This window comes from Fibrobacter sp. UWH5, assembly GCF_900142505.1.
Lineage (GTDB): Bacteria > Fibrobacterota > Fibrobacteria > Fibrobacterales > Fibrobacteraceae > Fibrobacter.
Window position 1 is genome coordinate 1 of record NZ_FRBB01000022.1, and the last position, 57,671, is coordinate 57,671.

At 48.7% G+C, this 57,671-nt stretch carries 47 protein-coding genes and 1 CRISPR repeat array (1 of these 48 running past the window's edge); of the genes, 16 read left to right on the forward strand and 31 right to left on the reverse strand.

Annotation, left to right across the window (positions count from 1 at the left end; translation table 11 throughout):
• Window positions 1-372 precede the first annotated feature (372 nt).
• The 5 genes from BUB38_RS13865 to fabF all read left to right on the forward strand — a co-directional run bounded on the left by BUB38_RS13865 (window position 373) and on the right by fabF (window position 5,989).
• The gene (locus BUB38_RS13865; RefSeq protein ID WP_073161335.1) at window positions 373-1,539 is read left to right on the forward strand and encodes a hypothetical protein; all 1,167 of its coding nucleotides are present in this window, start codon (window positions 373-375) and stop codon (window positions 1,537-1,539) included.
• Window positions 1,540-1,596: 57 nt separating this feature from the next.
• On the forward strand, window positions 1,597-1,866 hold the full coding sequence (locus BUB38_RS13870) for a hypothetical protein (protein WP_073161336.1): 270 nt from the start codon (window positions 1,597-1,599) through the stop codon (window positions 1,864-1,866).
• A gap of 285 nt (window positions 1,867-2,151) precedes the next feature.
• Entirely contained in the window at window positions 2,152-2,925 is a 774-nt protein-coding gene (locus BUB38_RS13875; RefSeq protein ID WP_073161337.1) for a DUF2334 domain-containing protein, read from the forward strand.
• Between the two features lie 27 nt (window positions 2,926-2,952).
• Window positions 2,953-4,656 (forward strand): AMP-binding protein, encoded by a 1,704-nt coding sequence (locus BUB38_RS13880; RefSeq protein WP_073161338.1) that lies wholly within the window; start codon window positions 2,953-2,955, stop codon window positions 4,654-4,656.
• Window positions 4,657-4,735: 79 nt separating this feature from the next.
• Entirely contained in the window at window positions 4,736-5,989 is a 1,254-nt protein-coding gene (fabF, locus tag BUB38_RS13885; RefSeq protein ID WP_073161390.1) for a beta-ketoacyl-ACP synthase II, read from the forward strand.
• An 87-nt stretch (window positions 5,990-6,076) separates the two neighbouring features.
• Here the strand turns inward: fabF and BUB38_RS13890 are convergent, their stop codons facing one another.
• From BUB38_RS13890 to BUB38_RS13910, 5 genes are all read right to left on the reverse strand, one after another.
• Complete coding sequence (locus BUB38_RS13890) at window positions 6,077-8,755, reverse strand: hybrid sensor histidine kinase/response regulator (protein ID WP_073161339.1); 2,679 nt, start codon at window positions 8,753-8,755, stop codon at window positions 6,077-6,079.
• A 78-nt stretch (window positions 8,756-8,833) separates the two neighbouring features.
• The gene (locus BUB38_RS13895) at window positions 8,834-9,712 is read right to left on the reverse strand and encodes a DMT family transporter (protein ID WP_073161340.1); all 879 of its coding nucleotides are present in this window, start codon (window positions 9,710-9,712) and stop codon (window positions 8,834-8,836) included.
• A 302-nt stretch (window positions 9,713-10,014) separates the two neighbouring features.
• Entirely contained in the window at window positions 10,015-13,569 is a 3,555-nt protein-coding gene (smc, locus tag BUB38_RS13900; protein ID WP_073161391.1) for a chromosome segregation protein SMC, read from the reverse strand.
• 83 nt (window positions 13,570-13,652) lie between these two features.
• Entirely contained in the window at window positions 13,653-14,060 is a 408-nt protein-coding gene (locus BUB38_RS13905; RefSeq protein ID WP_073161341.1) for a hypothetical protein, read from the reverse strand.
• On the reverse strand, window positions 14,060-15,244 hold the full coding sequence (locus BUB38_RS13910) for a hypothetical protein (protein WP_073161342.1): 1,185 nt from the start codon (window positions 15,242-15,244) through the stop codon (window positions 14,060-14,062). The genes BUB38_RS13905 and BUB38_RS13910 overlap by 1 nt, the downstream gene beginning before the upstream one ends.
• A gap of 45 nt (window positions 15,245-15,289) precedes the next feature.
• On the opposite strand from BUB38_RS13910, the gene BUB38_RS13915 reads away from it, so the two are divergent.
• On the forward strand, window positions 15,290-16,174 hold the full coding sequence (locus tag BUB38_RS13915) for a radical SAM protein (RefSeq protein ID WP_073161343.1): 885 nt from the start codon (window positions 15,290-15,292) through the stop codon (window positions 16,172-16,174).
• A gap of 99 nt (window positions 16,175-16,273) precedes the next feature.
• Here BUB38_RS13915 and BUB38_RS13920 read toward each other — a convergent pair whose 3' ends face one another.
• The 4 genes from BUB38_RS13920 to BUB38_RS13935 form a co-directional block, all read right to left on the reverse strand.
• Window positions 16,274-16,864 carry an inorganic diphosphatase gene (locus tag BUB38_RS13920; RefSeq protein WP_073161344.1) on the reverse strand — a complete coding sequence of 197 codons (591 nt, stop codon included), beginning with the start codon at window positions 16,862-16,864 and terminating at the stop codon, window positions 16,274-16,276.
• A 151-nt stretch (window positions 16,865-17,015) separates the two neighbouring features.
• Window positions 17,016-19,367, reverse strand: a complete 2,352-nt coding sequence (locus tag BUB38_RS13925; RefSeq protein WP_175547695.1) for a PEP/pyruvate-binding domain-containing protein — start codon at window positions 19,365-19,367, stop codon at window positions 17,016-17,018.
• Window positions 19,360-20,001: a hypothetical protein gene (locus tag BUB38_RS13930; protein ID WP_073161346.1), complete on the reverse strand. Its 642-nt coding sequence runs from the start codon at window positions 19,999-20,001 to the stop codon at window positions 19,360-19,362. The genes BUB38_RS13925 and BUB38_RS13930 overlap by 8 nt, the downstream gene beginning before the upstream one ends.
• A gap of 63 nt (window positions 20,002-20,064) precedes the next feature.
• Complete coding sequence (locus tag BUB38_RS13935) at window positions 20,065-21,387, reverse strand: BamA/TamA family outer membrane protein (protein WP_249269279.1); 1,323 nt, start codon at window positions 21,385-21,387, stop codon at window positions 20,065-20,067.
• An 88-nt stretch (window positions 21,388-21,475) separates the two neighbouring features.
• Between BUB38_RS13935 and BUB38_RS13940 the strand changes: the two genes are divergently transcribed.
• Window positions 21,476-21,943 (forward strand): hypothetical protein, encoded by a 468-nt coding sequence (locus BUB38_RS13940; protein ID WP_073161348.1) that lies wholly within the window; start codon window positions 21,476-21,478, stop codon window positions 21,941-21,943.
• A 99-nt stretch (window positions 21,944-22,042) separates the two neighbouring features.
• Window positions 22,043-24,580: an ATP-dependent helicase C-terminal domain-containing protein gene (locus BUB38_RS13945; RefSeq protein ID WP_073161349.1), complete on the forward strand. Its 2,538-nt coding sequence runs from the start codon at window positions 22,043-22,045 to the stop codon at window positions 24,578-24,580.
• A 15-nt stretch (window positions 24,581-24,595) separates the two neighbouring features.
• On the opposite strand, the gene BUB38_RS13950 is transcribed toward BUB38_RS13945, so the two are convergent.
• The 15 genes from BUB38_RS13950 to thiL all read right to left on the reverse strand — a co-directional run bounded on the left by BUB38_RS13950 (window position 24,596) and on the right by thiL (window position 40,319).
• A complete protein-coding gene (locus BUB38_RS13950) occupies window positions 24,596-25,984 on the reverse strand; it encodes a choice-of-anchor I domain-containing protein (RefSeq protein WP_073161350.1) in 1,389 nt (462 codons plus the stop codon).
• A 20-nt stretch (window positions 25,985-26,004) separates the two neighbouring features.
• Window positions 26,005-26,472, reverse strand: a complete 468-nt coding sequence (locus BUB38_RS13955; RefSeq protein ID WP_073161351.1) for a hypothetical protein — start codon at window positions 26,470-26,472, stop codon at window positions 26,005-26,007.
• A gap of 40 nt (window positions 26,473-26,512) precedes the next feature.
• Window positions 26,513-26,665: a hypothetical protein gene (locus tag BUB38_RS16445; RefSeq protein WP_175547696.1), complete on the reverse strand. Its 153-nt coding sequence runs from the start codon at window positions 26,663-26,665 to the stop codon at window positions 26,513-26,515.
• Window positions 26,666-26,691: 26 nt separating this feature from the next.
• Window positions 26,692-26,956: direct repeats of the CRISPR family, unit length 25 nt; unit sequence CATTTTCAGAGGAAGCAGGCTCCGC.
• Between the two features lie 916 nt (window positions 26,957-27,872).
• Window positions 27,873-28,838: an adenosine kinase gene (locus tag BUB38_RS13965; RefSeq protein WP_073161353.1), complete on the reverse strand. Its 966-nt coding sequence runs from the start codon at window positions 28,836-28,838 to the stop codon at window positions 27,873-27,875.
• A gap of 57 nt (window positions 28,839-28,895) precedes the next feature.
• Complete coding sequence (locus tag BUB38_RS13970) at window positions 28,896-29,792, reverse strand: rhomboid family protein (RefSeq protein ID WP_073161354.1); 897 nt, start codon at window positions 29,790-29,792, stop codon at window positions 28,896-28,898.
• A 58-nt stretch (window positions 29,793-29,850) separates the two neighbouring features.
• Complete coding sequence (gene coaD / locus BUB38_RS13975) at window positions 29,851-30,375, reverse strand: pantetheine-phosphate adenylyltransferase (protein WP_073161355.1); 525 nt, start codon at window positions 30,373-30,375, stop codon at window positions 29,851-29,853.
• Between the two features lie 11 nt (window positions 30,376-30,386).
• Complete coding sequence (gene rsmD, locus BUB38_RS13980) at window positions 30,387-30,941, reverse strand: 16S rRNA (guanine(966)-N(2))-methyltransferase RsmD (RefSeq protein ID WP_073161356.1); 555 nt, start codon at window positions 30,939-30,941, stop codon at window positions 30,387-30,389.
• Between the two features lie 13 nt (window positions 30,942-30,954).
• Window positions 30,955-31,968 (reverse strand): hypothetical protein, encoded by a 1,014-nt coding sequence (locus BUB38_RS13985; protein ID WP_073161357.1) that lies wholly within the window; start codon window positions 31,966-31,968, stop codon window positions 30,955-30,957.
• Entirely contained in the window at window positions 31,965-32,879 is a 915-nt protein-coding gene (locus BUB38_RS13990) for a hypothetical protein (protein WP_073161358.1), read from the reverse strand. The genes BUB38_RS13985 and BUB38_RS13990 overlap by 4 nt, the downstream gene beginning before the upstream one ends.
• Window positions 32,880-32,917: 38 nt before the next feature.
• Window positions 32,918-33,367: a ComEA family DNA-binding protein gene (locus tag BUB38_RS13995; RefSeq protein WP_073161359.1), complete on the reverse strand. Its 450-nt coding sequence runs from the start codon at window positions 33,365-33,367 to the stop codon at window positions 32,918-32,920.
• A 37-nt stretch (window positions 33,368-33,404) separates the two neighbouring features.
• Window positions 33,405-34,121: a 3-deoxy-manno-octulosonate cytidylyltransferase gene (locus BUB38_RS14000; RefSeq protein ID WP_073161360.1), complete on the reverse strand. Its 717-nt coding sequence runs from the start codon at window positions 34,119-34,121 to the stop codon at window positions 33,405-33,407.
• Window positions 34,122-34,140: 19 nt separating this feature from the next.
• A complete protein-coding gene (gene gatC / locus BUB38_RS14005) occupies window positions 34,141-34,428 on the reverse strand; it encodes an Asp-tRNA(Asn)/Glu-tRNA(Gln) amidotransferase subunit GatC (protein ID WP_073161361.1) in 288 nt (95 codons plus the stop codon).
• A 328-nt stretch (window positions 34,429-34,756) separates the two neighbouring features.
• The gene (locus tag BUB38_RS14010; RefSeq protein ID WP_073161362.1) at window positions 34,757-37,297 is read right to left on the reverse strand and encodes an ATP-dependent helicase; all 2,541 of its coding nucleotides are present in this window, start codon (window positions 37,295-37,297) and stop codon (window positions 34,757-34,759) included.
• Between the two features lie 95 nt (window positions 37,298-37,392).
• On the reverse strand, window positions 37,393-39,327 hold the full coding sequence (locus tag BUB38_RS14015) for a GspE/PulE family protein (protein ID WP_249269280.1): 1,935 nt from the start codon (window positions 39,325-39,327) through the stop codon (window positions 37,393-37,395).
• Window positions 39,324-40,319, reverse strand: a complete 996-nt coding sequence (gene thiL, locus BUB38_RS14020) for a thiamine-phosphate kinase (protein ID WP_073161363.1) — start codon at window positions 40,317-40,319, stop codon at window positions 39,324-39,326. The genes BUB38_RS14015 and thiL overlap by 4 nt, the downstream gene beginning before the upstream one ends.
• Window positions 40,320-40,600: 281 nt before the next feature.
• Here thiL and BUB38_RS14025 point away from each other — a divergent pair, with 281 nt between their 5' ends.
• Together BUB38_RS14025 and BUB38_RS14030 are read left to right on the forward strand one after the other, a co-directional pair.
• Window positions 40,601-40,993 (forward strand): hypothetical protein, encoded by a 393-nt coding sequence (locus tag BUB38_RS14025; RefSeq protein ID WP_101479365.1) that lies wholly within the window; start codon window positions 40,601-40,603, stop codon window positions 40,991-40,993.
• A 39-nt stretch (window positions 40,994-41,032) separates the two neighbouring features.
• Window positions 41,033-42,043: a hypothetical protein gene (locus BUB38_RS14030; protein ID WP_249269281.1), complete on the forward strand. Its 1,011-nt coding sequence runs from the start codon at window positions 41,033-41,035 to the stop codon at window positions 42,041-42,043.
• Window positions 42,044-42,193: 150 nt separating this feature from the next.
• Here the strand turns inward: BUB38_RS14030 and efp are convergent, their stop codons facing one another.
• The gene (efp, locus tag BUB38_RS14035; RefSeq protein ID WP_073161365.1) at window positions 42,194-42,778 is read right to left on the reverse strand and encodes an elongation factor P; all 585 of its coding nucleotides are present in this window, start codon (window positions 42,776-42,778) and stop codon (window positions 42,194-42,196) included.
• Between the two features lie 44 nt (window positions 42,779-42,822).
• On the opposite strand from efp, the gene BUB38_RS14040 reads away from it, so the two are divergent.
• Entirely contained in the window at window positions 42,823-43,797 is a 975-nt protein-coding gene (locus BUB38_RS14040) for a KamA family radical SAM protein (protein WP_073161366.1), read from the forward strand.
• A 7-nt stretch (window positions 43,798-43,804) separates the two neighbouring features.
• Here the strand turns inward: BUB38_RS14040 and BUB38_RS14045 are convergent, their stop codons facing one another.
• From BUB38_RS14045 to BUB38_RS14055, 3 genes are all read right to left on the reverse strand, one after another.
• Entirely contained in the window at window positions 43,805-45,685 is a 1,881-nt protein-coding gene (locus BUB38_RS14045; RefSeq protein ID WP_073161367.1) for an FISUMP domain-containing protein, read from the reverse strand.
• Between the two features lie 77 nt (window positions 45,686-45,762).
• Window positions 45,763-46,311, reverse strand: a complete 549-nt coding sequence (locus tag BUB38_RS14050; RefSeq protein WP_139258465.1) for an FISUMP domain-containing protein — start codon at window positions 46,309-46,311, stop codon at window positions 45,763-45,765.
• Between the two features lie 413 nt (window positions 46,312-46,724).
• Window positions 46,725-47,966 (reverse strand): hypothetical protein, encoded by a 1,242-nt coding sequence (locus BUB38_RS14055; RefSeq protein ID WP_139258466.1) that lies wholly within the window; start codon window positions 47,964-47,966, stop codon window positions 46,725-46,727.
• A 208-nt stretch (window positions 47,967-48,174) separates the two neighbouring features.
• Here BUB38_RS14055 and BUB38_RS14060 point away from each other — a divergent pair, with 208 nt between their 5' ends.
• From BUB38_RS14060 to BUB38_RS14075, 5 genes are all read left to right on the forward strand, one after another.
• Window positions 48,175-48,990: a TIGR02147 family protein gene (locus tag BUB38_RS14060; protein ID WP_073161370.1), complete on the forward strand. Its 816-nt coding sequence runs from the start codon at window positions 48,175-48,177 to the stop codon at window positions 48,988-48,990.
• Window positions 48,991-49,061: 71 nt separating this feature from the next.
• Entirely contained in the window at window positions 49,062-49,337 is a 276-nt protein-coding gene (locus tag BUB38_RS16450) for a hypothetical protein (protein WP_073161371.1), read from the forward strand.
• 463 nt (window positions 49,338-49,800) lie between these two features.
• Window positions 49,801-49,938, forward strand: a complete 138-nt coding sequence (locus BUB38_RS16455) for a hypothetical protein (protein WP_175547697.1) — start codon at window positions 49,801-49,803, stop codon at window positions 49,936-49,938.
• A 66-nt stretch (window positions 49,939-50,004) separates the two neighbouring features.
• Window positions 50,005-52,203 (forward strand): T9SS type A sorting domain-containing protein, encoded by a 2,199-nt coding sequence (locus tag BUB38_RS14070; RefSeq protein ID WP_073161372.1) that lies wholly within the window; start codon window positions 50,005-50,007, stop codon window positions 52,201-52,203.
• A 45-nt stretch (window positions 52,204-52,248) separates the two neighbouring features.
• Window positions 52,249-52,725 (forward strand): outer membrane beta-barrel protein, encoded by a 477-nt coding sequence (locus tag BUB38_RS14075; protein ID WP_073161373.1) that lies wholly within the window; start codon window positions 52,249-52,251, stop codon window positions 52,723-52,725.
• Window positions 52,726-52,797: 72 nt separating this feature from the next.
• On the opposite strand, the gene BUB38_RS14080 is transcribed toward BUB38_RS14075, so the two are convergent.
• The 3 genes from BUB38_RS14080 to BUB38_RS14090 form a co-directional block, all read right to left on the reverse strand.
• Entirely contained in the window at window positions 52,798-54,189 is a 1,392-nt protein-coding gene (locus BUB38_RS14080) for a BamA/TamA family outer membrane protein (RefSeq protein WP_073161374.1), read from the reverse strand.
• Window positions 54,190-54,282: 93 nt separating this feature from the next.
• Entirely contained in the window at window positions 54,283-57,171 is a 2,889-nt protein-coding gene (locus BUB38_RS14085; protein ID WP_254794967.1) for a hypothetical protein, read from the reverse strand.
• Window positions 57,172-57,248: 77 nt separating this feature from the next.
• A protein-coding gene (locus tag BUB38_RS14090; RefSeq protein WP_073161376.1) for a hypothetical protein crosses the window boundary here: on the reverse strand, window positions 57,249-57,671 show its 3' portion. 39 nt of this gene lie beyond the right edge of the window; only the last 423 of its 462 coding nucleotides appear in the window; its start codon lies off the right edge, out of view; the stop codon is at window positions 57,249-57,251.

Here is a 57,671-nt window from a genome sequence, read left to right on the forward strand (position 1 = left end):
ATGGATTCGTATAATTTTGACATGGGCTTTTTCTTCTGTTTTTTTTTGGCGATTGAATTTTAGAAAATAGCCCATTTTTTGTTTAATTTAGGCGAAAGTCAACAAAAAAGGGTGGCGAAGCCACCCACACATGTTGATGAAGAGCCAAAAAAATGGTCTAACCTAACAAAAATTAGGTTAGACCAAGTATCTAAGATACAGTTTTTAGGTAGGTAAATCTCAGTTTCTAATGGGGTGTGTTTTTTAACTAGCGCCATTCATTTTTTGAATAAAAAAAAGTATAGCTTTTATTAAGAAAAGAAGGTATATTCGGGGATGAAAATGCAATTGGGGAACCCCAAAAGCACGTTTTTTTAAGGTTAGGAGGTTTACATGAAAAAAATATTCTTTACCACCGCAGGGATTTTAAGCCTGCTGATGTTCATGGCATGTTCGGACGATCAGGTTTCAGGAAGTTCTATCGACGACAACGAAACTACAAGCAGTAGTTCTGCCCCAAAAGCCGACACAAAATCGTCAAGCAGCATCGCCATCGACTTGAAAGAAATACTCACCCTCAGCACGTCCAAAACAGACAGCCGTTCGGTAGGTTTAACAAACATTGAAATCTATAAAAAAGAAAACGCCGTAAAAGCATCATGTCCCGTAATTCCATACGAGCCCGATTATTCCGGTATTATCGGTATCGCAAAAATCAGCCAAGGACAACTCAACATGGCTTTCTTTGGCCGCCATCTAGCAGCCAACATTGACAGTCTGGTTATCAACTTGTCAAAAGCCTGCACAGGCGGAAAGGACGATGTAAACATCATAGCAGATTCACTTTATATTAAGGGAAACAGCTTCAATTACGCCTGCGTAACAGAAACTGAGGCCACATCCATTGATGATGTAGAAAAAGCATTTAGCAAATCAATGGACCTCAGCTGCAAGATCGTTAACGAAGCCGAGCCCCAAGAGCAGCCCGAAATAACTCTTCCAAACAAACATGACCCCAAGGCGGATCCTGTCGTTGTTGATACAACGGTCAATACACTGAATCGTCTCGCACTGCAGTATGCCGACCCAGAAGATTTGTCCTTCGACAAACATGTAATGGCATATATCTCGGATTCGGAGTGTCAAACGAATCAGGATTCCACGAGCTCCTACCCCTACCCAGACATAGACAACAATATCTATCCCGTCGATAGAAAGCATATTTCCTCCTGTTTCCCTAAAACGGATTCAATCGGACATTTTTCAAAAAGGGATAAATCCTGTAAATACTACGTGGTCGCATTACCACTCAACGAACCTACAGGAAGCGTCCTTACCAAGGTTTCTTCAGACACCATAATGGTTCTCCAGATAAAATATCTCGATCTTTCTTTTGACACTTTTACGTCTGCAAAATTCCTTATCGAGGACTGCGAAAACATCATTAATGACAGAACAGTCTTATCCTCCCAAAGCGTCTTAAGCGCTCGATGGTCCAACGGGGGCGATTACAACATAATCTATTCGGAATGGTTCAGCGAAAGTTTACTTAAAAACTAGCCCATTTAAAAGGATGCCGCCAGAAAGAAACTGGCGGTATTTTTTATTTTTGCATATATGATTCCTGCCAGAACACGCTCACTCAGAGACATTGACCCAGAAACAGCCCGAGGTCTCATCGCCAATAGCTTAAGCGACGAATCCGTCGATGAATCCTGGGTTCATGCCACCGCCATCCAGATGAAGAAGGGGCGGTTCGACACTTATGGAGTTTGCCTGGAACTGGACTCCCATGGACACCTAATTAGCGGCCTACATTACCTGCACGCTATAGTTGAAAGCAATAGCACGGTCAAAATTTGGGTCGCCGAGAACCGTGAACCGTAAAAAAAGCGAAATTTTACCAAAAAAAAACAAACTTATAAAAAACTTACAATCCTTGAATTTGCAAGGTACTTTTTCATAAGTTAAAAAAACATCTCAAGCGAATTTCCGCCTTCATTTTATTCTATTTTATAAAAAAATTAAACGGAGTCCAATATGGAAAATTCCTTTAGCAAGATGATCTGCAGACTGGCCGTTGTCGCAGCCGCCCTGTTTGCTGCATTCCACATTTTCGTCAACAACAAGCTCGACAAAGACAATCTTTAACGAGAACACCAAAGGTTTATTATGGAAATCAATAAGGATATTGCCGACCTTCAAGCTGCTGAAGAATATCGCAACAAGCGAAAGAAGTTCATTCTGTGCTATCATAACTTCAATGCGAAGAATTTCAAGAAGGCTTCCGCACAAATCCGCAAGCTGGCTGAAGCTGCAGGTTCCCCCATCAGTATCGCCGTGGTCCCCTCCATCGGCGGTGTTCCGGAATCCGAAGCCGAAGAATTCCAGGCAACCATCCAGCAGTTCGTTGACGAAGGCTACGAAATCATGATTCACGGGGCACATCACCGTGCAGACCTGGCAGTCAACAGAACTTGGGTTGGTAAAATTGCCCAATGGATTTCCGGCAACGAAGCCGAATTCGCCGGTCTCGATGAAAAATTCACCATCGCCCTCCTGAAACGCAGCCTTGCCCTTTGGAAGGCCAACTGCAGCCACGCCATTCCCTCTGGCTTTGTCCCGCCCATCTGGTTCGGCAACCGCCACCTGCGTGAACAGGCTCTGGAACAGTTCGACAATTACGAAGACCTGCATTTTATTTACAGCAAGAGAGACGGCTCCATCAAGAAGATTCCATCCAAGGCTCTCAGCTTCTCCATCGTCCCAGATGTTCTTCTGGGAATCGCCCAGACCAGAGCCTGCCTGACCATGATGCTCCCCGGCGGCATTCCCCGTCTGGTATTCCACCAGAAGGATTTCTTTACCATTGGCGAAAAGAGAATTTTGAACTTAATCCGTTACGTATCCACCATGCGTGAAAAAGTGATGTACAAGGACCTGTAATCGTCCATAATCATAACGGAACGAATGATGATTTTAAACAAATTTTTAAGTCGAGTTGACTACAATTCCTATGAAGATCTCCACGAGAACTTCAAGATTTCTATCCCCGACAATTTCAACTTCGCTTACGACGTCGTAGACGAGTACGCAAAGAACGAACCTAAACGCGAAGCCCTGGTATGGTGCGACGATAACGACGAAAGTCATATCTTCACCTTCAAGGACCTTTCCCGTGCCTCCCAGCGTACAGCAAACTTCCTGAAGGAACAGGGAATCAAGAAGGGCGACCGCGTGATGCTTATCCTCCGCCGTCGCTATGAATTCTGGTTCTTCATCATAGCCCTTCACCGCATTGGCGCCATCGTCATCCCCGCCACCAACATGCTTTCCGCCCACGATCTAGAATACCGTTTCGATGCTGCAGAAATCAAGATGGTGGTATCCTACGACGAGCCCTCCCTCCAGAAGGAAGTGGAGACCGCCAAGTCTAAGTGCTCCTCCGTAGAAAAGCTTGTGACTATCGGCCAGGCCCGTCAAGGCTGGATCAGCTTCTACGACGACTACGAAATCATGTCTCCGGAATTTCCCCGTCCGGTCGGCGAAGAAGCTACCAAGAATGACGACATCATGCTGGTCTATTTTACCAGCGGAACTTCCAGCAACCCCAAGATGGTGGCCCACACCTTTACCTACCCGTTGGGACACATCAATACCGCACGTTTCTGGCAGCACGTCGTAGATGGCGGACGTCACCTGAGTATTGCAGAAACCGGCTGGGCAAAGGCCATGTGGGGCAAGATCTACGGTCAGTGGATTGCAGGTTCCGCAGTCTTTGTATACGACATGAAGGTGTTCATCCCCGGCAAGATGCTGGAAAAGATGGCAGAATACAAGATTACCACATTCTGCGCACCTCCTACCGCCTACCGCTACTTGCTGCAGCAGGATTTGAGCAAGTACGACCTGTCTAGCCTCACCTACTGCGTTACCGCAGGCGAAGCTCTCAGTTCCGACATTTTCAATAGGTGGCTCGAAAAGACCGGCCATAAACTTCGCGAAGGTTACGGTCAGACCGAATCCACCCTCATTACCGGCAACTACGAATGGATGGAAGCCAAGCCCGGTTCCATGGGCCGCCCCTCCCCCGGCTATAACCTGGACATCATCAACCCCGACGGAACTTCCTGCGGCGTTGAAGAAGTGGGCGAAATCATCATCCGCATCGATGGCGGCAAGCCCTTCGGCCTGTTCGGCGGCTACTACCGCGATCCGGAACGTACCGAGAAGGTTTTCGAAGGTGGTGTTTACCACACCGGCGATACCGCCTGGAAGGACAAGGATGGTTACTTCTGGTTCGTGGGACGTACCGACGACCTGATCAAGACCTCTGGCTACCGCGTAAGTCCCTTTGAAGTGGAAGAAGTTCTCCATCAGCATCCTGCCGTTATGGAAGTGGCTGTGACTGGCGTAGAAGACGCAGCCCGCGGCCAGGCCGTTAAGGCAACCATCGTGCTCCACAAGGGTTACGAGGCTTCCAAGGAACTGGCCAAGGAAATCCAGCTGTTCACAAAGAAGGTGGCTGCAGCTTACAAGAGCCCCCGCTACATCGACTTCGTTTCTGAACTGCCCAAGACCATCAGTGGCAAGATCCGTCGCGCCACTATCCGCGACAACGACAAGGAAAAGGCAACGACAGAAGCAAAGTCCGAAGCTACCGGAGCCGAAAAGTAAACAGGACAAAGTCTAAGGAATCCCGGCGTAAAATGCGCTGGGATTTCTATATTTGACCAAAACTTTTAACGAGAATTCTATGAACAGAAGAAGAGTTGTGATTACCGGTATGGGTGCTGTTACACCCGTTGGCAAGAACGTTAATGACCTGTGGAAGGCCATCGAAGAAGGCAAGTGCGGCGTAGGCCCCATCACCTTGTTCGACGCCACCAACTGCCCCGTCAAGATTGCCGCAGAAGTCAAGGAATTCAAGCCCGAAGAACACGGGATCGACCCTAAGGAAGCCCGCCGCATGGCACGCTTCACTCAGTTCCTGCTGGCTGCCGCCAACGAAGCCGTCGCCGACTCCAAGCTCACCGAAGAAATCCTCCACGCAGATACCACCGGCGTCATCGCAGGTAGCGGTCTCGGCGGCATGGACATTCTCGACAGCACCTTCAACCAGTATGTAGATGGCAACAAGCGCCGCGTTTCTCCGCTGGCTATGGCCGAACTGATTCCCAACGAAGCCGCTGCCAACGTGACCATCGCCCTGGGCATTAACGGTTGCGCCTGGACTATTGCAACTGCTTGCGCTTCCGGTACCGACGCTATCGGCGTTGCCCTGGATGCAGTCCGCTCCGGTCGTCTGGACGTCTGCCTTGCCGGTGGTTCCGAAAGCGGTATTACCGACTACTCCATCAAGGCCTTCGCCGGCATGCACGCCCTCACCGACAAGTTCAACGACTGCCCCGAAAAGGCTAGCCGCCCCTTCGACAAGGACCGTTCCGGCTTTATCATGGGTGAAGGCGGCGCCGTTCTCGTTCTCGAAGAACTGGAACACGCAAAGGCCCGCGGCGCCAAGATCTACGCCGAACTGGCTGGCTACGGCGCTTCTGCCGACAACTACCACATTACCAGCCCCCGCCCCGATGGTTCCATCTGCGCCAAGGCTTTCGAACGCGCCATGAAGGACGCTGGCGTTACTCCCGAAGATATCGACTACTACAACGCCCACGGTACTTCTACCCACCTGAACGACCTGACTGAAACCGCCATGCTGAAGATTGCCCTGGGCGAAAAGCGCGCCCGCGAAATCAAGGTATCCAGCACCAAGAGCATGACCGGTCACTGCGTAGGTGCCGCCGGTGTCTGCGAAGCCATCATTACCACCCTGGCTGTTTGCAACTCCTTCTACCCCGCCACCATCAACTACGAAACTCCGGATCCGGAATGCGACCTGGACTACGTTCCCAATGTTGGCGTCAAGGGCAACATCGACTGTGCAGCCTCTGCCTCCCTGGGCTTCGGCGGTCACAACGGTATCGTGATTATTAAGAAGTTCGAAGAATAAACTTCAAACCTTATGAACACAAAAAAATCCGCGAGTCAAACTCGCGGATTTTTTTTCGTAGTTCTTTCAGGTGTTTTCGCCTGGGACTTAGCGAAGCACAGATTCCAGAGTTTTCAACAGCTTTGGAATCTCGATAGGCTTGCCTACATGACCATCCATACCCGCCTGCAAAGCCTGCAAGCGGTCTTCTTCAAAGGCATTTGCAGTTACGGCAATAATAGGCAGGCTAGAAATTCCGGAACGGTGCATGGCACGAATCTGGCGGGTCGCCTCGTAGCCATCCATAACAGGCATCTGCACATCCATAAGGATTACGTCATACTGCCCCAATTCCGCGGTACGGATTCGTTCAACGGCAACAGAACCGTCTCCCACGGTATCCACCACAAAGCCTGCTTCCTGCAAAATACTCTGGGCGATTTCCGCGTTCAGTTCATTGTCTTCTACCAGCAAGACCTTCAGACCCTTGAAACTCTTGGGCGCAATATTCTCGATCTTGACATCAGGCTCTTCGACAACAACCGTTTCCTCGATCTTGAAGCTGAGTGAAACCGTAAACTTGGTCCCCTTCCCAGATTCACTCTGCACAGAAATGGTTCCGCCCATCATATTCACGATGTTCTTGCAAATGGCAAGGCCCAGGCCCGTTCCCTGAATGCCGCTGACCGTCGAAGTCTTCTCACGTTCAAAAGGTTCGAATACGTGCTTCAGGAATTCCTCACTCATTCCGATGCCATCATCTTCTACGACCAACTCGTAGGCGGCAGACTGGTCAACAGCGGCCCCCTTCTGCTTAACTCGCAAGGAAACATGACCGCCATCATGAGAAAACTTGATTGCATTTCCCATCAAGTTCAAAAGAACCTGGTTCAGTCGCAACTTGTCGCAAGAGACAGAATCGTTAATAACTTCACTGGTATCAAAAATCAAGGTTAGAGACTTTTCCTTGGAGCTTTCATTGACGATGGTCTCGATTTCACGGATCATCGCAGAAATGCTGGCAGGAGCTTCATCGATCTTGACCTTACCGCTTTCGATGCGGCTCATATCCAGGACATCGTTCACCAGTTCCAGCAAGTGGCGACCGGCTGTAGAAATCTTTGAGATGTAGCCCTTTAACTGCTCACGTTCATCTAGGTGAGTACTGGCCAGGCTAGAGAAACCAAGGATTGCGTTCAGCGGAGTTCGAATATCATGGCTCATGTTATTCAGGAAAGCAGACTTGGCGGCGCTGGCCTGCTGTGCAGTCACAAAGGCGTCCCGCAAGGTTGCCTGCTGCTGTTCCAGCTGAAGTTCCATTTCTTTCTGGTTATTGATATCGATAAACACACCGATCATCGAAATGGGCGATCCATTTTTACGTCTAGTCACACGCCCAGCCGCATGGAACCAATGGTAGACCCCATTCTTCATCTTGGCTCGATATTCTACATCGTATACAATTCGATCAGACCTGTCGTATACCGCAGTCCAGAAAGAATTAAGGATAATATCGCGGTCTTCGGGGTGAAGCCGCTCCGACCAGGCGTCCAACGTATTCGGGAACTCATCAATAGAAGAGTACCCCATCATCTTGCGGTAGGCTTCACTACGGTAGCACGAGACAATCTCGCCAGCCTCATCAAAATCAACATTCCACATGCCCGACTTGATGGACTCATTCAACTTCTGCAAATGTTCCTGACGAAGCAAAGCCTGCTTTTCGTCGTTAATGGAACGTGCGCAAAATAGAGCCTCAACCGTATCACCAAATTCGTTCAAGGTCAGAGGAATAATCAGGGCACGACTCCAGCCCGAGAAAACCCCAAGGAATTCCTCTGTAATGGTGTTCTTGCCCCTCAATCGTTCTTGCATGGTATCAATATCTGTAAAACGACTGATGGCAGCCTTATCTTCGGCCGACACCGTCTTTTCTGTCAACAGGTAGAATCCCTGTCTTGCATCCCCTTCTACACCAACCAGGTTACGAATTGCCTCTGTAGACTTGATTTCCTTGAAGTTCTTTTTTTCTAGATCAAAAAGGTAGAGGGCATAAAAAGGGTTACCCAGACAACGAATCACCGAGGAGTTCAGACGTTCATGTTCAAGGCTCGTTTCCAGTTCGCTGTTTCGGGCAATGAGACTGAAGTTCAACTCGTCAATCTTTGCAGATTGCTTCGCCAGTTCCTTACGTTGATGTAAGTCATTCACCTTGGTTCGATTTATCACGTAGCAAAGCATGCAACCGGCCACAGCAAAGGGAACAACGTCAACAACATCCGCCAAAAAGATTTCGTAATCCTTCACGTGGTGACTGCAAACCAGGAAAGCCCCGGTACCTACAATATTCAACCCGATCATTCGAAGGGGCAAATCGTAAAAGAAAATCGGAAGGACAACCACCATAGCCGCCATGGCCACAGCCAATCCCCTAGGCCCATGGGCACATCCGGCATAAATCGCAAGAATGTAGCACGAAATCAAGACCACATAGCAAAAAGGGAGAATGACCTTCGGGAACGAGACGCCAAACTTATAGGAAATAAAGAACATGCCGTAATTCAGCACAGAAAAGGCGATGTAGGCAAGAGAGCTCACCATGACACCGCGGCTTTCCCAGAATATGGCTGCCAGAGCCAGGGCAAGCACGACCGTACCCAGCAAAAAAGACAAAGCCATCAAAAGTTTTCGGTTGGATTCCGGAAAAAGTTCGCTAGCCTGAGAATACTGCTCACGAGTAAAGCCGGCAAAAAGAGCAAAATCCTTTATTTTATTCAACAAAACCATATACTCTAATCTTATAAAAAAAATAGGCCGTATGCAAACGTCCTATTACTACAACTCGTAATTATGCCGATAGTTTTATCACTTTTTCTTTACGGCCAACACGACAACCGAGGCAAGAACCAGCAAAATACCCAACGCAAGTCTTATAGTCAGCGTTTCTCCAAAAACGCAAACCCCAATAACCACAGCCGTAAGAGGTTCAAGGCCACCCATAATCGCCGTGGAAGTGGAACCCACAATCTTAACCGCCTTGGTCATCAGTACCAGAGACAACACGGTAGGTACAAAACCAAGCATCAGGGCCCACCCGTACGAAGACGGGGACTGCAGCAAGGGAGGAAGCCCCGACCCAAGGCTCACGGAATACAGCGTAAGGAACAACAGGCAGAAAATCATCACGTAGAAGGTAAGCTTCAGGGGTCCCATCTGCAAATTGGCCTTGTTCACGAACACGATATAAATGGCGTAAGTGAAAGAAGAAAGGAATACCAGCAGAAGCCCGATGGAACTCAGGGGCATACCCCCTTCCCCACCTCGATACAGGAGACCGATCCCCAAAAGAGACAAAGCGATGGCGGCACCGGTTTTGGCGGTTAGGCGTTCCTTATAGATGAGGGCCATCATAAGGGCTACTTCTAACGGATAAAGAAAAAGTAGCGTGGAGGCAAGTCCTGCATCCATGTAATTGAAAGCCGCAAAAAGAGTCAGGGCACAAAAGGCAAACAGGAATCCAAGAACCGCAAGAGGAAGAATCTCAGCCTTCTTGATGGCGAACCGATTGCGGTTGAACAACATCAGCAGAGCCAGCAGCACAATGGCCGTAGCAAAGCGATAGCACAGCACCGATTCAGGGGACAACCCTTCGCGATACAGGAACAAGGCTCCCAACGGATTAGTGCCGTAACAGATGGCGGCACCACACCCGTAAAAAATGCCCTTTACCGAATTACTAAGCAAAGGCGCACCCCCGAACCTTAGTACTACGTGAGCATAAGGCTGCTCGTATTAACGAGCTGCCGTTGCGAGAGCGAGCGCCTACAGGACGTTCTTCTCCAGCCTTAGCGCGAGCGGTCTTACGTGAGCATAAGACAGCTCGTATTAACGAGCTGCCGTTGCGAGAGCGAGCGCCTACAGGATGTCCTTCTCCAGCCTTAGCGCGAGCGGTCTTACGTGAGCATAAGACAGCTCGTATTAACGAGCTGCCGTTGCGAGAGCGAGCGCCTACAGGATGTCCTTCTCCAGCCTTAGCGCGAGCGGTCTTAAATCGCGAACTTAGTTGCATCGGCAAGCTGAACGCTAGCAATACGGGAAATACCCTTGATTTCCTGGGTCACGCCGTACAGCATATCGGCTTCAGCCATGGTACGCTTGTTATGGGTCACCACGATGAACAAGGTCTGCTTGCTGAATTCACGGAGGAGGGCCATGAAACGACCCACGTTAGCGTCGTCCAGAGGACCATCCACTTCGTCCAGCACGCAGTACGGAGACGGCTTTTCCATGTAGATGGCGAAGAGCAGTGCCGTTGCGGTCAAAGCATGTTCACCACCAGACAGGGCCTTGATGCCACGCATCTTCTTACCGGTAGGACGGACGTTAATTTCGATATCGGCGTCCAGGATATCCATGGGCTTGCCCATTTCGTCTACCTTTTCGATAAGACTCATCTTGGTTTCGCCATTCAGGAACAGCTTACTGAACACGAACTGGAAGTTCTTCTGAATGCGTGCGAAAGTATCCAGATAGCGCTTGCGGGCGATGTCGTCCAGCTTGGTGATAGTACGATCCAGAGAGGCACGGGCGCGGTCCAAATCGTCGAACTGCTTTTCCACTTCTTCAAGACGTTTCTTTTCGTCTTCGTAGTCTTCCATCACGTTCACGTTGATGGGGCCCAGTTCCTTGATCTTGCCACGGAGTTCGCGAATTTCGCGGTCAGCTTCGGGCTGGCTGTATTCCACACGTTCAAAGTCTTCAGGATTAGAAAGGTCGAAATTGTATTCGTTGGTCACGCGTTCCACGAGGCGGTCCAGGTTGGCCTGCAAGGCTTCCTGACGGCGGCCCACGTCGTTCAATTCCTTCATCTTCTCGATCATGTCGTCACGGAGGCGGTTTACCTCGGAGCGCCATTCTTCAAGGTCGCCAGAAACCAGGTCGAACTTTTCCTTGGCCAAGTCGCGCTGACCTTCGAGATCGCGGAGGGCAGAATCCTTGGACTGGATCTGGATTTCAAGTTCGCGGCCATCTTCGTTATTCTTTTCGATGGCGATGGTATTCTTTTCCATTTCTTCGGAACGGTTCCTGATGGAATTTTCCAGGTAACCGATCTGATCGGCAATACTCTTCAGGCGGTTTTCGTTCTGAGCCAGGCGGGCGTTCTTGTCGTTGGCGGAACGTTCCAGTTCGCGGACATCTTCTTCCTTCTCGCGATACATGGTATCCTGTTCCGTCAGTTCGTCGTTGACTCTGGAGTATTCGGCTTCCACACGTTCCATCGTAGCGGAAGCTTCCTGAAGTTCGGCATCGCTGTTCTTGGATTCTTCGGCAGCCTGAATCTTGCTTTCCGCATTGCGGATGTCATTTTCAAGCTGGGCAATGCGACGGTCGCAGTTCTGAACCGTATTGTTCTGGATAGAAAGGCCTGCGGTACCGCCACGCTTCATATCCTGCTTTTCGCGAATTTCATCGGCCAGGGAAGCAAGCATCTGGCTATCTTCATCCACAAGTTCCTGGATGCGGGCCACTTCATCTTCCATCTGGGAAGCTTCGGACTGGGCATTTTCCAGCAGTTCCAGAGCTTCGGCAATTTCATTCTTGCGAGACAAGGCTCCAGAAGTCGCCGCACCGCTGGAAACCAGGCCGCTAGTACGGACAATGGCATCGGGTGCCACAAAGCAAAGATCCTCGTCACGCATGGAACGGGCGAAGTTCAAGGCCGTCTGCAGTGAATCCACCACAAAGTAGCGGGAAAGGATTCCAGAAAGCCAGGGACCGATTTCGGGATCAGCCTTTACAAAGTCATTCAGGCAGCCCACAACTCCTTCACCGGAAACGGTTCCCGTGTATGCAGGAGCGCTATCGCTTGCCAGGGCCAGCAGGGCCTTGCCCACATTGTAGCCCTTCATGGAATTGACCACGTCCACCACGGCGGAATCGTTGGCCACCACCACGGCATCCATCAAGTCGCCCAGGGCGGCTTCCACCTGGGAAGCATATTCGGGAGCGGCCTCGATACGTTCGCTCAAAAGGCCACCAACCACGTCGGCCTTGTTCTCCATGAGCCAACGGCTGGCATCAGTTCCTTCGTTGGCCACGCTCTGAAGTACGTCAATTCTAGACTGGAGGCGAGCCTCTTCGTTGCGCAGATTCTGTAACTTCTTCTGGGCTTCCTGAAGGTCAGCCTTGCCGGCTTCCAGACGTTCTTCACGGGTAGATTTCTGTTCGGTCAGACGTTCAATATCTTCATCTGCCCTATCCATATTTTCCTGGATATCGCGGATAATGTCCTGGGCAGAATTCTTCTGGTTATTCAGGTTTTCCAGTTCCCCCTGCCAGCGGGTCAAGTTTCCCTGGAGCAGGGCGGCTTCGGCATCCATACGTTCAAAGCGGCTCTTGAGAGAGTTGGCCTTGTTGGTTGCCTGCAGACGCTGGTTAGAAAGTTCCCTAGACTGCTGGCGCAAGTCATCCAGCTTATCACGCATAACCTGCAAGGTTTCCCGTTCGCGTTCCAGCAGGGCATTCAGTTCGTCCATTTCGTTGTCGGAACCCAGAGCCGCATTTTCTTCTTCAAGGCGACCACGTTCCACGGTCAATTCCTCGACCTTGGACTGGTTGCGGCTAATTTCTTCCTGGGCGCGATCGTTGGCGGATTCCAGGCTAGACACCACATCACGGATACGACCGATGTTGTTATTCAAGTCGTTCAGTTCGATGGTGGCCTTCTGAACATCGCGTTCCAAATCACGGTATGCGGTTTCATCTTCGGCGATCAACAATTTCTTTTCGTCAATCTTGGCCTGGAGCACCGTTGCGTTGGTCTTGGCGCTTTCCACCTCGTGGTTCATTCGCTTGGTGGTGGTATCCAGAGTAGAAAGACCTTCCTTCATATCTTCGTACTTGTCGACGCTGACAGAAAGATCCAATTCGCGGAGGCGCTTGCTCAAACGCTTAAATTCGTTAACCTTTTCAGCCTGGGTTTCGTACTGACGGACAGAACGGCGGACACTGCGCAGATTGTCTTCCACACGATCCATATCCATCTGCACACGTTCCAGCTGGCGGCGGGTTTCCTTACGCTGCTGCTTATACTTGCTAACGCCGGCTGCTTCTTCGAAAAGCACGCGGCGGTCGTCGGCCTTGTCAGACAGCACAGCCTTGATCATGTCGGCGTTCATCTGGGAATACGTACTGGAACCCAGACCCGAGTCAAAAAGCAAGGCATGCACATCGCGAAGACGACATTCCTGGTTGTTAATCAGGTATTCACCGGAACCATCACGATGGACGCGACGGGTCACGATCACTTCGGAATATTCAGAATTCAAAGTTCCGTCGCTGTTATCAATCACGATGGATACTTCGGCAAGGCTCATGGCGGCACGTTCTTCGGTACCGCTGAAAATCACGTCCTGCATCTTGCCCATACGAAGTGCGGCGGCCTTCTGTTCGCCAAGCACCCAGCGGATAGCGTCGGTAATATTGGATTTACCGCAACCGTTAGGGCCCACCACGGCGGTAAGACCCTTCGTGGGGAAGTTCACTTCGGTCCTTTGGGCAAAGGACTTAAAACCAAAAATCTTTAGCTTTGTAATCTGCACGGCGGCAAATTTAGAAAATAAGCAGAAAACGTTTCGCACCAACAGGTTACGAAACGTTCATAAGTCAAGCTTTACGGGAATTTCTAACGGAATCGATAGGTTAGCGAGTCTCCATCCGCTTCAACAACCATATAGAGGCTCCCCCCATCCAAGTCAAAGGAGCGATCATCGGCATAAACCTTGCCCGAACCGTCCTTGGATTTGGTGTACTTGAAACGGAGGGTAAATTCCCCCACCAGATCCTCTTCGACCACCCGGCTCCTTTCGCCAGGAAGGATAACTTCGTCGATCCACTTCTTGGACGTTCCATCATTGGCCAGGATATCAACTCGCACAATGGAATAATCCTCGGTACCATTTTCAATCTGGAGTCGGCTAGAAGATTCAAGGAACCAATGGGAAATGCACCCGGTCAAGACCAATGGGAGAATGAGAATCGCAATAAGTACAGCAAACCTTGAAACAAGGAAAGACTTTATCTGCAATCGCATTATTTACCTCCCTTTTCGTAGCGGATACCCTTAGCCTCGATAGTCTTGGATGATCCAGGATTCAACGAGAAACCGCTTTCTTCAGAAGACTTGGACTTATTCTTCTCCTTCAGGATTTCCGTTTCCAGGGGAGCCGTTCTTGCGGCACCGCGACCAAACAGGAAACCATCAAGAGCGGCCAAGCCAAACTTGACTTCGGCAATGAAGGTTCCCTTGGCACCAAAGAAATTGTCATAGTCATAAGAAGAATTGTAAGCCAGACGTACAAATAATAAGTCTACGGCACCACCCCACAGCAGGTCCTTAAATCCGCTGCGCACACCGCGACGCACGCAAGTGGCTTCAAAGCCGATCATGCGGGAAGGATCCGGATAATAGGCCAACGAAGCGGAATGGAATTCGCCATCAGGGAAATCAAAGGAGACCTTTCCATACAGACGTTGGGCAAAAAGGTTCTGCTCCCATGTGACGCGGATGGAATCTTCCCCATGACCATTATAAAATCCGATGTCAAAATTGGGCAAGTAAGTCAAAGGTCCAGAAAGGCGGCCCCCATAAACGGAACGGCTTTCCAGGTCGAGATTCACATGGGCGTTCCGCCAGGAAGTACGGTAGAAACTTCCACTTGCGCTAAAATTGCCCCAGCGGAAATAACCCCAGCTGTATGCCAAAGAATCGCTTTCGTCGGCATAAATATTTCCTACATGTTCAACATTGGAATGCTGCATACCGGCAGCAATTGTAGCGTTAGACTTTACATCGGTATAAACCATACCCCAAGTCGTTGTAGAACGGACCAGGGAATAATCGGTATAATGGGGGAAGAGAACGAAATCTTCGCCATCCCAACCGGAACGGTCGAACCAAAGGACAAAACCGAAATACCTTTCGGGGCCCACATCGCCCGAGAAGAAACCAGCCATATGTTGCCTGAAAGCAAATCCATCATGTTCGCCATATTTGCTTTCTAGAGGCATCTGCTCGGCAGAAGGCAAATAGTAAAAACCGGCATCGATATAACCACCACGCCCCCCACGCAAAATCTGGGAGATTTCGGTCAACTGACGGTCACGAGTTACGGCACCACCGGCAGAAAGTGCTTCTGGAGTCACGCTATCTGCAAAGGAAAAAGTGGTTGCAGCAAGCAACACAGCCAGACCTTTAAAAAGATTTCCGATTCGCATAACCCAAATCTAGAAAATGCCGGGGAAAAATTTATATTTGCGCCCATGAACGAGCAAGAAAAAGCACAGGAACAGAACAAGGCCCTGATCGCCGCATGGAGCGATCATTCCCGCATGTGGAAAGACAACACCTGGGTCTACCCCGTCATTAGCCGTCGCGCAGGTGGTTTATCGGTAGGTATAAACCTAAATCCCGACCACAAATGTTCCTTCGCCTGTGCCTACTGCCAGAGCGGCCCGCAAGAAGGTCACGAAAGTGTCGCCATCGATATCGACGGCGTGGAGCGGGAGCTTCGTCAATTCCTGGAATTCTACAAGTCCGGCGAATTCAGCAAGTGCGATTTCTTTGGACACGTTCCCGAAGACAAAAAGATTCTAAAGGACATCTGCCTTTCTGGCGATGGAGAATCCACCATCGTCAAGGAATTCCCCGAAGTGTGCAAGCGCATGCGCAAACTCCAGAAGGAAAACGAAGGGCAGTTCAAGCTCCGCCTGATTACAAACGCCAGCCGCCTCGGGAACGAGAAAGTCGAAGATGCCCTGGCCTACCTGCTGGAAAGTGACGGTGAAATCTGGGCCAAGCTGGACGCCGGTACCGAAGAATGGTACAAGCGCATGAACCGCTCCGCAGTCAAGTTCGAAACTATCCTGAACAACCTGGAAAAGGTCATCAAGCTGTACCCCATCTGCATCCAGACCATGTTATGCAGCCTTCAGGGAGACGTTCCCACCGACGCAGAAATCGAACAGTACATCGGACACCTCCAGCGAATTTACGCAGCGGCACCCAAGAACTTCGTAGAAGTTCAGCTGTACACCGTTATCCGTCAGACGGCCACTCCCGACGTCCTCCCTCTCCCCAAGGAATTCCTGGAAGCGGTCGCCAAAAAGATTAACGAAAAATTGCCGGTACAGGTTCGAATTTTCTAAAGTAAAATTAAACCATATAAAAGAAGCCCGCGTCGAAGCGGGCTTTTCTTAATTTCGCCAAATTTCAAAATCAGCAAAATTGCCGTCGCGGCACTCGCCTTAGATCAACTCTTCAGGCGGGAGGTTTGTGTCGGCTTCAGGTTCCTGGTAGCAGGTTTCGGGAATCTGAACCTGGTTCTGGAAATAGGCACGATGGGCGGCGATTACCTTTTCGCGGGCAAAGGCGGCATCCTTCCATTCACCAATCTGAACATCCTTGCCTTCCAGTTCCTTGTAGTTCTGGAAGAAGTTCTTGGTAATGCGGAGGAACATCTGGTCCACATCCTTGATGTCGTGAATGGGGCGCGGGTTAAATACGGGAACGCCAAGAACCTTGTAGTCCTTCTTGCCGCCGTCGGTCATGTCCAGAGCGCCAACCACGCGGCAACTGCAGACGGTACCGGTCATCATGGAGGCGGGGCTGTAAATCAGCATATCCAGAGCATCGCCATCATCGGCCTTGGTGCTGGGGATAAAGCCATAAGTACAGGGGTAGCTCATGGAGCTCAGAAGGCAACGATCCAAGCGGAAAACATGAAGACGTTCATCATATTCGTACTTCAAATTGGTGTCCTTACCAATTTCCACAACACAATCCACTTCGTACGGATATTTCTTGCCGATGGGCAAATCCAAATAGTTAATAGCCATTTTTCTCCTACGAGAACTCACCTTGAGTTCTTCATCTTTTGATAATCCATCAAATTTTGTAATAAGAATTTAGTATTATAATCCTAAACGTCAAGCGGTAAGGGGTCTAACATTGAGATAATGTTGTTCTCGCTCACCGTTTTCTCAACATCTAGAGGATATAGGGGCGTGCCTGCTTGAACATCAGTTCGCGTTCGTCGCCCATCACCTTAAATTCAATATCCAAAATCAGCTCATCGGCGCTCTTCTTGTAGAGTTTGGCGAAATGAGTCTGGATTTTCTCGACGAAGCCATAGAGTTCCGTCACCTCGGAATCAGTCAAGACGGGTTCATCCGGAGACAACGTGGAGCTCTGCAGAAGAACCTTCTGAACGCCCTTGGCCGCAGGAACGATAGAGAAAATTTCGGGTCTGGAATTGTTTTCGGGATTCGTAATGGAAACTTCACCCTTCTGCACATTCACATAAATGCCGGCAACAGAGAAGTCTGCGATGTTCTGGGTAACAATGACACCATTGGCAGCTTCATCGATGAAGGCTCCATGTACGGCAACAGCCATCTGCACAGAGAAATGGTCGATGTTCCACAGGGTTCGTTCCTCGTAGGCCTTAAAGCTCCAAACCGAGGCCCAGACCTTACGAATTTCATCGGAGGGCAAATCCTTAGGCTCGCGGGTCGCCTTTACTGACTTATAAAGTCCTGCGCCATTAAATTCATCAAGGTCTTCGGAGTTCGTGCTGGAACGCAAGCGCACCGGAGTCTCCCCAAAAATCTTGTAGACCTTTTCATCCAGTTCCGTACCGAATTTTTCGTCTACGGGAATATGGCGGATCATGTAACGGATATTATCAAGAACAGCTTCCCTTGTACGGGTATCTGATTCAAACTTTTCGTCAGCAGTTACAGCGGCGATGTACTTTTTCAGCGGCAAGGAATCGTCCTTGACAGCAGACTCGCACAGGGTCTCGATGTAATCGCAAATTTCAGAAGAGCGACCTTCCTTCTTGCAATCCTTTTGAGAGCGAAGGCAAAGAGATTCCGTCACCTGGGCATAGCTCATGAAATTATCGTAATGATAGAACGGTACCGCAAAACCATCAGGAGAATTTTCGGGAATAAACTTTTGAAGTTCAGCCAGGTTTGCTGCCTTGACGCCTACGAATCCCGCAGAATTAAAACCAAGATCCTTGAAATCGGGGAATCCCTTTTCGCTCAAGTCATAAGAGAGGATCGTCTTTTCTTTCTTGAGACTTTCCCAATATTCCTTAGCTTCTTTCAAGGTCGTCTTTTCTACGGTATAGGACGTGGTGCTGACCGTCAGCTTCACCAGGCTATCGCAAAGAGCCAGAAGGGAGTCCGGCAGTTCATGCCCGTTAAAGGCTATGTTGGGAGTCTTACGAGCCTTGGCCGCAAGGTTCACATGAGAAAGCGGAGTCTGGGCATCCTTGCTGATAGCGCCAGCCACCAGCGGAATTTCGGCAGGCAGGGTTTCAAGAATTAAAATATCATGGGAAGAAACAATAGCCGTATCCAGTTCATCGGCGGTAAACTTTCTGAGAGTACCGTAAGCGACACCCGTATTCATAATCTGAAGACTGACGTCTCCAAAGATTTGGGCATGAGTGTACACGGGAACGTCTAACCGTTTAAATTCATCAGCGTAATCTTCGGCCGCAGATTCGGCCACGCTACCCGACGGCATATAATACAGGCGATTCTTTTTTGTTCCCACATTCAGGAACTGCAGACGGGATTCAATAATGCGATGAGTTTTCGCCACCAGTTCTGCACTAATCTTGTCTGTCGGGAAGAACGTCAGGGCGATCATGGAATCTTGAGCCGCATAATAGACTAACGTTCCTGCCACAGTCTTCTTTTTCGTGCTGTAATAAACATCGCTTTCAAATTCCGACAAGCTACGGGAATCCTTCAGCACCTTCTTTGCAAATTCATAATGCAGAGAATGCTTGCCGGTATTCTGCAAATGCAGCACAGGCTTCTTGGAATCAAAATCCGTAATGATGAATTTGACCAGGTAGCTTCGGCCAATTTCAGTCGACGACTTATAAGCCTTCTTCAAGAAAGCATCGTAACCTTCATCAGCAGTAAATCCAGAAGCTTCATCTGCAGTATTCTTGAATTCGTCAAGGCGACTCAAGGAAACATCGATATTACGATCCTTGTCCGCGCCCAGCTTTCCGGCAAAGAATTCGTTTCCCCAGGCCTTCACCACCACATCGGCAGAATCGCCTACGTCAAAGGAAATAGAGACACCCGAAGAAGTACACTTCAGATTGTCACTATCCGATCCCGGACATAAAATTTGCTGTTCATCGACTCCGACAAAAAAACTCTCAAGTTTCGCACCAGAAGCGTTAATATGCAGACCAGAAAATTCCTCGTTCACCGAAGAAGAAGAACTGTCATCGGAACAAGCCGAAAAAAAGGCCACTGCGCTTAGTGTGGCCATAAAACAATTACGATATTTTTTCAGATTAATCATCAAAATCACCAGGGCACTTTTCAAAAGTATCATCAAAGCTACTTACGCGGCCCTTTTCATCAACATTTCTACAGACAACAGGCAAGGAGCGTTCTGAAGTGCAACCATCCTTGATTTCAGTTTCACCGTCAGCCTTGAAAACCTGCAGACAGTCCATTTCCTGGCAAGAACGCCATCCAAAGCCAAAGGAAGAGTGGTAAAACTTGAACACCTTGTCCTTGTAGGTAAAGGAGATGTTATCGTTATGATGGTTTCCACCCCAGCTATACTCGGCCTTAGAAACAGGCACCATTTTACCATTCACATAAAGTTCAGCTTTTTCAGTTTCAGAGGAAACCGGAACAACAGACATGAACATTTCCACTTCGTCTACAGAAGACTGAATGTAGAAGTAACCATCTTCACCTTCGTAGTTAAAAGTGCAAATCCAATCCTGCTGCATGAATTTTTCAGAAGCAGGCTTGCCATCTTCGTCGGTATAGGAAACCTTCACGGAATCCGGCTTACGGACTTCGAAGATGGACATGGGATCATCGTTCTTTACGGGATCTGCAGAAGAGTTGGAAGAGGAATCATCACCGCAGGCAGCAAATAAAGCAAGTGCGCCAATGGACAGGATAAATTTTAAGTTCATATTTTCTACTCCTAATTTTTTGAAATAAAATAAAAAAATTTTTATAAATCGTAAATCAAGAAATTATCGACTGCGCCAGCGGGCAGAAGTCGTCTTGTCGAAAAGTCCGAAATAGAACTTAGGTTCCTTACGGTCAGGGCTATAGCCTACTTCAAAACGCACACGGTCCAAGGCGGGAATCACCAAGTGCAGGCCACCGTAAACGGCACCTTCATAGTTCTTCCAGCTTGGCGAACCTTTGTCCCAAAGCAGACTTCCATCAAGGCCAGCCACCAGCTGCAAACCATAGAAGAAATTGATTCCCCAGAGAGAAGCCGCCTTACGTTCGCGCAACACAAAACGTTCTTCCAAAGTCAGAAGAGCCTCGTGGACGCCTAAACTATTGCTGTCGGCTTCATGTCCGCGGAAGGTATTGGTTCCGCCATGATAGAAATAATCGTAACGTTCTACATCGCCTGGACGAATACGAACAAGAGCCGTAGCCCCAGTAATAAAGCGCCATGCCGTATAATAGGCGCGTGCATCCGTCAGCAGTTCCCAGTAGTTCTCGCCGCCCATGTCGTCACAGCTTTCCACAGTACAATCAGCATCATGATCGTCTCCATAGCCTACGTGAGTCATCATGTACTCAAAATACACACCCTTGCGGCTGTCCAGTTTACTATCGCGGAAATCAAAGGCAAAGCCAAGGCCCGCTTCGGGAAGCCACGCCGCCTTCTCCAAATAACGAACCGCCACCGTTCCCAGCAGCGAAAGTCGGGAAAGCACCTGATATTCTACATCCAGATCGGCCAGGTAGCTATCGTCCTGAAAGGAACGCAAGTCATCCCAGCTATCGGTCCGCAAGAATTCGAAATTCCAGCCCACCGGGAGTCCAAACAAGTACGGCGAACTTGCATAGAAGGCATATTCGTTGCTTTCAAAAATCGGGTCTATTGCAGTACGGTACTGGACCTCGGCACGAATGTCCTCACCAAGCACATTGAGATTTGCCAAGGCAAGGCCGATCATGAGCCCGTCGCGGTCAGTCGTCTTCCCCGCCGGAGCGGGAATCCAGCGGAAAATTTCCTTGAAGGAATAATGAAGGACCATCCCGCCGCCATTATCGGCACTTTCACAGTTTGCGGAAATCTCCGTGAATAAATCCAGATCCTGAAGTTTTAATTTTTCAGACTCAAATTTCTCTGTAGAAAAGGGTTCGCCTTCACGATTCTGCAATTCACGCAGCACCACGCGTTCATTTGTATGTTCTAGACCACCCAGTTCTATTTTCTTGATAATCGACCCATCAACACAGACAGCACCAACAGACGGGACCATCAAAAAAAGCGCCAACAAAAGCAGCAAGGCTTCCAAAAAATGTAATGGGGCAAAAACTATCTTCACAAATCCTCAAATTTATAGTACAAAGATAAAAAAACACATTTCATTTTTTCTATCTTTGGCTTCGTCAAGGAGAAAACCCGAGGTTTTTATGTTAGACTTTCTTGCCAACAATTGGCCCTATCTTATCGCACTAGTCATTATCGTCTTTGCAGTCTTCGCAATTCGCGGACTCCGCAAGGCCCTCAAGGAAGGTGGTGGAGCATTCAGTCTCGAAACCATCAAGAAGGCAACCGAGCCCAACTTCGCCGCCCTCAAGCAGAAGTCTCATGCCCTGCTGGCAGATGCCGACATGATCTGCGAAGTCAAGGAAGGCGCCACCTACGTCATCCCCAAGAAGGAAGACCTGAAGCTGTTCCGCAACGCCGTCAAGCAAAAGTACAAGTTGGCCATGTTCCTGGTGCCGGGCACCACACAGGTTGCCTATTTCTTCTGCAAGACTGAACAGGGCCTCCGCCGCCGTATCGACAACCTGGTCATTAACCAGAAGTTCCAGGCCGGCAAGAAGCCTTACAACGATGTCGCCACCGGCGAAAAGCTCCGCTTCCCCAAGACCTAGTAGATTAAAGGTTAAAGGATAAAGATTAAGCGCGATCAAGGTCGCGCTTTTTTCATAAGCATTTAAAGCAGACTTCAAAATTCAACCGCACGAAACAAGATGTTCCGAACATACAAAGACCTTGCCATTGCCGAAGAAGAATCCAAACTGATCGAAGCGATTGACCAAACCAGAAATCTACTGGTTGAAGCGCCCACCGGTTCCGGCAAGTCCCTATATATTCCCTGGTTCCTTTCGAAGCATTGTACAGGTCGTGTGGTAGTACTGCAGCCCCGACGCATCGCTGCTCTTTCCCTGGCCCAGTATTCCGCAAAATTACACGGCGAACCTTGTGGCAAGACCGTAGGCTATCAATTCAGACAGGACACCTGCAAAAGCGCAGAAACCCGCATTCTGTTCCAGACCTACGGAAACTTTCTGCAGGAACTTCTCCACGGGAAAATGGACGCCGAATGGGTTATTTTCGATGAATACCACGAGCGCAAGTCGGACATGGATTTGCTGTTCAGCTACCTGCTTAGACTACAGACGAAAGACGAAAGACGCGAAAAGAACAGTGATAAAGTTCCGCGAATTGCGGTCATGTCAGCAAAGCTGAATCGCGAAGAAATGGAAAATGCCCTAGGCGTAAAATGTCTGGAATTGGGACACCCTCTTTATCCGGTCCAGATTTTACATCAAACCCCATTAGCAGGTTCCTCCCTCGAAAGTGAAGTGGTCAAGGCCCTCAAGTCCCTGTACCGCAGCAATGTCTGGAAAACCACACTGGTATTCCTCCCCGGTAAAGCCGAAATTTCTAAATGCCACACTGCAGCCGAAGAATCCATGGGCAATGCAGCAGAATTTCTAGATCTGTATGGCGGTCAGGAACGTGATGTTCAAGACAGAATCTTCGAAGAAACGGAACGCCCCCGCGTCATCTTTACCACCAATATTGCCGAAACCTCCATCACCGTTCCCAACGTTAGCGGCGTGGTAGATAGCGGCGTGGAACGAATTTCCGAATACGACGACAGCCAGAAAGTAAACGTACTACGCACAGCCTCCATCTCGATGCAGAATGCCATCCAGCGTTCCGGACGTTCAGGCCGTACACAGAACGGAGCCTGCATCCGACTGTGGAGCGAAGAATCAGAAAACAGAATGCCCCGCGGAATCATTCCCGAAGTTACCCAAATTGAACCTTCCGAATTCTTGTTACAGAAGTCCGCACTGGAACGTTTCTTAGACGAGAGAGAAGGAACTAGAGGCGAGAATGGATTGGTTCTGCCGACGGCTATTCCCGAAAAACGAGAAATCGTCGCGAAGGAACTTCTGCAAGAATTGGACATGGTCGACGAAAATGGAATTACGGAATTGGGTCTGCAGGCCGTTCAGTCCCCCCTTTCCGATGTTCAGCTGGCTTACGTTTTAATCAAGTCCAAGCCTGCAGGAATCAGTAATTTAACTTTGTCTGCAATGGCATGGATTCACGGCGGCACAGAAGCGTTGCAAAAGAACAAGCAGCCCACCAACCTACTGATGTTGGCAGGCGATTCTTCTGGACACGGCAACAACACTCCCCGCGAAGTTTCACTAACGCTGCGACAGTTGCAAGACTATTGCAAAAAGGAGAACTTCAAGAAAAGCGCAGACAACGAAACCGAAACCATCCAGATGCTAATGAAGGCCTACTCCGATAGGCTTGCCTCCCCCACGTCCAGTAACGGATCCTATAAGCTTCCCAACCAGAATGTCATCCGCCTGCAACATCCGGAACCGCCCTTTGCATTGCTAGCCATGACCATGCTCCGCACCAGCTCTGGCGCCGCTGCAGGCACCAAGACGGAACTCCGTCTAAACCTTTACGTTCCCGTTCCTAGAAGTCTTCTAGAAAACGAGGACGAAGAAGCCCGCTACGAACTCATTTGGCGTAGTGGCCAGGAACGTTTTATCGGAAAGGAAATCCGCGGCACAGTCGAACGGGAAATTCTCCCTCAGGAAGCCTCCCCCGCCGTTCTTGATCAGCTAAAGGAACTGACCGTCAGCGCCTGGAAAGAAAAGCTGGAAAAGGAAAACTGGACCGGGCGTTACCTTACAGAAAATCTGCAGACTCTTCTAATCAAGATGCGACTGGCCGCACAACTGTATCCAGAATTCAGCCTTCCTGAATTCAATGAAGAAGATATGGAACTGATCTTTGATGAATTCGCCAACGGCATCTTCCTGCTACGCGACCTGAACGAAGACCGCTACCGCGCCATTCTTGAAGACTACTTCGGACGATCCATGTTGCAATGGCTTCACAAGACCTTCCCCGACCATTACATTCTCCCCAACGGCAAGAAAGCTCGCTACAGTTATCAGGAAGTTGAAGCACCGGAACCGGGAACCCCCGGCAGCAATCTCGTTACCCAAAGTGCTGAAGGCGTTCTCGTAGAAGTTTCCGCCCGCATCGAAGACTTGATGCAGTTGCGAGGCGAACATAAAATTGCCGACGGAAAGTTGAAGGTCCGCTACGATATTCTTGCCCCAAACTTCAGAACCATTCAGAAAACTTGGGACTTAACAGGATTCTGGCAGAACACCTACGCCGAAGTCCGCAAGGAACTTCGCGGCAGATACCCCAAGCATCCCTGGCCGGAATCCGTTCTCTAGGCCACGGAACCCGAACTACTTGATAGTATAAATCACCAGCGACTTGCTGTATTCGTAATTGACAATCAGAATGGGAGTTCCCACAAGGGGGCTGTTCTTCTCATCAATAAACAGCATACCTTCAGGACCGCGATCTTCAGGATCCATGGTATATTCAACAAGCTTCGGAGCAACATGCTCCGTGCCAATGCTGGTCAAGTCAAAAACAGCAACACCACTCATCCGTTCCAATCCAACGAAGGCTAGACGGCGGCCATTTACAGTACCGATTACAATATTTTCCGGTTCGCAGCCCTTATCATCGCTGCGGGCATCAGCCTTACGTTTTCCCTTCTTGGAATTCCAGTTAAAATATTTGGGATACTTTCTGGCAAATTCCCTTTCCAGGGCATCTCCGGAATCCCAAATCAACTTACCCGAAAAACCATCAAACACGCTAATGGAACGGGAGCCAAATTTCACCTTGCACATTTCTTCATTGCCGCAAATTTTTGATTCGTCAAAATTCTTGACATCGGCACCTTCATTTGCTGTCACGACAAAAGTTGAACTTTCCGTTTCGAATGCCTTAATTCCATCAGGTTGACGGAGTCCCCTAATGAACGCATTTTCAATACGGATCTTGCCATCCTTAATGGCATCCAGTCCAAACCCGGCCTTGGAATGATCCACATAGCCTAAATCAAACACGCCATCCAATTTCTTGCCGACCACGTCGATGCGGGCAATGGCGTTGTTTTCCTGCAAGCTGACCCAAGCCCATTTAGAATCCTTAGAAACTGTAATGTATTCCGGTTCCACATCCACATCGTCAAAAGGAACCACGGTCACCACAGGAGAAATATCCATAAAGGTGGCATCATCAAGACTTACAATGGCAACACCGCCAGGAGGATTGATTTTACCATCTTCGCTAGGTTCGCCTTCGCAAGCCACTAGCAACGCCTTTCCATCAGGGGTAAACGTAATCATATCCGGATGACTACATACCTTGTACGTCCCGATTTTCTTGACGCCCCCCACCACAGACGAATCCTCAGGTTGCTCCCCCACGTACTGCATCAGCTCAACAAAACCATCTTCCCAAGCCGGGTCCGCAAGCAAACTAGAGGCAATCAAGTTTCCATGAATAGATACACTTGTCGCTTCCCCATCAAGCGAGAATGTTTTTTTAACCACAGGCTTCGTCGGATCAGCCAAGTCCACGACATCCATATTGTTGGAATCGCCCACAGAGAACAGCAACCTGTTTTGAGGCATGTAGGCAGAAATCTCGGCAGATTTCAGCTCAATTCGGGAAAGAGGTCTAAGAACAGACGTCTCCTGGGAATCGCCACCCTTCTTGGCGCAGCTAATCCCCGCAGCAAGCAACAGCGGTATCAAGATAAAATTTAGACGAACCATTCCAGACACCCTTTAAATTTCTAGTCGAAAATCAACCAGAACAGCAACATACCGAGACCGAGACCGCCCATAAAAGAAGTAGAAGTCATCATGGCGGCCTGCTGACGGTCCATATTTTCCTTTTCCTTCTTCTTTTCATTAACGCCGATAGAAACGCTCAAGGCCTGGGCGCAAACTTCGTTGTTCTGCTTGGCAGTATTGTAGCTCTTTTCCCAGTTGGCGCTCTTGGCCTGTTCCACTTCCAGAGCCTTCTTCAAGGAATCCCTTTCTACAGAATAGGAACTATCGCGAACAGCCATCACGGAATCACGGACAGCGATTTCACGCTTCAGTTCATCTTCGGCAGAAACTTCTGCAGGAGCAGCCTGTTCAACAACAGCAGGCTCAGCCGGAGTGGCGACAGGTGCAACCACAGCGGAATCCTGGGCAAAAAGAAAAGTCGCCGAAAGAACGACGACTGCAAAAATAGAGGCAATCAAATTCTTCATGTTTTACAATATAGCAAACTGAAGAATTTGAGTTTTGGAACTATCGCGGAAGAACCATCTGCTTTTTCCAAATACCATTGGCACCCTTTACATAGTAAACACCAGGCACCATGGCGTCACCAGGAGCAACCAAGGAACCATCTAGACGGCGCACCTGCAAACGGCTTCCCGAGAATTTTGGAACAGACTTCAAGTTTGCAATAGATGTAAGACCATATTCGTCATCAGAAGATGCAGGCTCCGCTGACTGGGAAGAAGATGAAACTTCATTTTCAGAGGAAGCAGGCTCCGCTGACTGGGAAGAAGATGAAACTTCATTTTCAGAGGAAGCAGGCTCCGCTGACTGAGAGGAAGATGAAACTTCATTTTCAGAGGAAGCAGGCTCCGCTGACTGGGAAGAAGATGAAACTTCATTTTCAGAGGAAGCAGGCTCCGCAGACTGGGAAGACCCAGCCACCGCATTTTCAGAGGAAGCAGGCTCCGCTGACTGGGAAGAAGATGAAACTTCATTTTCGGTAGAACTACTCAACCCGATCTTCCGTTCGTCCATGAATATGCCATGAACTACTTGCAATGTCACGTCCTTAATTGAATCCGGAATTGCAACAGCCTTTTTAGCCTGATCAACAACCGTTACAGAATCCATGCCAACACTTTCACCAAAGTAATACTTACCTGCGGTAGTCACCTTGGTCTCACCACCCTTAACAACAGTATCCCTTCTAGTGACATGGTAATAGGCTACAGAAGCATACCACCAGTCAAACTGGAATTCATAGGTTTTAGACGCAAGAATTTCTCCAGAACGATAAGATCCATCTTCAGGAAAGCCGTCCTCCACAAACACCAGAAGATTATTGGTATTGGTAGAATCATAACCATTCATCTTATTGCCATGGATATCCAAAATAACCGTAGCATAGTCACTCGAACCTTGCTCCCACCTTCCAGAGGAACTCGAACTCAACCAAGAGTAATACTTATAGTCGTTGGAATAAGTTTCACTACAGGCAGCGGTTACCGTATACGGGAAATTGTACTTGGTATTTCGAGAAGGCTTTAAAGTCCAAATATCTTCATGACGAGTTTGCGTAACAGAAGTAGCCGTTTTCAAATCCTTGCTACCTTTCCACAAGGTCTCATCCATATAGGCCATCTTCAAAGTCACCTTGGGAAACGAACTATGAAGCAAAGTATCGCACACATTGCGAACATAAATGGATTCTTCAGCCCAGGCAGACACACCCAGCAGCATTCCAACAAACAAAACTTTTTTGGCCAGATTCATTTTAGCCTCCAAAACACAATTTTACTACCACTAAAGATATATCAAAAAAAGACAGTCCGTAAACTGTCTTTTACAAAGAGTGATTAAATCAGCCGAATTTTCGTAAAAAAGACTACAATTCCGTTGACTTAATGCGTTTCCACCCCTCTTCAGGAATCATGGCACCCATGACCTGCACCACTTCGTTAGAAACAACACTACCCAACTTACCGGCACGATCCATATCCCAGCCATTCATATAGCCATAAAGGAAACCGGCAGCCCACAGGTCGCCTGCCCCGGTGGTATCAATGGCCTTGGCAGCACCAGCCTCCACACGAGTCACCACGCCGTCCTTGGCAATCAAGGCGCCACGCTTGCCGATCTTAACCACAGCCACCTTGGCCTTCTTGGCAAGAACTTCAAGAGCGGCCTCTTCCTTGACACCGGCATAGGCGAAGGCTTCGTCTTCGTTGGCAATCACGATATCGATCATCTTCTTTTCGAAGAGTTCATCGAACAAGCCGCGGCAGGCATCCACCACCCCAAAGGAACTGAAATCCAGAGCGGTTTCAACACCAAGGGAACGGGCCAAGGTAAAGCACTTCCTGAAATTTTCGGTATCGAAGGCGCTATAACCTTCCGCAAGAATCAGGGAGACGCCATCAAACAGTTCCGGGCAGAAATCCTCAGACTTCATATCGTTAGACGCACCCAAAAAAGTCCACATAGAACGCTGGGCATCGGGAGTCACCGCGCTAAAGACGCAACCCGTAGCCACGTCAGAAAGACCCATACGATTTTCCACATTGTGAGACTTCAGATGATTCTGGAACAGTCGACCCAGTTCGTCATCACCCACGCGGCTAATAAAGGCGGAATCGCCACCCAGCTTCGAAATACCCACCATGGTATTGCAGGTAGAACCGCCAGGAACGCGAATGGGATTCTTCAACTCGCCCAGGAACTTTTCCATCTGGGGCCAATCCACATGATTCATGCCACCCTTCTGAACACCCTGTGCAGCCATCCATTCTTCGCTGACATTGGCCAAGACATCAACCAGGGCAGCTCCAATACCAAGAATTTTTTTAGTCATATGAGTTCGTTCAACCTTTAAAAAACAAGGCGGGTACAGAGACCCGCATTTTTAAAACTACCGACGGCGGCGAAGCTTTTCGCTTGCATCCAGAAGGAATTTACGTTCAGAGTCCGTCAGCGAATTGATTCCGCTTTCGTTCACCTTCTTCAGGATTTCGTCCATGCGCTTGTTTTCGTCTACATAGAAAACTTCACCTTCCAAGGGTTCGTCCGACTTGCGGGAACTGCGACTGGATTCCGCACGGCCACCGTCATTCATCTTGAACTTAGGGCCGCGGGCCTTGCGGGCGGCGCGTTCAAACTTGTCGGCAAGACCACCAATCTTGCCAAAGCCACGTTCGTAAAAATGCATATAGATAAAGCCACCAACGACACCGCCCAAATGAGCCAGGTGAGCCACGCCATCTCCGGAGGGAGCCATGAACACGTCGATACCCACCATAAACCACATGGCGTACTTGATTCGCATGGGGAAGAACATGAACATGAGAATCACACGGTTGGGGAAGAACTTATAGTAGGCCACGAACAGCCCCATCAAGGCGCCAGAGGCTCCGATAATGGGATTATTGGTCAGGCCCAGTACACACATAACCAGGCTGAACACTGCAGCAAAAATTCCGCAGAACATGTACATGCCCGTAAAATGTTTCGAACCCATCATGTCCACCACGTCGGAACCGAACATCCAGAGCATCAGCATGTTAAACAGGAAATGCCAGAAATCCACATGGACGAACATGTAAGTCACATAGCGCCAGGCTTCGTACGGAACCGTGGGGAAATAGGCGCCAAAATAAGTGATATAGTCGCGAAGATTACCCGGTCCAACACCGGGAATGTTCAATTGCAAGCCTAGCACACCCCCCAGAACAAAGGCTGCGGCAAAAACACCAGCGTTGATCAGGAGCAGAACTCGCAAAACCTTAGGCAAAAAACTAAACGGTCGCATTTCACATTACCTATTCAATAAATTGTCGAAAGAATTTTCACTACGAAAAATAGCAAATTCACACAGCTGACTTTGTGATAAACCGAATTACATTTTCGGGCAGGAACTTCTTTAAAGTCTCGACACCTTCAGCGGTATCAGCGATTCCACATTTTACGATTTCACGGACCACGGTACTGCTAATAGCCAGATGTTCCTGCTTGCTGGAAAGCAGCACGGTTTCGCAATCCGGGTAAAGCACCTTGTTGTTCCAGGAGACGCTCTGCTCGAAATCCAGGTCCATACCGTTACGGATTCCGCGAACCAGGAACTGGGCCCCGACAGACTTCATGAAGTCTACAGTAAGACCTTCGTAGGAAGCCACCTTTACGTTGGGCAAATGGGCAACAGCTTCCCGTACCAGAGATTCACGGCAGTCTCCAGCCAGCATATACTTCTTGGAGGTATTTACCGCCAGCAGTATCCACAATTCATCAAAAAGTTTGCAGGCCCTTTCTGCGATATCCAAATGACCTAAAGTAAAGGGATCAAAGGATCCCGCAAAGACCGCCACTCTAGATGTAGCAACATTCTTCTCGGACATTTCTACCCCAATTAAAGAGCCTTGCGGAAAATGACCAGGGAGGATTCGCCATACTTTCGGACAGAGGCCTCACCCGCTTCTTCGGATTCCTTGACCCAGGCCGGTAAATTCTTGGTGGGAGCCTCGAACACCGCCACGCCACCAGGATTCAGCCAATCAACGAAAGGGCGCAAATCCGGGTAATCCATATTCTTGAAAGGAGGATCGGCGTAAATCAGGTCAAAGCCTTCTTCCTTGCAAAAGGTTTCCTTGGACAAAGTCAGGGCATTGCTTTCCAGCAAAGTCAACTTCGATTCAAGATTCAAGGCCTTGTAAGCCTGTTGCACCAGGCGGGCTTGCACATGAGCCATTTCTACAGCAATCACGCTGGCGGCGCCACGACTCAAGGCTTCGATTCCCATGATACCGGTTCCCGCAAACAGATCCAGCATACGGAAATTTTCTACGCCCTGAAGAATATTAAAGAGGGCCTCCCTCGTGCGGGAGGCTGTAGGTCTAGTTTTTGATGTGTCCGGAGAGGGAACATTACGTCCCCTCAGATTTCCACCTGTGATGCGAATGGGCATGAGTTCAACCCAATTACGGAATCACGAACATTTCGAAACGAATGGCAGTCAGCAAGTCCTTTCTTGCAAACTTCATTTCTACAGACGGAACGCCCATGCGGATGGGAGATGCGCTAAAGGCAGCGACAAATGCCTGCAGATCGCTAAAGTCAGCAGAAGTAGTTACCTGATAGGTAAAACGCTTGTAGACACCGAAATCTTCAACAACAGGCTTTTCGAATCCATTGAACGTTACCTTGTTGGTAGAGCCCAAGGTCTTTATAGCCTTGACTTCGTTGGCAACTTCAGCAGCGGAAACAAACTTGTTGACAGAATTCAGGTTAACATTCTCTACGTTGTACTGACCGAAGGCGGTAATGTCGGTTGCAGGAGCGTTTTCCGGCAGAGGCGGAGTCCTAAAGTTGGAGCTGACCGTCTTGATGCGATCCAGGAAGCTGCGCTGAGAAGCAGGCTTAGCAGCCACACCACGAACATAGAAGTAGTTGGGAGCCTGGTAGATACAGTCAGAGAAGCCCACGTCTTCGGGAGTTGCCGAATTCATGAAAGCAACGAACTGACCCAGAGAAGACTTCTGGAAGGAAACCTTTTCGAGAGGCAGGTAGGAATTGTAATCCGTGCGTTTGTTGTTAAACAGAGCCTGAGGATTGATTTCACCCACGACCTGCTTGGCGGTCATATTGTCGCGGTAACGCAGGGCGGCAGCCTGTGCAGCAGCCTGTGCTTCCAACGAACCACCTGCGGAAGTCCGCTGTCCGTTGCCCATGACAAGTGCGGTGCGGCTTGCATCTTCGGCACCAATCAGAGACAAGTAAGCCTCGGGGAAAATACCCTGCAGAGGAGCGGGAACGCCACAAATGCTGAGGAAGGCACTGAAAGCAACAATGGCAAACAGAGCGGCAACGGCAACCGTAAGAGCCTTCTTGCGGCTCTTCTTCTTCAGTTCGTCGATACTGGTAACGTGAACCGGAGAAACGGACTCGACCACAGTCAGTCGTTCAGCGGCATCAATCAAGTTCAAATGAATCATACACCCTCCAATGCGTAAAGGGCAGCACCAATGGCACCGGCGCAACTCAATACGGCAGCGGAATCTTCAGCTTCCACCGGAAGTCTAATGTTGGAGAAAGAATCCATGGATGTGAGCAGACAATCCGGAAGAGCCTTTCTGAGGCATACCATGAATTCGGGGTCCAGAGCCATTTCACCGCAAAGATTGACATTCTTGGTGACAATGGCAGAATTTTCTTCCTGGGCAACCTTAATCTGTTCGACAATGCCCTCGACAAGGATCTTGTAAGCTTCTTCCTTAGTCTTGTTTACCAGGGGAAGAGTAGAGACACAACGCAGGGCCTGCAGATTATCCTTGGTGAGCCAAATCAGCGTCACACCGGCGTAGTCAGCCTTAATAACGCATTCCAGTTCAGTCATGTTTTCTGCAAAGGCCATCAGGTTCATTACAGAAAGAACATCCACGTCCAGGGACTTCGGTGCGAGGGACTTGTTACGGAAGCCCTTGCGCATGTTGTCCACCCACTGGTGGCGGACCGCAATCAGCATGACGGTAAAGCCCAGCGATTCGCTTCCGCTCAAGACCTGGTAATCGATGATATAGGCACCAGGATCAGCATTCGTAATCAGGGAAACGTACCACTTCAGGTATTCGTCCAGAGTCTTGGCAGCCTCAGCCGGAACAAACACCTGACGGACAATAGACCTGAATGCAGGAACGGTAACCGAAACTGCATCTACGGATTCAATCTTCGCAAATTCCATCCAACCTTCGAGGACGGATTCAAAAGCAAAAACGTCATCCAGAGGGCTGGTTTCAGTCTCGAGAATAGCTGTCTTCAGAACGCGGCGTTCATCCACATCAAAAACGGCAACTTTCAGGGAGGCGTCAGCCACCTCGATACCCATGTATAATTTCTTATCACTCATACTATCAATGACTTACAAAAAGTTTTCCATTAAAAAAATTAATCAAAAATTACCCCTTGCAGTATGGTCTCCAACTTTTTCTTGCCAATTCCAGGCACTTTTTTCAGGTCTTTTTCACTTTTAAAGGGGCCAGAGGACTCTCTTTGGGCAATAATCTTTTCGGCAAGCTTCGGACCAACCCCCTTCAAGGCACAAAGCATATCTAAATCCGCCGAATTGATCGGTATGGGAAATTGAACTTTTGGCGGCTTCTTTTTGGACATTTTTTGAGAATTGTCTTTTATTTTGTCTGCAACAAAAACCGTTTTTTCAACCGGTTCTCCGCGTAATTCCCCATGAGTTGAATCTTCAACATTCGCGATGACTACAGGATCTCCGACCTGGAACGTATCGATCGAAGGAAGTCCCCAAGGCAAGAATCGGTAAACGATTCCCATGACAAAAAGGACAAAAGACAGAAAAACCATCTTTTTTTCTGGTCCGTTCATAAGAACTCTCGTAAGGCGAGGGTCTGAATCTAAAAAATCAAGGGACTAGACGAGCCTCTACGGCAGCCACGTCCGATGGTACATCTACAGAAATGGAGATATAAGGACTTTTAACCATGCGTATGGTCCTGCAATTAATAATACGCATCTGTTCCAAGGAGCGTTCCAATTCAACGCCGGATTGAGGAAGAGCTGCGAATTCATCGCGGGAAGCCCGAGAATAAGCATATACACCCTGATGTTGGAACCACTCCGCAGATAACTGATCTGCTGTGGCGAGACATCGCTCGTCTACATCACGGGTAAAATCAAGAGCCACACCATCTTTCACCAGGACTTTCACCACGGTGTTCAAGTGATGTTCGGCAGGATTAAGGGGGCAGGCAACCGTCACCCAGCAATCAGGATGACATTCCAGTTCCCTAGCCACCTGAGCCAGCAAAGCAGGCTCCACAAGCGGTTCATCCCCTTGCAAGTTTACCACAAGGTCAAGTCCCAGCTTGCAAGCGGCCTCAGCCACACGATCAGACCCCGTCTGGGCAGGACCGGTCATGACACATTCAAAACCAGCCCTAGTCACTACATCGGCAATGACTTCAGAATCAGTAGCACAGACCACCGTCCCAAAACAGCCCGCATCACGGGCCCGTTCCAAGGTGCGTACAATCATTTCCTTGCCAGCTATCTTGACCAGGGGTTTCCCGGGATAACGAGACGACCCCATGCGGGCAGGAACTATGCAATGCACGGTCATAGACTAAAAATCGAAGAGATTAACCGCCAATGACCTTGGGAATAGCAAAGTGGTCGTTTTCTACGGCCGGAGCGTTTGCAAAAGCCTGTTCCAGGGTGAAACCCTGCATGGGAACATCTTCGCGAAGAATGGTAGCACCATTTTCGACACCAGTCATAGGTTCGACATCGGCAAGGTTCAATGCCTTCAAAGCTTCCATCTGGTTCAGCATCTTGTCAAGATGACCCTTCAGAGCCGGAATTTCCTCTTCAGAAACACTCAGGCGAGAAAGCTTAGCCAATTTCAATACTTCTTCACGTTCAAGCATAAAAGCCTCTTTTTTATCAAATACAGGAACAATGTAGAAAAAAGTAGATAGTAGGTAGTAGGAAGTAGACGGTTGGAAGGCGGTAGTAGACGGTAAAAAGAGTGAGAAGGGCGGAGCCTGCGGCTCCTTTCAGCTGTGAGCTATGAGCTGTGAGCTATGAGCCGTGAGCTGTGAGCCGTGAGCTAGATAATCGCGCCAAAGGCGCCTTACTTTAACTCATAATTCGTATCTAGGTCCCTGGACCCCTCGACTTCGCTCGGGATGACACACCCTCACAGCCCACCATCCACTCTTCACTCTTCACTATTAACTGTTAATCGTTCACCCTCTAGACCACTTCCAACGATGCGTACTTCAGGATAATGGTTCTCGTGACACCGTCTCCAAAGCGGACGTCCACTCGGGCGTTGTCTCCAGTTCCGTAGGATTTCTGAACCACGCCGATACCGTATTTGATGTGGCGAACCTTTGCTCCCTGGTGGAACGGATTCTCGCTGAATTCGTCGTACACCACACGGGGGCCTGCGGGTGCCGCAGGAGCAGGCTTGGGAACAGAAACCGGATTGCGGTAGACAATGCGCTTATCGTTCTTGCGAATGGAATCGGGAACAGCGCCAGGGCGACTGAATCCACCGCTAAAGCCGCGTGAACCGAAATTAGAAGGTGCGGAACTGCGGCCACCAAAGCTACCGGAACTGGGACGACTGCCAAAGCTACCAGAGGCTCCCGGACGACGAGGAATGGGCGGAGGAGGATTTCCCATGCGAGGAGCCCTGAAGCCACCACCCTGAGAGTAATCCTGATTGAAGCTATTGAAACCGCCACCAAATCCGAAATCTTCACACGGTACAAAATCTACAACAGACGGATCCAATTCCTTGAGGAAGCGGGACGGGGCGAAGGGACGGATATTCCCCTGGAAGAACCTGCGTTCCGCATGATACAGGAACAGCTTCTTTTCGGCTCGGGTACATCCCACATAGAACAGTCGACGTTCCTCTTCCATCTGTTCATTCATCTCGGATCCAGACATCATGGAAGACATTCGGATCAACGGGAAAATTTCTTCATCGCAACCCGCAATATGAACCGTATTGAATTCCAGGCCCTTGGCCATATGAATCGTCATAAGGGTAACTTGTCCCTTAGAAGAATCCACCTTCTTGTCGCCATCTGTCAAAAGGGAAATATCCTGGAGGAACGCATCCAAAGTAGCACCGGGATGTTCTTCATCGAATTCACGGATGGCGTTAACCATTTCATCCAAGTTAGCGATTCTTTCGTCAGCAGTAATCTCATCTTCCTTACGGAGGAATTCCTTATAGCCAACGTCATTGATAATCTTTTCGGCAAGGATGGGCAGCGGAGTCTCGCCTGCGGCCACCAAAGCCTTCCAACCGAGAACCAAGTCTGTAAATCCCTTAAGTTTGGGAGCCGTACGTCCAAGGCCATTGGCTTCGGCCAGCAGATTTTCCCAGAAGGAACCTTCCCCATTACGTTCCTTTTCCAGGACCGTTTCCACAGTCGTCTTACCGATGGAACGAGGAGGCGTATTGATAACACGGAGGTAGGCGGCGTCATCACGTTCGTTGGCCAATACGCGCAGATAGGCAATAATGTCCTTGATTTCCTTGCGGTCCCAGAATCGCGTTCCACCAAAAATCACAGAAGGAATGCGTCGATCGTTCAAAGCCTTTTCAAGAGAACGGGACTGGGAATTTGTTCGATAGAAGACCGCAGTCTTGGCATACGATTCAGGACCGGCCTTGGCAATAGTATCGGCAATGGCAGAAGCTTCGGAGCGATCGTCCATAAAGTGGCGAACATGAATCAGTTCACCCGCCTCCTGCTTGGAAAACACGTTCTTCTGCATTTCCTGCGGACGGATATTGTGAGCGATCACAGACCCTGCGCCTCTGACAATATTCGATGTGGATCGGTAGTTCTGTTCCAGTTTGACGATTGTCACCGGAGCAAAGTCGCGATGGAAATTACGGATGATCTTGATGTTGGCACCACGCCAGCCATAAATACTCTGGTCGTCGTCGCCCACCACAGTCACATTGTGCTGTTCATTCATCAGCAACTTCAGCAGTTCATACTGCACATCGTTGGTATCCTGATATTCATCCACAACCACATACTGAAAACGGGTAGCCAGCTGATTCGCCAAATTGGGCAACTTCTGCAGCATGAGCACCGTATTGAACAGCAAGTCGTCAAAGTCCATGGCATTGGATTCCAGAAGTTTCTTCTGGTATTCCGTATAATAGCGGGCGTACTTTTCTTCGTCAGGGTACTGAGCATTGTTGCGAGCCACTTCCGGAGTCTGCAACAAGGTACTGTTCCCTACCACCATCATAGAATTCTTGAACTTGGAAATGGCGGCGTGAGCCTTTTTTACATCAGCGGCTTCCACATTTTCATCACCGTCAGCCTTAAGAATTTCTTTAAGGATACGCTTTTGATCATCATCGTCATAAATGGAGAAGTTACCGTCGTACCACCTACCCCCCGAGCCGGCCATAGCGGCCACTACGGATTCCTTGGACAGGCAAAGTTTCAGCAGACGAAGACAAACAGAATGGAAAGTTCCCATCCAGCTGAAGCTCATCCTGCAATCCAGAAGCTTGTGAATACGTTCCTTCATTTCGCGAGCGGCCTTATTGGTAAAGGTCACCGCCAAAATACGATCGGACTCCACATTGTGGGCAGAAACGAGATGGGCTATCTTATAGGTAATGCAACGGGTCTTTCCCGAACCAGCACCAGCGAGAATCAGCATGGGTCCCTGGATTTTCTTGGCTGCAGCAGCCTGTTCCGGATTCAGTTCCCGGTCCAACACACCATTGTCCACAATATTTGCCATTTACCTCTCCTGACTTTTTAGGACTCGCAAGATAGCAAAAATGTCGAGACCCATGGGTCCCGACATCTAAGTTTTGCAATACATCTACGGAACTATTAATCGTCGGCAGTAGATGCACCCAGAGCCTGTTCCAGAGTTGTAATACCCTGCAGAGCCTTGGAAATACCATCCATACGAAGCGTAATCATTCCGCATTCCTGCATAGCGGCGCGCTTAATCACGTCACCGGAAGAACGTTTGATGATCAAGTTACGAACAGATTCGTTAGGCACCAGGAATTCATAGATACCCGCACGACCCTTGTAACCAGAACCGTCGCACTTATCGCAACCCTTACCATGATAGAACTGCATATCCGGAGACAAGTGCAATTCTTCGCGGAGGGATTCGGAAATTTCATATGGTTCCTTACAGAACTTACAGATACGACGCACAAGTCGCTGAGCCAACACGCCCTTGATAGCGGTAGACACAAGGAAGGGTTCCAGTCCCATTTCCAGCAAACGGGGGAATGCACCAGCAGCATCGTTTGTATGCAACGTACTAAAGACCAAGTGACCCGTCAATGCGGCTTCGATAGCCATTGAAGAAGTTTCCTGGTCACGCATTTCACCGATCATGATCACGTCAGGGTCCTGACGGAGCAAGGCACGAATGCCCGCGGCAAACGTAAACCCGGCCGCATTGTTGATCTGCCCCTGGTTGACGCCGTCGATATTCAATTCCACAGGGTCTTCCATGGTAGAAATGTTAATAGTACTATCAAGAATTTCACCAATAGATGCGTAAAGCGTAGTAGACTTACCGGAACCCGTAGGACCAGTAACAAGCACAATGCCGTTAGGAGCGTTAATAGCGTCGATAAACTGCTTGAGCACGCGAGGATCGAAGCCCATATCCTTCAGCGGGAACTGACCGGAGTTGGGGTTCAAGATACGCATAACGATCTTTTCGCAGACACCGCGCTTACGGAGAGAGATAGGGAATGAAGACACACGAAGGTCAACTTCAGAACCCTTGTATCGCACCGTAAAACGACCATCCAAGGGTCTACGCTTTTCAGCAATATCCATCTTGGAAAGCAGCTTGATACGGGACAAAATCTGCGGCATCAGACGAGCCGGAATAGGAGACATGACCTGCAGGTCACCGTCAATACGATAGCGGAGCTTCAGGAAGGTTTCCTGAGGTTCCAGGTGAATATCGGAAGCCTTACGGGCAATAGCTTCGTGAATCAAGGTGGTCACGATCTTAACGACCTGGCGACCTTCTTCGTCACTCAGTTCTTCTTCCTGGTTGCCCTGACCGCGTTCCACGGTCTCAAGTTCTTCACCATCCTTGGAATCACCGATAAGGTCTGCCAAAGATTCTTCGGTGCCGCCACCATGGCCAGCATAGACTCGTTCGATGGCCTTCTGCACATCGGCATCGGAAGCCATCACCACGTCCACGTCCATCTTCACCTTGAACTTGATGATGCTGATGGTACGCATGTTGGTGGGGTCCGTCATAGCAAGTGTCAGGATGCTATGGGCCTGACCCATTCCGTCTTCACCCTTCTGCATGTACAAAGGACATACCTTGTACTGCTTACACATATCTTCAGGCAGGTAAGTGTAGGCCTCGGAGTCAATGCTAAACGTATCCAGCTTTACGTAAGGAACTTCGAACTGCCTAGAAAGAATTTCAATAAGACGTTCTTCGGGCATAAAGCCCAGATCCACCAAGGTACGACCTAGACGCTTACCGGTGGTCTTCTGAGTTTCTAGAGCCTTGTTCAGCTGTTCATCGGTGATATAACCTTGAGCGATCAGCATTTCACCAATACGCATCTTGGTGGAAGACTGCATCTGCACACCCAAAATGCTCGTTAGCGTATCTTCGCTAACCATGCCCAGTCGAACAAGAATCTTACTGAGCATAAGGCCAGTGCGTTTGTGTTCCGCCATGGCATGGGCCAACTGATCTTCGTCAAGCACACCTTGACGCAGCAACAGCTGACCCACATTCATTTTAGTACCATTTATCATAAATGCGACCAAGCCTGCGGTTTAACAGGCATTTTAGCTCCATTCTTGCAAAGCATGCAGACATTGTCATTCCCGGACCATTCACGGGCAACACCAATCCTGTAGACCTTGCCTAATCCATCATTATATCCATTAAATATACTTATTGGGCTAGAATTGGCAAACAACAACTGGTATTCTTCCCCTCCATTCAGGACTAAATCCAGGGGGTTCACACCATAACATTCAGCCATTTTCGCCACTTCAGGATCAATTGGCAGGGAAAGTTCGTCAATTTCAATAGACACCCTGGAAGCCAATGCCAGGTGATTCAATTCCGAAGAAAGCCCATCGCTAATATCCATACAGGCACAAGACGCACCGTTCAGTAGACCTACCAACTCAGCCCCCGCCCTCTCGCAAATACGGGGAGCCAGATGATACTCCACCAGGGATCGGAATTTTTCGCGGTCTTCCGGATGATTCATCAAAAGCCAGAGCCCCGCAGCAGATTTGCCCAGAGTTCCGTTTACATACAAGTTATCTCCAGGCTGTACCGCCGAGCGTAGAAGAGGTTTACTTCCGGCCAATTCGCCGAGAAGAGTTGTGGAGAACACCCCCTCTTCGCCAGAAACGGTATCACCCCCGATCAAGGTAATTCCACGTTTGGCAAAACCCTCGGCCAGGGCGACACGCACTCTAGTCTTGATTTCGTCAGACCAATGACGATTCAGGCAAAGCCCCAGCAAGGCGATACGGGGACGCCCGCCCATAGCGGAAATATCCGAAACATTTGAAACGATATGCTTTTCTACAGCCTGTTCCGGCGTCGACCAATCAAGACGGAAATGGGTGTTTTCAACGGAAAGGTCCTTGGTAGCAAGCCATCCGTCAAAAATGGCGGCATCATCCCCCACCCCGAGCCAAGTACGGCTACCGGGAGAACGTTCCTCCAGGGGGGCGGCATCCTTCAAAAGAGCGTCAATAAAACGAAATTCACCAAGATCGAGCATAGCAATTAACAATGAAGAGTGAATAGCTTAAAGGTTAAAGAGGATGAGCTGCGAGCAATGTGTATTGAGTCAAAGTAAGGCGCCTTTGGCGCGATTATCTAGCTCACGGCTCATAGCTCACCGCTGAAGGGAGCCGCAGGCTCCGCCCTCATACCTGATTCCAATAACAATGTAGTTTTTACGGAGGAAAATCGCCAATTTCGGAACAATTTGCTTTATCTTTTTTTACATTTTAGCCAATGGGTCACATTTTTTTCATTTCACCGTCTTCACCAGGCAGCTTGGATAAGCTGAGCCAATGGACATTCCGTTGGCTGCTGGAGCACGATGAACTGTCCGAAGATGCTACCCTTTACACCTGCAATACCATCGAAGATGCCACGAACCTTCTGGAATCGGCTCTGATTATTGGCGAATCCCCGGCCCTCATCGTGTTGGACCATGCCGACCGCCCCAAGGCCGAAAACCTGATTTTCAGCAAGAAACTTCACGACGGCATCCCCGAATCCTGGATTGTGGAACTGGTCCCCGACTCCATGCCCCTCCCCGACAAGGATTGCGAAGAAAACGGTTTCTACTGGATCCGCAAGCCGGTCAGCGAAGAAGAATGGCACAAGACACTGGAGTTAGTCCTGGTCCGTAACGGATCCCCCCAATGGGCCAGTAACAATTAGATTTTTTCATCCGACTTAAAAAGTCAGACCTTAAAGAAAATGATGGAAGTAAAAGTAAAAGGCGTAAGCTACTTTGGCGTGCGCTCCCCTAAGCATGTTCTTGCCGACATGGCCGACATCAAGGCCGCAGGATTCAACGCAGTACTCCACACCTGGAGTGAAGAAGACCAGCAGTATTATTACGGCACCATGAAGGAAATCGTAGACAGTTCCGCCAACCTCGGACTGAAGGTCTACGTGAACCCCTGGGGAATCGGCCGCGTGTTTGGCGGAGAAGCCTATTCGGAATTGACCGCCCGCGACCACAGTATGTGCCAGGTTGCTCTAGACGGGAAACCCAAGGTTGCAGCCTGTCCCAGCAATCCCAAGTTCAGGGAATACATGCACAAGTGGATTGAAACCGTTTGCAACACCGCCGTAGACACAATCTTCTGGGATGAGCCCCACTTCTACTTCGAAAAGGGCGGTCTCAGCAACTGGAGTTGCCGCTGCCCCGTCTGCTGCGCCAAGTTCCGCCAACGTTTCGGCTACGATATGCCCGCCGCCCCCTTTGATGAAATGCAGCAGGATCAAGCCCGAGACGTCCTTCAGTTCCGCGAAGACAGCCTTATTGACTTCCTGAAGGAAATGACAGAAGACGTTCACGCCCGCGGCAAGCGCAACTGCGTCTGCATGCTGCCCCCCTGGTTCCCTGCAGGCCTTGATGACTGGAGCAAGGTGGCCCGACTGGAATCCGTAGACGAAGTGGCCAGCGACCCTTACTGGGAAAAGGGAGCTACCGAGGAATGGGTCCGCGAAAAATACGCCGAAACCGCCCGCAAGTTGACCGACGTCGCCAAGCAATTCGGCAAAGACGTGCAGATGTGGATCAAGGCCTATCAAATCGAAGCAGGCCGTGAAAACGACCTCGCCATCGCCGTCGAAGAAAGCCGCAAGGCCGCCATCGACAACATCTTCGCCTGGAGCTATCGCGGAACAGAAACCCTAAGCTGGCTGAAATCCGACAATCCGGATGCCGTAGCCAAAGCATTCCGCACCGCATTGAAATAACCTCTCAAGCCCCACCACATAAATTACTGTGAACGGAAAAAAAGCCCCCGGCAAAACGCCGATGGGCTTTTTTTCTCAAGATCCAGTCCGAAAGTACGCTCTCCTTACCTGACGAAGTGCCAAGTTATCGGAGGTTACCATCCCGACGAATTACTTGGCACGTTCCAAATAAGAACCGTCGCGGGTATCCACGCGGATCTTGGTGTTGTTTTCGATGAACAGCGGAATCATGACCTTAGCGCCAGTTTCAACGGTGCATTCACGGAGAACGTTACCGCTGGTGTTGCCCTGGACAGCCGGAGGAGCGTCGATGATCATGAGGTCAACGAAGGTCGGCGGAATAACTTCGACGGGGATGGTAGCCAGAGACTTCGGGTCCTTCCACCAGGTCACTTCAACGGTAGCACCGTCGAGGAGCCAAATTTCGCAGCCGCCCATGCTTTCCTTACGGATTTCCATGGTTTCCTGAGTGTCGTTGTCCAGGAAGAACCAGGTTTCGCCATCGTTGTAGAGATAAGTCATTTCGGTGAAGGTCACATCTGCTTCTTCAACAGTGTCACCGCTCTTCCAGGTACGTTCGAGAGTACGGCCGTTAACCAGGTTCTTGATACGAACGCGGTTGAAAGCCTGGCCCTTACCCGGCTTCACGAACTGGTTTTCAATGATTTCGTACGGCTGATCGTCGACGATGATTTTGAGCTTCTTGCGGAATTCGTTGGTGCTTACAGTACCCATATTATCCTCTTTTTGTGTTTTATGTTTCTAAATTTAGTAATATAATGGAACACCCCGCTTTTGTATTCACACAAATTTCTGACTTTTTGGACTATTTAGGCCCGGATTTTGCGACTTTGATTGCAAATACGCCCTATCTGGCCAACTTGGACCACGCCCCCTCGTTCCCTTTCTGCTGTTCCAGGCATTACGCAGACCTGATCAAGAACGCCAAGGAACCGGCGGCCCTATTGCGGGAAGTGCTCCCCACGAAAGAAGAATATGCCGACATTCCCGGCTTCGTCATGGACCCAGTCGGCGACTTGGACGCAGGCAAGAGCGAATGCGTCATCCAGAAATACGACCGCAGAGCCCTTATCGTAACGACCGCCACTTGTGGTGTCCGCTGCAGGTTCTGCTTCCGCAGGAACTATCCCTTCCAAAGTTCTCCGAATATTGCAGCCGAGGTCGGCTCCTGGCTGGACACACACACCGACATCTGGGAAGTGATTCTCTCTGGTGGCGATCCAATGATGCTGAGCCCCAAATCATTCGAGGCCCTGGTCGAGTCCATCGCAGACCACTCCAGCGTAACAACATTACGCATCCACAGCCGTCTGCCCGTAATGCGCCCTGACCTGGTACAGGAACATTTTGAGTTTTTGCGAGACCTCCCCGCCCGCTTCGATTGCGTGCTGGTAAGCCATGTGGACCATCCCGACGAACTGGACGAAAGCAGCATGGAAATTTTCGGTCAGCTGAGATACAGCGGTTGGACGCTGCTGAACCAGAGCGTTCTTCTGAAGGGCGTAAACGACAACGCGGACACCCTGACCAAGCTTTCACGTAAGCTCTTTGAGCAGGGCGTCCTCCCCTACTACCTGCACCAGCTGGACCACGCCAAGGGCGTTGCCCACTACGAAGTCAGCGACGAAAAGGCAAAGGCCCTTATCGAAGAAATTCGCACCAAGCTTCCTGGCTATCTGGTGCCTCGCCTGGTTCGCGAAATCGCCGGCGAAAAAAGCAAGACGCCGGTGTAACTCAAAGCTACTCCTTAATGCAACGGACGGGAATACCGAAGCCACGTTCCTTATCAGTAATGGAATAGGAGCCGCCCCACTGGGTAATGTTGCTAAACAAGAAGGTATAGTTGCCAACAAGGCCGTTATACCTGTCGCTTAACCACATGTGGAATCGGTGGGTATAGTCCGCGTAAACGCCGGTCTCATAGAAACGTCCGTTGTCGTAGCCACGAAGGCCGCCCGGCAGCATAGTAAGTCCGGTAGCATTGTTTCCTTCAAATGCGTTTTCGTTGGGCAGATCCCACAGATCCGTCTTTGCCATGAAAATTTCTACACCGGCTTCTTGATTCTTCATGTACTCAATAAGTTTGTTTACATCACTTTGGCTAGGCACACGGTAACCTTCGGGGCAGATGGGGTCGTCTGTAGCAATGGCGTTGCCGCCATAGTAACGACCATACTCGTTGCAATCGCCGAATTCGTCTAGTTCATCGTTAAAGCACCAGGAACTACCGACGGTAGCCTCATAGCGCAGGTTTTCGGCCATCCACAGCTGATCGCCCACATAGACAGTCTTGTAATAATGGCTATCACGTTCGTCAAAGATGCAGCCGTATTCCACATCCGGATTCAGGTATTCCCAGTTGCTGTTGTAGCCATAGTCGTTACAGCCTTCGGCTACTTCGAGAACCGGCGTGGCATTGCCAGATGACGAGGACGGAACTGTGTTGGGAGAGAGTTCGCCCTTTACGCAACGGACATAGGCGCCAGTGTATTTATGACCGTTATCTTTATAAAAATAGATGTGGTTGTCGTGAATGTACCAAAGCCAGGCATATTCGTAGAGGGATGATGATCCAGATACATCGTATTCTGTAGAACTTATAAAAGTCACCTCGGAGCCGACACTTCTGTAGAAACCTTTGTAATCGTAGGCTCCGCCGTACTGGTTCTGGAAATAGGTCAGGTATTCCGGATTTGCCTTGATGAATTCATTCAGTTGCTTCCATTCCTCATGGCTTGGCAAGTGTGAACCTTCGGGGCAAATTCCCTGGTGAGGTTCCTTAGTCTCACCGTACTTCTTTCTGTCGTAGGAAATGTCAATGTCCATGGCCATGGACCATGTATAAATGCGACCATATTTTTCGCAATTTTCCGGCTTGTCGTTGTAGCAGGAACTTCCTTCTACATCTACATCGAGATTCCTAGTCATCCATTCCTGGTTGCCAATCTTCACAAATTCGCCTACTGCAGGCTGGCTGCTGCTGGAGACCTTTTCGATAGAGGAACTGGATCCTTCAACTCCGGCACTGCCGTTCAGGACACTGGAGGAGGATACATCCTTAGAAGAACTGGATTCCACGTTCTCGGAAGAGCTAGATGACTCCACCTTTTCCTCGGGTTTGATTTCTCGATAGAGAGTCTTTTCAGCATTTTCCTTGCAAAGGCAGTCATCCAAAGTCCACTGGCGACCCTTGGCAATAAGCGGTTCCATGTCACCATCGGTACCCAGCTTATAGCTGCAACCATCCATCTCCGCCCAGATATGCATATACCTCTGTTCTGTAATGACCTCGATATCGAAGCGGTTCTTTGCAGAATTATAATCCGCAGAGGTGCACCTTGCATAGAAAGCAAGCTGGTAGCTCATGTATTCCGAAATGCTTTCGCAAACCTGCTTGCTAATGAATTCGTTTCCTGATAAGGTTTCTGCCCAGGTATCGTTTTCCGTCGTACCGAACTTTTCATAGCAACGCTGGGCAATTTCTTCTTCGCTCGGGCCGGAATCACTGGAAATTCCTGATTCCGCAGAAGAGCTGGAGTCGCCACCGCAAGCAACCAATGCCGACGTGGCAAAAGTCGCCAGGCAAGCAGTCATCAAACTTTTCCAAAAACCAAACTTCATAATAAAACCTCATACTAAAGATAATAAAGCACGATTTTCTTCAATTACATTCTAAACATTTTCGCCACAAAAGTTTCTCATTCAAAATTTTTTACGCAACGGACGGATATTCGCCAATTAGGATTCGCAGACTCGTCATCGAAGAAATTGTCACCCCAAAAATCTATAACCCAGGAATCCGCCATAATTTTACCACGGTAGTTATCATTTGACCAAAAACGGGTCAAGTGTCCTAGAAGATAAAGTTCGTCGGATTTTTCTAAATAACTATAACTACCAGCAGGAACGGCGTTGAATCCGTAGCGGTTCGTTCCAACAAGCGCATCTTCGTTCCCCTGAACAATGTTTGTACTGGGCTTAAGATATTCGCTCCAGAGGCTATCCGTTTTCAAGCTGGTCCCTACATTTTCACAACCGTTATCCTCGGTAACGAACAGCCACATTTCCATCCATTCTTCAGACGTTGGATCGTCATTCTTTCCGATATAGTCACAAGGTGGTAAATCACCCAACGTGGCAACTGTATCGACTACGGGATCGTAAAGGCAATCATCGTCACATTCTAAGCCATCGTCTGTACCATAGACACAGGCAATATGCTGAACCGACCAGAAACAAGCAAACACACCCGAAAACACCTTGGACTTGTCCGTCCAAAAAACGCCGTAACAAAGGCCATTAGTTTTCGGATGATATTTCTAATCATAATTGCTTAGAATTTTCAAAAGAAAATATTCCGAGATTGATTTTACCTTACCAAATTTCCTTTTCCTTGTATGGTTCTTTTTCGGAGGTCCTTTCAAACGCATGCTCCATGAATTCAGCGTCGTCGGGATTATCAAACAGAAATTTTGATTCCTCTCGCCATTTCTCAAGAGCATTTTTGTAAGCAACAGACCAAGAACGCAGATTATGAACATTAGATTCCATATGTTACAAACATATATTTTTCAAATTCTTTTAACAACCTAGTAGGTATTTCCGGCAACAAATCAATAAATTAAAGACCGTCTAGAGTTTAGACACGAAAAAAACGTTCCTATTCCGCACAATTGGTTTTCAGTTCCAGCGCACGTTCGTACAGATAATGCTTTGCAGAAACAGTAGGCTTTAAAATTCTATCGCAGGTCCAATATCTGTATTTGTCGTCCTGCAGATGGTCTGTCAATTCGCCCTCATTTTCTGCACATTGGCTACTAAATTTCGGGACATATTTTTCATCAACCAATTTATGATTATTGGAAGAAATTAAAAGGCGTTCCACAGATTTTACAGTCCTATCATTCAAGGACAAATACTGTTGGATGATAGCTATATAATCATCATCAAGAATATGCAATTCAAGACCATTTTGCGGTTCATCCACATAAACAACACACGCACGCCAACCATGTTCATCATAGTATTCATGAACAAAGGTTCGTTCTCCCGTAAAGATAACTTCATACCAAGGTTCCCCATGACCATATTGATGTGCAGAAGAATCAACCTTTATTTCGGGCTTGTATGATGCAAGGATTTCTTCCGGTGTCATGGAACGTTCCTCTGCGTAAATTTCTTCCATAGAATAGGATCTTGCTGAGGAACTGTAAGGTTCCTTTTCTTCATAAAAAGGATCTTCACTGGAGGAACTTACCATCGGCTCATAACCGCTAGAAATACCGGAAGGACCTGCATCAGGAAGCGTTGCTGATTCAAAGCGGCCGGATGTCGGTTCGCCAGGATTTGCGTTAGCCAACTTGTCGCAAGCAGAAACAAAGCGTCTTTCAAATTCAGAAAGTTCATGATCGAAATTACGTTCGCCAGTCCGTTCTATGCGACACAGGACATCGAAGGATTTTTCATTGCAGTTTTCATTTTCATCCAGCAAGGTTGCATCGTCTGCAAGGCATTCCTCAGAAATATCCTTCCATAGGGAATCACACATGTCGTAAGACACAACCGACTGGGCACTTGAATAACTAAGCACGCCCCTGCCTACAATCTTGAACGCAGCAGTAAAGACGATTTCACCCACGGTACATGTACCTTGCGCACCCTGTTCTTCTTGATAAACACGCACAACTGATCTACCGAGAAGATTTTCGCTAGACGGTTTTGTGGTGAAGATAATTTCATGAACTTCTGAAGAACTTTGGGGCACCACAGCCACAGAACTGGACGATTCCAATTCGCCAATCGTATTGGGTTCCGTGGCATTGCCCGCCGTTTCCTTTTCGGAGCAACCAAACGCTACAAAAAACAAGGCTATCGTTAATACCAGCGAATAAAAAATCTTCATACCCTAAATTTAGGCTTTTTGAGGGCGTTAAACACTGTTGTAGTCCCGCACATTCTTCGCATTCTTTACCTCACTGGCATTTTTCACTTTCTATATGATTCATTGTGAATCATATAGAAAACCGTTTTTCAAGAATTTATTCCAAAGTCAATTTCACTACACATTTTCAAAATCCGAATTGACAAATCAAAAAACTATATTCAAATCCATGAAACCCATCTTTGGATACAGTGACTATCGAGATTACATCAGGGATTATTTTGAGGAACGCAAAAAACATTCCGCTTTCTCCTGGCGTGAATTCAACAGATTAGCAGGATTTGCCTCCCCCAACTACCTAAAGCTTGTTTGCGACGGGAAAAGCAAGCTAAGCAAGAAAAGGGCGGGATTCGTTGCAGCCGTAATGAATTTATCTGCCAGCGAACAGGACTTCTTTGAGCTGATGGTCGCCATAGACAACACCACTAACGAAGCCGACCGGAAAGCACTGACTTTGGAATTGCGCAAAAAGGCCCGCAAGTCAAAAGCCCGCATCATCGATGCCGATGCTTATGTTTTTTACGAATCCTGGAAGTACCCTGTCCTTCGTGAATTGGCCCCTTTGATGCCAGGAGCAAGTTCCAAGAAAATCGCAGATGTCTGCCACGAAAAAATTTGCGCTGAAGATGTTGAAAATACTCTGCAGTTTTTGGTGAATTCCGGATTTCTGGAAAAAGATGAAAAGGGACGCTACACGCAAACGGACGCCAACGTGACCGGTTCCAAGGAAAGCCTCCCCCGCGCCATGCGCGAAATGCAGCGTCAAATGGCAGCTCTCGCCGAAAAAGCCATCGGCAAGTTTTCAAAGGACGAACGCCACTTTCTAGGAATCACCTGCGGCTGCGACGAGGAAACCTACAAGAAAGTAACCGCCGAACTAGAGGATTGTCGCGACCGAATCACAGCCATCACTTCCGCCGCCAAGAACATCAATCAAGTGTTTCGAATCAACCTGCAGATGTTTCCCCTAACAAAGAAAGTGTAAAAATTATACGCAAGGAAAAGCCTTATGAAAAAATTCCTATTGCCAAGGATGAACCAGAAAAAGGAAAACTGGTGACAGAGAAATTCAAGGCCATGTCGGTTGTAACGGGCAACATCCAAACATACAATGGGCATGGCACAGTCTCTGCTCAGAAATTAAACCTCAGTTTTAAATATTGGATCCACGTTACCGGTGACGAAACCTCTTGTACTGTTAAAATGACTAAGTTTAGAATGTGGATGAACGATGGCGAAGCCGAATGGGTGCGTCCGGATGACGCCGGCAAAATGACATGGGACCCGATGTTCCGCTCCATCGGGGAGCAGTTGGAAGACGACAACGAATAAACCCCTCTACAAAAAGAGAGATTTTTTAAAATTCGTGAAAAACAAGCCAAAAAGATTTGTATTTTTCGTGATTTTTGCTAAAGATTTTTAAAATTCGTGAAAAACTAGCCAAAAAGATTTTCATTTTTCGGTAAAATAAACAGACACAAAAAAAATGACTTTCGTGTTCCCCCAGCTAAAGCTGAGGGACAAGTTCATCGTCTACACAAAGAATTTGGAAGTCAAGGACGGATTCACCTACCTGCCGGTATACATGGCAGGATTGATCTAGAAATCATCCCATATGATTCACATTGAATCATATGACATCCAAATTTTTAATAAAGCCCTTTTTTGACGTAAAATTTTTTAGGAAGGACCTTGTGTAACAAGGTTTTCTTTTTTTAGTATTTGCTAGGTATACCAAACCCCTTGCTTTTGTAAAAAAAACTTACATTTGTAAAGACTGAACTCTGGAGTTTTTATGGATTATCGCAAAACGGCCTTAGCACTAGGACTTGCCACGGGAATGTCCTTCGCATCGGTATCCCTCAGTTTTTACGAAAAGACAGACGGTTACACCACCACCAACGCCAAGTTTGAATTGGATCAAAAATCCTGAACTCCCTGGGTAAAGGAAAAAGGCTACGTAACCACAACCATTACCGGTTCAGAGTTCTCCTCTGGCTTGACAGTCACCCCGAATGAAACATGCGAAGGCTACCTTACCGGCATCGTCAATTACGGCGGTACCTGCGGAAGCAACAGTCTTGCCGCCTATGGCTATTACGACGGCTACTGGTACGAAATCGGAGCCTTCTCAAGTGGTCAGGCGTTGTCAATCGAATGTGACTACTCTAAAATAGCCTTCCAGGCGCAAACTTTCTCTACAAAGGAATGTAGTGTATCCATCAATTCTATTGCCATTGGCGGCCCAAGTGATGTTATCGTTACAAAAGCCAGCGTGACAAGCGATTATACCAATTACGTCAGAAGCAACGACACCATCTACTTCACGGTACCGTTCACTGCAAAGATGGAAAGCATAACCCCTTACTTTATGGGATTATACAGTTCGGTCACTCCCAGTACCGCACAAGATTTTAGCAAGGGGCCTGTTACCTATACATTCAAGTCCAAAAGCGGACTCAGCACCAAAGACATCGTCCTAAACATAAGCCGAACCCCAGGCGATACCAATGCGGCAATTGTCAATGTTTTTGACTTCTGTTCAGAAAGCAAAGTTTATCAGTGGTACCAAACATATTCAGACTCCCCCATTATTGATGTTACAAAAAGTACCTTGGCTAAACAAGGCACATACTGCACAGAGGGAACAAAAATCACCCATCCCCAAAATTCTGGCGACACAGGGCTGGTCGAGTTAAAGCTTTACAAATGGGTACCAGATTCCATTCGTCATAATTTGTATGGCCGATACAGTGCCGGCAGATCAAATTCAAACTACGCCGGATTAAAATTTTCCGGCTTGGCGAAAAGGAATTGGTATAAGAATGGCGAGCCAATCAGTGTTGACTTGTTCAATACCCCCATTGACCTAGAAAGCTCAGTTGTAGAAGTCATTGCACAAAACGGAAGTCCTATTCACTATTACAAATTCAAATTTGTTGACGTCATAGAAGAAAACAACTACTTGAGCCAACTGCTCATGATCGACACCACAAAACAGGAATACATCTACCCAAGAACCATTTATGACCCGGAATCTCCCAACGACACGGGAAAGATTATTTACGACCTTCCCTACAAGGGAACGCCCGTTGCAAAACTGTTTGCCTGCGGTTCTGGAGATGATTTTTTAGTTGAGAACACCTTTTGGAGAAATTGCGAAAGAACATTTTCTCTTCCCGATACGAACATCACCTTGACTATTACCGGGAAAATGTACGGTACATCCGGCATGTATGCTACACTGACTAAAGACTACGATAAAAAGACTTATGCCCTTAAAGTCGTTAGACAGCCAAAGGTCTGGCCTGATAACAACGTCTCTGGCATTTACGTTGTAGACCTCACCGACAACAAAAATTTCTCTGCCATTGCAGCAACTCCCAACGCAACGAGTCAAAAGTTCAGCATAAACCTGGCTGATAAAAGGTCAAGTATAAACTATAGCGACTATGACCTCTATGTCGCAATGCCCAATCCATTCGCCACATATTCTTATGAACCCACAAACTACGATTACCCCGTATGGGGTCAGGGAAGTATACTTTCAATTATAACCTACAATGAAATCAACAAACGAACAGTTCTTTCAGCAAATGTTGTTCACAAGGCTGAAGAACAGGATGTTGCCGAACTAAAGTCATTCTTTATCGAAGCCGGGCTTGCATATTTTGAAGGTAAAATTGATCAGGAAAACAAGATTGTTCACGTAGACCTCCCCTTCGAAATAAACTTGAAGCGAGCAACCATCGTTTTTGCCGGCCCACATAAATCCTATTCCGAGAATTATAAAATTTTCCATGAATATGACTTAAGCGACACCATTGACTTTGACTTCCATTCCGCAGATAGCAGCAAGACCACCATTTATAAAATCGTGGCAACATACAACCCGGACATGTACAAGGAAGAACCAACTATAGATCCTGGTAAGGATACCAGCGAGGCTTCGTTTGCGAAAATTTTAGACAACGCCAGTGCAACAGTCAAATTTGCGGAAAACAACCTCATTTACACAGGCGACATCCACGAAGTAAAGTCAATCGTTATATATGACGCCCTCGGAAATAAGGTTTATTCTAAAACAGGTTTTGAATATCCCGTCATGAATTTAGAAATCCTAAATCAGGGAGTTTATGTAGTAAAAGTTCAAACTACAAACGGAATGTCTTCACTTAAATTCACAAAGAAGAAATAAACGATCTACATTTCCGAAAAGGCATCCGTCATCCCCGAAGTCACCTTGGACCTGCGTCGCGTTGGTAACGACGATGTTTCTTACACCGCATGGGCCATTGACGTTCCCGTTCTCTTCCACTATACCCCAGTCATGAACCTCTACGTAGAAGCAGGTCCGCAGATTGCCTTGATCCTGTCTGGTTCCTGGGATGTTTCTAGCAGCGGTTCCTTCTACGACGATGGTGACGACTATGGTTGGGACGACTATGACTATGGTTGGAACGACTATGACTATGACTATGGCTACGGAGCATCTAGCGCAGCAAGCAACCTCCTCGACGACATGTACAAGAAGAACACCTTTGAATTCAGCTTGGTATTCGGTCTCGGCTACGATGTTTCCCCGAACATTGACGTAGGCTTCCGCTACATTCTCGGTCTTACCAATGTGTTTGACGATCTAGACCTGGGCCCCCTCGGTTCTTCCGAAGTCGATATTCAGAATTACCAGATGCAGTTTACTGTAACCTACTGGTTCTAACATTTTCTACCTTCGGATATGCGAAAGGCTTGAGTTTTCCACTCAAGCCTTTTTTCTTTTTCAATTCAAATTCTAGAACAGCGTTTTGACACCGACGCCCACAATACCATCCAAGTAGCTTTCGCCATTGCGAAGGGCATAATAAAAATTGACGCTCCAATTCTTGCGATACTGAGTAAAGACCAAGCCGTATTCCTGTTCACGCTTCCAGCCATGATCCGGACGAGGAGCGCGATACAAGCCCGGCATATAGAAGCCTTCAATGCTCAGGTCATAACCATCCTGCCAAAGCAAAGCGAACTCGGTATAGCCATAGGCCCGACTACGCAGGAATCGATAATCCATTCCACGAAAATCGTTCATGCCTCCCAAGGCAAATAGATCTTGACGATCAAGGTCAGCATCGGGAGCGAATATTCCACCGGCGGCACCACTGAATCTTGTAATCCAGTTTGCGTAAACCGGTACATAGCGCACCAGGGAGCCTCGCACCTTCAAGTAATGATCCAGGGAATCGGGACGAGAAAAATTCCAAGAGGCAAGTCCATAAAATTTGGTTCCGCTACGAGGTAAAGCAAACCGGTCAAGGGACGTGTAGGTCAACTCCAACGAGGACGTCTTTTCATTATCACCGATTCCTACAAAGACCCCAATGGTAAAATCAAAACCGATATCGCGGCTAATGCCCACTTCGCCGTAAGCTTCGCGGGTTGAGGAATCTTCGTCAAAATAGCCGCGGGCAATAACGTTCCAGGCAGAGCCAAAAATCCAGGGTTCCTTATAGGAGCCTTCAAGACGGCGGGAATCTGCGGCTGTATAACCTTCCAGTTGTAGGTCGCGGGCTGTCCCCAAAATGTTGTACAGCGACACGTTGACATTACCTTCCCACAAGTCATTTTCGCTGGAATAAGTCAGCAAGGCTTCCGCCTCGGACATGGCTGCAGCCCGCATATTGAACACGGGAATGATACGGTTCCGGTAGGCATCTCGATACATGCGGGGTTTACCCACTTCTTCAAAGTACCCCACACGGGCAAGTTTATAATTAGCCCGCTCCAGATCTCTGGGGGAAACATAGGAGCCCACTTCCAGTCCTGTCAATTTACGGAACACTTCAGGTTTGGTTCCGGTAGAATCCATATTTTCTGCAGGTCCCCACACCCAGGCACTGCCACGATTCAACTCCAACAGCAATACAGCGGTATTCGTTGCCTCACTGGAGTCAGCAGGATTTTCCAAAAGTTCGCCAACAAGACTTGCAGCAAGGAATCCGCCATTTTCATAACGTTCCTGGATTTTTCGAGAGGTGTTTTTCCAGACGGGGCCGTTCAAACCTTCGCAGGGCATTCCAACAAGATTCGCAGCATCAGCTTCATCAGCCATCTCGTGGTCGCCATTCCACACCACGTCAGAAATACGACATTCACCACCAAAGGCAATGCTCACCAAAAGAAGAAATGTCAAGAATAATCTAATCAAGGCAACGAAATATAAGATACAAATTATGAGATACTAGATTCTTCGCTCAGAATGACACCAACTCATCACTGTTAACTGTTAAAACACCGCTCTGGCTTCTGTGCTGAGTTTCTGGAAAACATTTTCCTCGGAGTTACCAAAGCGCAAAATGTAATGGCAGCCCAGAGAAATAAAATCATTCATGTCAATGGAAAGGGAGAATTCAAAACGATAGGTACGGCCATCACTATAACCGGACAGGACCTGATAGGGGATGTAATCCCCCCGGTCGTCCACCTGGATTACAGAAAAATTCGCAAAGGCATCCACTTTTTTTTGCTTGTTATATCCGACTCTAAAAGCGCCTTCCCAAAGGTCAGCTTCAAAATCATTATCAAGATCATCAGCTCCAGTTCCCTGGCGGTAACGGCCTAGAGGCTGAACGAAAAATCCGTTCAAGAAATCAAACCGATATTTCAAAGAAACATCATAGATGTTCCAGTTCCAAATTTGCAATGCAGAAAGTTCATCATCTTCCATCAACAGGTCCGTCCCAACAAAGTGATCAGGATTTATGCGATAGCCCGTTTCGATTTCATGGGAATAGACCGTTTCGAAATATGAAACGGAGCTGAGTTTTTTTTCAAAGGTGGCACCCGGTTTATAAGCGAGACTAACACCCGACGGATGTTCCCATTCCACCAGACCTTCCATGTTGATGCGTCCCGAAGTGGTTCGGCGCAAGGCGGCTGCAGTGACCGGAGGGAAATACAAAGTGCGTCCTGTCGTATCGCTACCTTCTCCATTCCAGGAACCGCCAAAAGTAACATCACGCAAAATTCCTCGTTTTACACCAAGAGACACACCGGGATTCCAGCGGAAATCAAATCCGAAGGAGGCGTCCGACGAAAGAACGGCCCCCACGGAATCATTACGTCCCATACCGTCATAAACGAAATCGCCATTGTCGACTCCCTCGATAAACGTTCCCGTCAGGCTATCATAGCGCACATCTCCGGTACCAGGCGCCACCGCCTTATACACAGCCGTATAAATTTGCTCTTCTGTCAGACCGATTTTATAAGTGACGTTTCCCGTCAGGCCAATTTCGTCACCACCCATTCGGGAATTCAATTCCCCCACCCAGCTATTTCCCCCCTCGGAGGAATCGCGGGCAATACGTTCATACTGCAGCAGGTGATTCAAACTAAAGTAACGGGCTCCGTAATTCGCTTCCTGCAACCACATGGCCGACCGCAAGGAATCCGCCCATTCATTGCCATAGGTATCGCCCCTGCGACAGGCGATTCGACCTCCTGCACTTTCACGCAAGAAGCCTTTGTCAAAATACATCCCGAAACCGCCTGTGGATTTTCCGTACAGGACTTCATTATGTATCGCTCCCACGCCACCGTCAATTCCTGCCACATCAGAAGTTTCATCAATTCGCGTGTAGCGGAAATCGCCGCTGCCAAAGGGGCGTACAAAGCCCTGTAAAAATTCAGCGGAAGCGGTTCCCTGGTAACGTTCCATATTCCGGTCTGCGGTACTAGCCACACGAATCAAGGCCACTTCACTTAGGGTGTTTCTATTCCGATGTTGCAACGAAATTTTCGCCCTCGAGGAATTCCATTCTTCCCCATCGTTTCGGCGGTACCCCCAAAGGGCATTCCCGAACCAGCCATTTCCAAAGGCCGTGCGGAATTTTACCTCGTCGTAAAGCAAGTCGTCATCCAAGAAAGCGGAACCACCGTAGGCCAAATCCCACTGGTCCTGCAAAATGTATGGATCCCAGTCCGAATTTATGCTGCGGAACTCCGTAACATCATAGCCTTCCATAATGCGGTTGCCGTAAACATCCATGGCCAACGGGAAATGCAGCAAGTCCCTGGTAGAATCTGTGGTAACAAACCAGCGGAACGCCTTGCCTTCCGGCCCACCCACATGATCAGAAACCGTATTGGAATCGCTCTTGTTCAGAGCCACTTCCAAGTCTGCGTAGAATTGCCGGTTCTGCTGAACGCGAAGGCGGGCCCCCATACGAGCGCTACGATCGGGGCGACGTAAAGCCCTCAGGGAATCATCACGAACAAAAACTTCTCCGCGGTCAGACTTCAACATATTGTAATCTTCGTCCGTCCACACGCCGCGACGCAAACGGTCCACATCGTTCTCCAACTGGAACATGGAAAGATCAAGATACAAGTTGGGATGCCTATAACTGGCGGCAGCCCCCTTCAGAGAATAAATGTTGTCATCTTCGTAGGCGTCGTACTCCACCCGAATTTCATCATCAAAGCTAGGAACAATGGAACCCTTGAAATCCAGCATACCGCCAGCATAATTCACCAGATAGTCTACACCGCGGGTCAGCTTCACCCCATTCATCCAGACCGTTTCGGACTGGGGCACAATGGCTACAAAGCCACCAGACGCATCCAGGGAATACCCCTCGCGCTGACCGCTGACACCATTCAGAGTTCGTCTAAAATGTTGAACCTCGTCGGTGCCAACAACGCCACGAACCTCAGTGTACCCCCCACCGAAATCACCACGCACACCACCCATGGCCCCAAGGCTACTCCGTTCAACGGAATACAGTTCCAAGGAATTGTCGACCCAGTTCAAATCCCCCAGATGCAAAAAATAACGGGGCGATTCCACGCGAAAGTATATTTGGTCCACTTCCCGCAAGGTAGCCGTGGTCTGGTCACCCGCCTTGCGGCCCACATCCGAAAGCAGGGCGTCAATCCATACGCTGTCGGCGAGACGCCCCGTTATAGAGAGGCGCAGCTCCTGATCCACCTGGGTGCCGCCATCGCCCACCGTAATCTGCACGGTCTTATAGCCGTGGGTTTCGACGGAATCATGACGAACATTTTCCGATGATTCATCCACGGAACCCAAACCGTTAGCGGTACTTATTGCGTCCCCATTACTTCGTACAAGAATGGAGGGGTCCCACACAGGCAATGAATCAACATTCATTGCAAACGCAAAATTTATAAGGGAAAGTAAAAAGAGCAGGCGAAGCCGTCCCAAACGCAATGGGCGGGACATAAAGGCTACCTACGGACGGGTTCCACAAGGAACTGCTGAGTCGACAGAAGCTTTCGACCTGCCGCCAGGTCAACACTCCACTCACCCGGTTTCAGAAGTTTTGGGACAATGGTCGTATGGCAAACGCCCATAGAAACAATGCAATTTGACTTCTGGACCGTATCCGCCCCGTTGTACCAAATATGCAACAAGGTATCGGATTCCAACTTTACAGACGTGGACAAGGTGGAGTAATAGTAAAGGCGAGTGCCTTCTTCAAAAACGCTATCTACACCGAAAGGGGAACCGTTCACGATATGGCTGCAAACCACACTCTGAGCAAGGGAAAGTTCTGCGTCGGCGGAGGAGCTAATAGAAACATCATCCAGGCAGAAGGCCACAATACGATGCACCAAGAAGCCGAAAAAGACGGCAACCACAATGATTGT

Excerpts from the sequence above, each read along its gene's own strand:
- BUB38_RS13865 (WP_073161335.1), top strand. The coding sequence starts at position 373 with ATGAAAAAAATATTCTTTACCACCGCAGGGATTTTAAGCCTGCTGATG.
- BUB38_RS13870 (WP_073161336.1), top strand. The coding sequence starts at position 1,597 with ATGATTCCTGCCAGAACACGCTCACTCAGAGACATTGACCCAGAAACA.
- BUB38_RS13875 (WP_073161337.1), top strand. The coding sequence starts at position 2,152 with ATGGAAATCAATAAGGATATTGCCGACCTTCAAGCTGCTGAAGAATAT.
- BUB38_RS13880 (WP_073161338.1), top strand. The coding sequence starts at position 2,953 with ATGATTTTAAACAAATTTTTAAGTCGAGTTGACTACAATTCCTATGAA.
- fabF (WP_073161390.1), top strand. The coding sequence starts at position 4,736 with ATGAACAGAAGAAGAGTTGTGATTACCGGTATGGGTGCTGTTACACCC.
- BUB38_RS13890 (WP_073161339.1), bottom strand. The coding sequence starts at position 8,755 with ATGGTTTTGTTGAATAAAATAAAGGATTTTGCTCTTTTTGCCGGCTTT.
- BUB38_RS13905 (WP_073161341.1), bottom strand. The coding sequence starts at position 14,060 with ATGCGATTGCAGATAAAGTCTTTCCTTGTTTCAAGGTTTGCTGTACTT.
- BUB38_RS13910 (WP_073161342.1), bottom strand. The coding sequence starts at position 15,244 with ATGCGAATCGGAAATCTTTTTAAAGGTCTGGCTGTGTTGCTTGCTGCA.
- BUB38_RS13915 (WP_073161343.1), top strand. The coding sequence starts at position 15,290 with ATGAACGAGCAAGAAAAAGCACAGGAACAGAACAAGGCCCTGATCGCC.
- BUB38_RS13920 (WP_073161344.1), bottom strand. The coding sequence starts at position 16,864 with ATGGCTATTAACTATTTGGATTTGCCCATCGGCAAGAAATATCCGTAC.
- BUB38_RS13925 (WP_175547695.1), bottom strand. The coding sequence starts at position 19,367 with ATGATTAATCTGAAAAAATATCGTAATTGTTTTATGGCCACACTAAGC.
- BUB38_RS13930 (WP_073161346.1), bottom strand. The coding sequence starts at position 20,001 with ATGAACTTAAAATTTATCCTGTCCATTGGCGCACTTGCTTTATTTGCT.
- BUB38_RS13940 (WP_073161348.1), top strand. The coding sequence starts at position 21,476 with ATGTTAGACTTTCTTGCCAACAATTGGCCCTATCTTATCGCACTAGTC.
- BUB38_RS13945 (WP_073161349.1), top strand. The coding sequence starts at position 22,043 with ATGTTCCGAACATACAAAGACCTTGCCATTGCCGAAGAAGAATCCAAA.
- BUB38_RS13950 (WP_073161350.1), bottom strand. The coding sequence starts at position 25,984 with ATGGTTCGTCTAAATTTTATCTTGATACCGCTGTTGCTTGCTGCGGGG.
- BUB38_RS13955 (WP_073161351.1), bottom strand. The coding sequence starts at position 26,472 with ATGAAGAATTTGATTGCCTCTATTTTTGCAGTCGTCGTTCTTTCGGCG.
- BUB38_RS13965 (WP_073161353.1), bottom strand. The coding sequence starts at position 28,838 with ATGACTAAAAAAATTCTTGGTATTGGAGCTGCCCTGGTTGATGTCTTG.
- BUB38_RS13970 (WP_073161354.1), bottom strand. The coding sequence starts at position 29,792 with ATGCGACCGTTTAGTTTTTTGCCTAAGGTTTTGCGAGTTCTGCTCCTG.
- coaD (WP_073161355.1), bottom strand. The coding sequence starts at position 30,375 with ATGTCCGAGAAGAATGTTGCTACATCTAGAGTGGCGGTCTTTGCGGGA.
- rsmD (WP_073161356.1), bottom strand. The coding sequence starts at position 30,941 with ATGCCCATTCGCATCACAGGTGGAAATCTGAGGGGACGTAATGTTCCC.
- BUB38_RS13985 (WP_073161357.1), bottom strand. The coding sequence starts at position 31,968 with ATGATTCATTTGAACTTGATTGATGCCGCTGAACGACTGACTGTGGTC.
- BUB38_RS13990 (WP_073161358.1), bottom strand. The coding sequence starts at position 32,879 with ATGAGTGATAAGAAATTATACATGGGTATCGAGGTGGCTGACGCCTCC.
- BUB38_RS13995 (WP_073161359.1), bottom strand. The coding sequence starts at position 33,367 with ATGAACGGACCAGAAAAAAAGATGGTTTTTCTGTCTTTTGTCCTTTTT.
- BUB38_RS14000 (WP_073161360.1), bottom strand. The coding sequence starts at position 34,121 with ATGACCGTGCATTGCATAGTTCCTGCCCGCATGGGGTCGTCTCGTTAT.
- gatC (WP_073161361.1), bottom strand. The coding sequence starts at position 34,428 with ATGCTTGAACGTGAAGAAGTATTGAAATTGGCTAAGCTTTCTCGCCTG.
- BUB38_RS14010 (WP_073161362.1), bottom strand. The coding sequence starts at position 37,297 with ATGGCAAATATTGTGGACAATGGTGTGTTGGACCGGGAACTGAATCCG.
- BUB38_RS14015 (WP_249269280.1), bottom strand. The coding sequence starts at position 39,327 with ATGATAAATGGTACTAAAATGAATGTGGGTCAGCTGTTGCTGCGTCAA.
- thiL (WP_073161363.1), bottom strand. The coding sequence starts at position 40,319 with ATGCTCGATCTTGGTGAATTTCGTTTTATTGACGCTCTTTTGAAGGAT.
- BUB38_RS14030 (WP_249269281.1), top strand. The coding sequence starts at position 41,033 with ATGATGGAAGTAAAAGTAAAAGGCGTAAGCTACTTTGGCGTGCGCTCC.
- efp (WP_073161365.1), bottom strand. The coding sequence starts at position 42,778 with ATGGGTACTGTAAGCACCAACGAATTCCGCAAGAAGCTCAAAATCATC.
- BUB38_RS14040 (WP_073161366.1), top strand. The coding sequence starts at position 42,823 with ATGGAACACCCCGCTTTTGTATTCACACAAATTTCTGACTTTTTGGAC.
- BUB38_RS14045 (WP_073161367.1), bottom strand. The coding sequence starts at position 45,685 with ATGAAGTTTGGTTTTTGGAAAAGTTTGATGACTGCTTGCCTGGCGACT.
- BUB38_RS14055 (WP_139258466.1), bottom strand. The coding sequence starts at position 47,966 with ATGAAGATTTTTTATTCGCTGGTATTAACGATAGCCTTGTTTTTTGTA.
- BUB38_RS14060 (WP_073161370.1), top strand. The coding sequence starts at position 48,175 with ATGAAACCCATCTTTGGATACAGTGACTATCGAGATTACATCAGGGAT.
- BUB38_RS16455 (WP_175547697.1), top strand. The coding sequence starts at position 49,801 with ATGGATTATCGCAAAACGGCCTTAGCACTAGGACTTGCCACGGGAATG.
- BUB38_RS14085 (WP_254794967.1), bottom strand. The coding sequence starts at position 57,171 with ATGAATGTTGATTCATTGCCTGTGTGGGACCCCTCCATTCTTGTACGA.